At 66.2% G+C, this 51,309-nt stretch carries 67 protein-coding genes and 2 tRNA genes (1 of these 69 running past the window's edge); 23 read left to right on the forward strand and 46 right to left on the reverse strand.

What is annotated here, in order from left to right; genetic code table 11:
- The 3 genes from QWG60_RS05620 to QWG60_RS05630 form a co-directional block, all read left to right on the forward strand.
- Positions 1–839 carry the 3' portion of an efflux RND transporter periplasmic adaptor subunit gene (locus QWG60_RS05620; protein WP_146909205.1) on the forward strand. The gene continues 424 nt to the left of window position 1, outside the view, so the window shows 839 of its 1,263 coding nt (coding positions 425–1,263); its start codon lies beyond the left edge, outside the window; the stop codon is at positions 837–839.
- Complete coding sequence (locus QWG60_RS05625; RefSeq protein WP_035597328.1) at positions 836–4,015, forward strand: efflux RND transporter permease subunit; 3,180 nt, start codon at positions 836–838, stop codon at positions 4,013–4,015. Before QWG60_RS05620 ends, QWG60_RS05625 begins: the two co-directional genes overlap by 4 nt.
- 176 nt (positions 4,016–4,191) lie before the next feature.
- A complete protein-coding gene (locus tag QWG60_RS05630) occupies positions 4,192–4,893 on the forward strand; it encodes a hypothetical protein (RefSeq protein ID WP_046079961.1) in 702 nt (233 codons plus the stop codon).
- Here the strand turns inward: QWG60_RS05630 and QWG60_RS05635 are convergent.
- Positions 4,890–5,504 carry a TetR family transcriptional regulator gene (locus QWG60_RS05635; RefSeq protein ID WP_046080483.1) on the reverse strand — a complete coding sequence of 205 codons (615 nt, stop codon included), beginning with the start codon at positions 5,502–5,504 and terminating at the stop codon, positions 4,890–4,892. The genes QWG60_RS05630 and QWG60_RS05635 overlap by 4 nt on opposite strands.
- A gap of 152 nt (positions 5,505–5,656) precedes the next feature.
- Between QWG60_RS05635 and QWG60_RS05640 the strand changes: the two genes are divergently transcribed.
- On the forward strand, positions 5,657–6,688 hold the full coding sequence (locus tag QWG60_RS05640) for a succinylglutamate desuccinylase/aspartoacylase family protein (RefSeq protein WP_035597321.1): 1,032 nt from the start codon (positions 5,657–5,659) through the stop codon (positions 6,686–6,688).
- A 21-nt stretch (positions 6,689–6,709) separates the two neighbouring features.
- On the opposite strand, the gene dusA is transcribed toward QWG60_RS05640, so the two are convergent.
- Complete coding sequence (dusA, locus tag QWG60_RS05645) at positions 6,710–7,756, reverse strand: tRNA dihydrouridine(20/20a) synthase DusA (protein ID WP_379825495.1); 1,047 nt, start codon at positions 7,754–7,756, stop codon at positions 6,710–6,712.
- Between the two features lie 101 nt (positions 7,757–7,857).
- On the opposite strand from dusA, the gene QWG60_RS05650 reads away from it, so the two are divergent.
- Positions 7,858–8,913, forward strand: coding sequence for a site-specific integrase (locus tag QWG60_RS05650; protein ID WP_146909835.1), 1,056 nt, complete (start codon positions 7,858–7,860; stop codon positions 8,911–8,913).
- 2 nt (positions 8,914–8,915) lie between these two features.
- On the opposite strand, the gene QWG60_RS05655 is transcribed toward QWG60_RS05650, so the two are convergent.
- The 3 genes from QWG60_RS05655 to QWG60_RS05665 all read right to left on the reverse strand — a co-directional run bounded on the left by QWG60_RS05655 (position 8,916) and on the right by QWG60_RS05665 (position 10,440).
- On the reverse strand, positions 8,916–9,743 hold the full coding sequence (locus QWG60_RS05655) for an HNH endonuclease (RefSeq protein WP_246124734.1): 828 nt from the start codon (positions 9,741–9,743) through the stop codon (positions 8,916–8,918).
- Positions 9,730–10,116: a (deoxy)nucleoside triphosphate pyrophosphohydrolase gene (locus QWG60_RS05660; protein WP_146909838.1), complete on the reverse strand. Its 387-nt coding sequence runs from the start codon at positions 10,114–10,116 to the stop codon at positions 9,730–9,732. The genes QWG60_RS05655 and QWG60_RS05660 overlap by 14 nt, the downstream gene beginning before the upstream one ends.
- A 66-nt stretch (positions 10,117–10,182) precedes the next feature.
- Positions 10,183–10,440 (reverse strand): pyocin activator PrtN family protein, encoded by a 258-nt coding sequence (locus tag QWG60_RS05665; RefSeq protein ID WP_146909840.1) that lies wholly within the window; start codon positions 10,438–10,440, stop codon positions 10,183–10,185.
- 220 nt (positions 10,441–10,660) lie between these two features.
- On the opposite strand from QWG60_RS05665, the gene QWG60_RS05670 reads away from it, so the two are divergent.
- The gene (locus QWG60_RS05670) at positions 10,661–11,107 is read left to right on the forward strand and encodes a hypothetical protein (RefSeq protein ID WP_146909842.1); all 447 of its coding nucleotides are present in this window, start codon (positions 10,661–10,663) and stop codon (positions 11,105–11,107) included.
- Positions 11,108–11,129: 22 nt separating this feature from the next.
- Here QWG60_RS05670 and QWG60_RS16820 read toward each other — a convergent pair whose 3' ends face one another.
- The 11 genes from QWG60_RS16820 to QWG60_RS05720 are packed head-to-tail and all read right to left on the reverse strand — an operon-like array spanning position 11,130 to position 16,412.
- Positions 11,130–11,273, reverse strand: a complete 144-nt coding sequence (locus QWG60_RS16820) for a TraR/DksA C4-type zinc finger protein (RefSeq protein WP_146909940.1) — start codon at positions 11,271–11,273, stop codon at positions 11,130–11,132.
- A 51-nt stretch (positions 11,274–11,324) separates the two neighbouring features.
- Positions 11,325–11,540, reverse strand: a complete 216-nt coding sequence (locus QWG60_RS05675) for a hypothetical protein (RefSeq protein ID WP_046079970.1) — start codon at positions 11,538–11,540, stop codon at positions 11,325–11,327.
- A 20-nt stretch (positions 11,541–11,560) separates the two neighbouring features.
- Positions 11,561–13,870, reverse strand: coding sequence for a replication endonuclease (locus QWG60_RS05680; protein WP_146909844.1), 2,310 nt, complete (start codon positions 13,868–13,870; stop codon positions 11,561–11,563).
- Positions 13,870–14,217, reverse strand: a complete 348-nt coding sequence (locus QWG60_RS05685) for a hypothetical protein (protein ID WP_146909846.1) — start codon at positions 14,215–14,217, stop codon at positions 13,870–13,872. Before QWG60_RS05685 ends, QWG60_RS05680 begins: the two co-directional genes overlap by 1 nt.
- On the reverse strand, positions 14,217–14,636 hold the full coding sequence (locus QWG60_RS05690) for a hypothetical protein (RefSeq protein ID WP_146909848.1): 420 nt from the start codon (positions 14,634–14,636) through the stop codon (positions 14,217–14,219). Before QWG60_RS05690 ends, QWG60_RS05685 begins: the two co-directional genes overlap by 1 nt.
- A gap of 53 nt (positions 14,637–14,689) precedes the next feature.
- Complete coding sequence (locus tag QWG60_RS05695; RefSeq protein WP_146909850.1) at positions 14,690–15,079, reverse strand: hypothetical protein; 390 nt, start codon at positions 15,077–15,079, stop codon at positions 14,690–14,692.
- 21 nt (positions 15,080–15,100) lie between these two features.
- On the reverse strand, positions 15,101–15,346 hold the full coding sequence (locus QWG60_RS05700; RefSeq protein WP_146909852.1) for an ogr/Delta-like zinc finger family protein: 246 nt from the start codon (positions 15,344–15,346) through the stop codon (positions 15,101–15,103).
- Complete coding sequence (locus QWG60_RS05705; protein ID WP_106488406.1) at positions 15,343–15,537, reverse strand: hypothetical protein; 195 nt, start codon at positions 15,535–15,537, stop codon at positions 15,343–15,345. The genes QWG60_RS05700 and QWG60_RS05705 overlap by 4 nt, the downstream gene beginning before the upstream one ends.
- A 34-nt stretch (positions 15,538–15,571) precedes the next feature.
- Entirely contained in the window at positions 15,572–15,775 is a 204-nt protein-coding gene (locus QWG60_RS05710) for a hypothetical protein (RefSeq protein WP_106488405.1), read from the reverse strand.
- Between the two features lie 40 nt (positions 15,776–15,815).
- Positions 15,816–16,031 (reverse strand): hypothetical protein, encoded by a 216-nt coding sequence (locus QWG60_RS05715; RefSeq protein ID WP_146909854.1) that lies wholly within the window; start codon positions 16,029–16,031, stop codon positions 15,816–15,818.
- A 57-nt stretch (positions 16,032–16,088) separates the two neighbouring features.
- The gene (locus tag QWG60_RS05720; protein ID WP_146909856.1) at positions 16,089–16,412 is read right to left on the reverse strand and encodes a hypothetical protein; all 324 of its coding nucleotides are present in this window, start codon (positions 16,410–16,412) and stop codon (positions 16,089–16,091) included.
- Between the two features lie 53 nt (positions 16,413–16,465).
- Between QWG60_RS05720 and QWG60_RS05725 the strand changes: the two genes are divergently transcribed.
- The 4 genes from QWG60_RS05725 to QWG60_RS05740 all read left to right on the forward strand — a co-directional run bounded on the left by QWG60_RS05725 (position 16,466) and on the right by QWG60_RS05740 (position 19,878).
- Entirely contained in the window at positions 16,466–16,672 is a 207-nt protein-coding gene (locus QWG60_RS05725) for a hypothetical protein (protein ID WP_146909859.1), read from the forward strand.
- Positions 16,673–16,972: 300 nt separating this feature from the next.
- Positions 16,973–17,641, forward strand: a complete 669-nt coding sequence (locus QWG60_RS05730; RefSeq protein WP_146909861.1) for an XRE family transcriptional regulator — start codon at positions 16,973–16,975, stop codon at positions 17,639–17,641.
- A 22-nt stretch (positions 17,642–17,663) separates the two neighbouring features.
- Complete coding sequence (locus QWG60_RS05735; RefSeq protein ID WP_146909863.1) at positions 17,664–19,205, forward strand: P-loop ATPase, Sll1717 family; 1,542 nt, start codon at positions 17,664–17,666, stop codon at positions 19,203–19,205.
- 13 nt (positions 19,206–19,218) lie between these two features.
- Positions 19,219–19,878 (forward strand): SOS response-associated peptidase, encoded by a 660-nt coding sequence (locus tag QWG60_RS05740; RefSeq protein ID WP_146909865.1) that lies wholly within the window; start codon positions 19,219–19,221, stop codon positions 19,876–19,878.
- Here QWG60_RS05740 and QWG60_RS05745 read toward each other — a convergent pair.
- The gene (locus QWG60_RS05745; protein WP_146909867.1) at positions 19,839–20,063 is read right to left on the reverse strand and encodes a hypothetical protein; all 225 of its coding nucleotides are present in this window, start codon (positions 20,061–20,063) and stop codon (positions 19,839–19,841) included. The two genes, QWG60_RS05740 and QWG60_RS05745, sit on opposite strands and share 40 nt — an antisense overlap.
- A gap of 257 nt (positions 20,064–20,320) precedes the next feature.
- On the opposite strand from QWG60_RS05745, the gene QWG60_RS05750 reads away from it, so the two are divergent.
- Positions 20,321–20,800, forward strand: coding sequence for a hypothetical protein (locus tag QWG60_RS05750; protein WP_146909869.1), 480 nt, complete (start codon positions 20,321–20,323; stop codon positions 20,798–20,800).
- 21 nt (positions 20,801–20,821) lie between these two features.
- On the opposite strand, the gene QWG60_RS05755 is transcribed toward QWG60_RS05750, so the two are convergent.
- Together QWG60_RS05755 and QWG60_RS05760 are read right to left on the reverse strand one after the other, a co-directional pair.
- Positions 20,822–22,099 carry a Y-family DNA polymerase gene (locus QWG60_RS05755; RefSeq protein WP_146909871.1) on the reverse strand — a complete coding sequence of 426 codons (1,278 nt, stop codon included), beginning with the start codon at positions 22,097–22,099 and terminating at the stop codon, positions 20,822–20,824.
- Positions 22,096–22,536 (reverse strand): LexA family protein, encoded by a 441-nt coding sequence (locus QWG60_RS05760; RefSeq protein WP_146909874.1) that lies wholly within the window; start codon positions 22,534–22,536, stop codon positions 22,096–22,098. The genes QWG60_RS05755 and QWG60_RS05760 overlap by 4 nt, the downstream gene beginning before the upstream one ends.
- Positions 22,537–22,690: 154 nt before the next feature.
- On the opposite strand from QWG60_RS05760, the gene QWG60_RS05765 reads away from it, so the two are divergent.
- Together QWG60_RS05765 and QWG60_RS05770 are read left to right on the forward strand one after the other, a co-directional pair.
- On the forward strand, positions 22,691–23,068 hold the full coding sequence (locus tag QWG60_RS05765; protein WP_146909876.1) for a LexA family protein: 378 nt from the start codon (positions 22,691–22,693) through the stop codon (positions 23,066–23,068).
- Between the two features lie 127 nt (positions 23,069–23,195).
- Positions 23,196–23,924: a hypothetical protein gene (locus tag QWG60_RS05770; protein WP_146909878.1), complete on the forward strand. Its 729-nt coding sequence runs from the start codon at positions 23,196–23,198 to the stop codon at positions 23,922–23,924.
- A 98-nt stretch (positions 23,925–24,022) separates the two neighbouring features.
- On the opposite strand, the gene QWG60_RS05775 is transcribed toward QWG60_RS05770, so the two are convergent.
- A complete protein-coding gene (locus tag QWG60_RS05775; protein ID WP_146909880.1) occupies positions 24,023–25,039 on the reverse strand; it encodes a phage late control D family protein in 1,017 nt (338 codons plus the stop codon).
- A complete protein-coding gene (locus tag QWG60_RS05780) occupies positions 25,036–25,485 on the reverse strand; it encodes a phage tail protein (protein ID WP_146909882.1) in 450 nt (149 codons plus the stop codon). The genes QWG60_RS05775 and QWG60_RS05780 overlap by 4 nt, the downstream gene beginning before the upstream one ends.
- A 100-nt stretch (positions 25,486–25,585) precedes the next feature.
- Here QWG60_RS05780 and QWG60_RS05785 point away from each other — a divergent pair, with 100 nt between their 5' ends.
- Complete coding sequence (locus QWG60_RS05785; protein ID WP_146909885.1) at positions 25,586–25,915, forward strand: hypothetical protein; 330 nt, start codon at positions 25,586–25,588, stop codon at positions 25,913–25,915.
- On the opposite strand, the gene QWG60_RS05790 is transcribed toward QWG60_RS05785, so the two are convergent.
- From QWG60_RS05790 to QWG60_RS05810, 5 genes are all read right to left on the reverse strand, one after another.
- Positions 25,912–28,416, reverse strand: coding sequence for a phage tail tape measure protein (locus QWG60_RS05790; RefSeq protein ID WP_146909887.1), 2,505 nt, complete (start codon positions 28,414–28,416; stop codon positions 25,912–25,914). The genes QWG60_RS05785 and QWG60_RS05790 overlap by 4 nt on opposite strands.
- 10 nt (positions 28,417–28,426) lie before the next feature.
- On the reverse strand, positions 28,427–28,555 hold the full coding sequence (locus QWG60_RS05795) for a GpE family phage tail protein (RefSeq protein ID WP_146909889.1): 129 nt from the start codon (positions 28,553–28,555) through the stop codon (positions 28,427–28,429).
- A gap of 26 nt (positions 28,556–28,581) precedes the next feature.
- A complete protein-coding gene (locus QWG60_RS05800) occupies positions 28,582–28,905 on the reverse strand; it encodes a phage tail assembly protein (protein WP_146909891.1) in 324 nt (107 codons plus the stop codon).
- A 69-nt stretch (positions 28,906–28,974) separates the two neighbouring features.
- Complete coding sequence (locus tag QWG60_RS05805) at positions 28,975–29,487, reverse strand: phage major tail tube protein (RefSeq protein ID WP_146909893.1); 513 nt, start codon at positions 29,485–29,487, stop codon at positions 28,975–28,977.
- A 12-nt stretch (positions 29,488–29,499) separates the two neighbouring features.
- Positions 29,500–31,011: a phage tail sheath protein gene (locus QWG60_RS05810; RefSeq protein WP_146909895.1), complete on the reverse strand. Its 1,512-nt coding sequence runs from the start codon at positions 31,009–31,011 to the stop codon at positions 29,500–29,502.
- Between the two features lie 161 nt (positions 31,012–31,172).
- Here QWG60_RS05810 and QWG60_RS05815 point away from each other — a divergent pair, with 161 nt between their 5' ends.
- Positions 31,173–31,754, forward strand: coding sequence for a hypothetical protein (locus QWG60_RS05815; RefSeq protein WP_146909897.1), 582 nt, complete (start codon positions 31,173–31,175; stop codon positions 31,752–31,754).
- Between the two features lie 38 nt (positions 31,755–31,792).
- Here QWG60_RS05815 and QWG60_RS05820 read toward each other — a convergent pair whose 3' ends face one another.
- The 17 genes from QWG60_RS05820 to QWG60_RS05900 all read right to left on the reverse strand — a co-directional run bounded on the left by QWG60_RS05820 (position 31,793) and on the right by QWG60_RS05900 (position 42,577).
- The gene (locus tag QWG60_RS05820) at positions 31,793–32,461 is read right to left on the reverse strand and encodes a DUF4376 domain-containing protein (protein ID WP_146909899.1); all 669 of its coding nucleotides are present in this window, start codon (positions 32,459–32,461) and stop codon (positions 31,793–31,795) included.
- Positions 32,462–32,471: 10 nt separating this feature from the next.
- Positions 32,472–33,665: a phage tail-collar fiber domain-containing protein gene (locus QWG60_RS05825; RefSeq protein WP_146909901.1), complete on the reverse strand. Its 1,194-nt coding sequence runs from the start codon at positions 33,663–33,665 to the stop codon at positions 32,472–32,474.
- 18 nt (positions 33,666–33,683) lie between these two features.
- Positions 33,684–34,310: a phage tail protein I gene (locus QWG60_RS05830; RefSeq protein ID WP_146909903.1), complete on the reverse strand. Its 627-nt coding sequence runs from the start codon at positions 34,308–34,310 to the stop codon at positions 33,684–33,686.
- Positions 34,303–35,214, reverse strand: a complete 912-nt coding sequence (locus QWG60_RS05835) for a baseplate J/gp47 family protein (RefSeq protein ID WP_146909906.1) — start codon at positions 35,212–35,214, stop codon at positions 34,303–34,305. The genes QWG60_RS05830 and QWG60_RS05835 overlap by 8 nt, the downstream gene beginning before the upstream one ends.
- On the reverse strand, positions 35,211–35,549 hold the full coding sequence (locus QWG60_RS05840) for a GPW/gp25 family protein (RefSeq protein ID WP_146909908.1): 339 nt from the start codon (positions 35,547–35,549) through the stop codon (positions 35,211–35,213). The genes QWG60_RS05835 and QWG60_RS05840 overlap by 4 nt, the downstream gene beginning before the upstream one ends.
- Positions 35,546–36,115, reverse strand: coding sequence for a phage baseplate assembly protein V (locus QWG60_RS05845; protein ID WP_222593874.1), 570 nt, complete (start codon positions 36,113–36,115; stop codon positions 35,546–35,548). Before QWG60_RS05845 ends, QWG60_RS05840 begins: the two co-directional genes overlap by 4 nt.
- A gap of 75 nt (positions 36,116–36,190) precedes the next feature.
- A complete protein-coding gene (locus QWG60_RS05850) occupies positions 36,191–36,646 on the reverse strand; it encodes a phage virion morphogenesis protein (protein ID WP_146909910.1) in 456 nt (151 codons plus the stop codon).
- The gene (locus tag QWG60_RS05855) at positions 36,646–37,128 is read right to left on the reverse strand and encodes a phage tail protein (protein ID WP_146909912.1); all 483 of its coding nucleotides are present in this window, start codon (positions 37,126–37,128) and stop codon (positions 36,646–36,648) included. Before QWG60_RS05855 ends, QWG60_RS05850 begins: the two co-directional genes overlap by 1 nt.
- Positions 37,125–37,562 (reverse strand): 3TM-type holin, encoded by a 438-nt coding sequence (locus tag QWG60_RS05860; protein WP_146909914.1) that lies wholly within the window; start codon positions 37,560–37,562, stop codon positions 37,125–37,127. Before QWG60_RS05860 ends, QWG60_RS05855 begins: the two co-directional genes overlap by 4 nt.
- Complete coding sequence (locus tag QWG60_RS05865) at positions 37,559–38,032, reverse strand: hypothetical protein (RefSeq protein WP_146909916.1); 474 nt, start codon at positions 38,030–38,032, stop codon at positions 37,559–37,561. Before QWG60_RS05865 ends, QWG60_RS05860 begins: the two co-directional genes overlap by 4 nt.
- Positions 38,029–38,856: an N-acetylmuramidase domain-containing protein gene (locus QWG60_RS05870; protein ID WP_146909918.1), complete on the reverse strand. Its 828-nt coding sequence runs from the start codon at positions 38,854–38,856 to the stop codon at positions 38,029–38,031. The genes QWG60_RS05865 and QWG60_RS05870 overlap by 4 nt, the downstream gene beginning before the upstream one ends.
- A complete protein-coding gene (locus tag QWG60_RS05875) occupies positions 38,853–39,164 on the reverse strand; it encodes a hypothetical protein (protein ID WP_146909920.1) in 312 nt (103 codons plus the stop codon). Before QWG60_RS05875 ends, QWG60_RS05870 begins: the two co-directional genes overlap by 4 nt.
- Before the next feature lie 8 nt (positions 39,165–39,172).
- Positions 39,173–39,385 (reverse strand): tail protein X, encoded by a 213-nt coding sequence (locus QWG60_RS05880; protein ID WP_146909923.1) that lies wholly within the window; start codon positions 39,383–39,385, stop codon positions 39,173–39,175.
- Position 39,386: 1 nt separating this feature from the next.
- On the reverse strand, positions 39,387–39,857 hold the full coding sequence (locus QWG60_RS05885; protein WP_146909925.1) for a head completion/stabilization protein: 471 nt from the start codon (positions 39,855–39,857) through the stop codon (positions 39,387–39,389).
- Between the two features lie 119 nt (positions 39,858–39,976).
- On the reverse strand, positions 39,977–40,711 hold the full coding sequence (gpM, locus tag QWG60_RS05890; RefSeq protein ID WP_146909927.1) for a phage terminase small subunit: 735 nt from the start codon (positions 40,709–40,711) through the stop codon (positions 39,977–39,979).
- 10 nt (positions 40,712–40,721) lie between these two features.
- Positions 40,722–41,744: a phage major capsid protein, P2 family gene (locus QWG60_RS05895; protein ID WP_146909929.1), complete on the reverse strand. Its 1,023-nt coding sequence runs from the start codon at positions 41,742–41,744 to the stop codon at positions 40,722–40,724.
- 14 nt (positions 41,745–41,758) lie between these two features.
- Positions 41,759–42,577, reverse strand: a complete 819-nt coding sequence (locus QWG60_RS05900; protein ID WP_146909931.1) for a GPO family capsid scaffolding protein — start codon at positions 42,575–42,577, stop codon at positions 41,759–41,761.
- Positions 42,578–42,718: 141 nt separating this feature from the next.
- Here QWG60_RS05900 and QWG60_RS05905 point away from each other — a divergent pair, with 141 nt between their 5' ends.
- Positions 42,719–44,494: a terminase large subunit domain-containing protein gene (locus QWG60_RS05905; protein WP_146909933.1), complete on the forward strand. Its 1,776-nt coding sequence runs from the start codon at positions 42,719–42,721 to the stop codon at positions 44,492–44,494.
- Positions 44,491–45,582, forward strand: a complete 1,092-nt coding sequence (locus tag QWG60_RS05910) for a phage portal protein (RefSeq protein WP_046080005.1) — start codon at positions 44,491–44,493, stop codon at positions 45,580–45,582. Before QWG60_RS05905 ends, QWG60_RS05910 begins: the two co-directional genes overlap by 4 nt.
- A gap of 392 nt (positions 45,583–45,974) precedes the next feature.
- On the opposite strand, the gene QWG60_RS05915 is transcribed toward QWG60_RS05910, so the two are convergent.
- Positions 45,975–46,193, reverse strand: a complete 219-nt coding sequence (locus QWG60_RS05915; RefSeq protein WP_146909936.1) for a hypothetical protein — start codon at positions 46,191–46,193, stop codon at positions 45,975–45,977.
- 339 nt (positions 46,194–46,532) lie between these two features.
- On the opposite strand from QWG60_RS05915, the gene QWG60_RS05920 reads away from it, so the two are divergent.
- The 3 genes from QWG60_RS05920 to QWG60_RS05930 are packed head-to-tail and all read left to right on the forward strand — an operon-like array spanning position 46,533 to position 47,776.
- Entirely contained in the window at positions 46,533–46,772 is a 240-nt protein-coding gene (locus QWG60_RS05920; RefSeq protein WP_146910375.1) for a hypothetical protein, read from the forward strand.
- A gap of 28 nt (positions 46,773–46,800) precedes the next feature.
- On the forward strand, positions 46,801–47,121 hold the full coding sequence (locus QWG60_RS05925; protein WP_146910372.1) for a TraR/DksA family transcriptional regulator: 321 nt from the start codon (positions 46,801–46,803) through the stop codon (positions 47,119–47,121).
- Between the two features lie 37 nt (positions 47,122–47,158).
- On the forward strand, positions 47,159–47,776 hold the full coding sequence (locus QWG60_RS05930) for a hypothetical protein (RefSeq protein WP_181454235.1): 618 nt from the start codon (positions 47,159–47,161) through the stop codon (positions 47,774–47,776).
- 9 nt (positions 47,777–47,785) lie between these two features.
- Here the strand turns inward: QWG60_RS05930 and QWG60_RS05935 are convergent, their stop codons facing one another.
- Both QWG60_RS05935 and QWG60_RS05940 read right to left on the reverse strand, forming a co-directional pair.
- Positions 47,786–48,373, reverse strand: coding sequence for a helix-turn-helix domain-containing protein (locus QWG60_RS05935; RefSeq protein ID WP_146910370.1), 588 nt, complete (start codon positions 48,371–48,373; stop codon positions 47,786–47,788).
- A gap of 107 nt (positions 48,374–48,480) precedes the next feature.
- A complete protein-coding gene (locus QWG60_RS05940; RefSeq protein ID WP_146910368.1) occupies positions 48,481–49,221 on the reverse strand; it encodes an SDR family NAD(P)-dependent oxidoreductase in 741 nt (246 codons plus the stop codon).
- A 192-nt stretch (positions 49,222–49,413) separates the two neighbouring features.
- On the opposite strand from QWG60_RS05940, the gene gltX reads away from it, so the two are divergent.
- The 3 genes from gltX to QWG60_RS05955 all read left to right on the forward strand — a co-directional run bounded on the left by gltX (position 49,414) and on the right by QWG60_RS05955 (position 51,261).
- Positions 49,414–50,892: a glutamate--tRNA ligase gene (gltX, locus tag QWG60_RS05945; protein ID WP_046080026.1), complete on the forward strand. Its 1,479-nt coding sequence runs from the start codon at positions 49,414–49,416 to the stop codon at positions 50,890–50,892.
- Positions 50,893–51,087: 195 nt separating this feature from the next.
- Positions 51,088–51,163, forward strand: a tRNA-Ala gene (locus QWG60_RS05950).
- Positions 51,164–51,185: 22 nt separating this feature from the next.
- Positions 51,186–51,261: transfer RNA gene (locus QWG60_RS05955), tRNA-Glu, on the forward strand.
- Positions 51,262–51,309 lie beyond the last annotated feature (48 nt).

Consider the following 51,309-nt stretch of genomic DNA (forward strand, 5'->3'; position numbering starts at 1 on the left):
GCCAGCAGGCTGACCAGGCCCAGGCCGACCTCAACGTGGCCCGGGCCTCCGTGGCCCAGGCCGAGGCTGCGCTGGCCAGCGCCCGCATCGACCTGGACTACGCCGACGTCACGGCCCCGGTCAGCGGTGCCATCGGTCTGAGCGAGGTCAACGTGGGCAACCTGGTCAGCGCCGGCACCGAGCTGGCCACCATCACCCCGGTGGACCCGCTGGAGGTGCGCTTCCAGCTTCCCCAGCAGGATGCCTTCACCCTGCGCCGCCAGCTCGGCGAGCAGGCGCCCGGCGAGATCGCCGCCAGCCTGGCGCTGCCGGGCGTCGACGAGGCCCTCGAGGGGCGCCTGGAATTCCTCGGCTCGCGGGTGGACGAGCGGACCAGCACCGTGCAGGCGAAGGCGACCTTCGACAATCCCGAGGGCGAGGTGCTGCCCGGCCAGTTCGTGCGGGTGCGCCTGGAAGGGCTGAAGCGCTTCGACGTGCTGGCGGTGCCGTCGATCGCCGTGGGTCAGGGCCTGATGGGGCCCCAGGTGTTCGTGCTCGACGAGGACGACGTGGCACGCGCCCGCACAGTGGACCTCGGCGAGCTGGCCGGCCCGTGGCAGATCCTGACCAGCGGCGTGGAGCCCGGTGATCGCGTGATGGTCGGCGATCCGGCGGGCGTCCAGCCCGGCACGCCGATCGCGCCCCAGCCGTTCGATGGCGACGCCCGGGCGCTGATCGCCCAGGCCACCGGCCAGAGCCAGGACCAGCCATCCGGGCAGGGGCAGGGGCCGGCACAGGGCCGTGATGGCGCGGCCGGCGCCGAACGGGCTTCGCCGGACGAAGAGGACGCGGCTGAATGAATTTCTCCAACTTCTTCATCAAGCGACCGATCTTCGCGTCGGTGCTGGCGATCATCCTCACGGTGGTCGGCCTGATGAGCATGCGGGTACTGCCGATCGAGCAGTACCCCAGCGTGGTGCCGCCCACGGTCTCGGTCAACGCCACCTTCCCGGGGGCGGACGCCGAGACCGTGGCGCAGACCGTGGCGGCGCCCCTGGCCGAGGCCATCAACGGCGTCGAGGACATGCTCTACATGAACTCGACCAGCTCCGACAACGGGATGATGAGCCTGAGCGTGGCCTTCAACATCGGCTCCGACGGCGACATCAATACCATCAACGTCAACAACCGTGTGCAGGGGGCGCTCTCCCAGCTGCCGGAGGCGGTGCAGCAGCAGGGTGTGACGGTGGAGCTGCGCTCCAGCTCGATCCTCATGCTGGTCTCGCTGCTCTCCCCGGAGGGCGATTACGGCAAGGTCTACATGCAGAACTATGCCGCCCTCAACATTCTCGACGAGCTGCGCCAGGTGCCCGGCGTCGGCGAGGCCGAGGTGCTGGGCGGCGGCGATTTCGCCATGCGCATCTGGATGGATCCGGACAAGCTGGCGCAGTACGACCTGACGCCGTCCGAGGTGGCCAGCGCGATCCGCGCCCAGAACACCGAGGTGCCGGCGGGCAGTCTGGCGTCAGCGCCCCAGTCCGATGCCCGCGCCTTCACCTACACCATCACCGCCGGCGGCCGTCTGAGCGACGTCGATGACTTCCGCGACATCTTCCTGCGCACCAATCCCGACGGTTCGGCCCTGCGCCTGGATGACGTGGCGCGCATCGAGCTGGGCGCCTCGTCCTACGGCGTCGATGCCACGCTGAACGGTGGCACCATGGCGCCGATCCTGATCAACCAGCAGCCCGGTGCCAATGCCCTGGAGACCGCCAACGCGGTCAAGGCGAAGATGGAGGAGCTGGCCGGCCGCTTCCCGCCGGGACTCGAGTACGCCACGCCCTACGACACCACGCTGTTCATCGATGCCTCCGTGGAGACCGTGCTTCACACCTTCATCGAGGCGTTCCTGATCGTCGGCGTCATCCTGTTCATCTTCCTGCAGAACTGGCGCTTCACGGTGATCGCCATGTCGGTGGTGCCGGTCTCGGTGCTGGCCACCTTCGCCGGCTTCTACGCCTTCGGCTTCTCGATCAACCTGCTGACGCTGTTCGCCCTGGTGCTGTCGATCGGCATCGTGGTCGACGACGCCATCCTGGTGGTGGAGAACGTCGAGCGGGTGCTCAGCGAGGACGAGGAAACCACCGTCATGCAGGCCACGGTGCAGGCCATGCGCGAGGTCGGCGGGCCGGTCATCGCCACCTCGCTGATCATGGCGGCGGTGTTCGTGCCGGTGGCCTTCCTCGGGGGCTTCAGCGGCCAGATCTACCAGCAGTTCGCCCTGACCGTGGCGGTGTCGGTGGCCTTCTCGGCACTGATGGCGCTGACGTTCACTCCGGCGCTGTCGGCGATCTTCATCAAGCACGACCTGCACACCAGGGAAACGGGCTTCCAGCGCGCGGTGCGTACCCCGCTGCGCCTGTTCGATCGCTTCTTCGCCGGCACCACCGCCGTCTACATGTGGGTGGTCAAGAAACTGGTGCGTTTCTGGGGGCTGGCGCTGGTGCTGACCGCCCTGGTGGGCGCCGGCTCCTGGTGGCTCTACCAGAGCACGCCTTCGACGCTGGTGCCCGAGACCGACCAGGGCATCGTGATCGCCTCCGTGCAGCTGCCGGATTCGGCCTCGCTGGAGCGTACCCAGACCTACATGGCCAAGCTCAGCGCCGCCATCGAGGACAGCCCCGGCGTGAAGTACTCCACGTCGGTGGCGGGCTACGACATGCTGACCAGCTCGGTGAACACCGCCCGCGGGGTGATCTTCGTCACCCTGGAGCCCTGGGAAGAGCGCGAGGTCACGGCCACCGACATGATCGGCCGGATCATGGGCCTGGGCGCACAGATTCCCGGCGGCTCGGCGATGGCCTTCAACATGCCGCCGATCATCGGCCTGTCGACCACCGGTGGCTTCACCGGCTACCTGCAGTCCTATGAGGGTGCCTCGCCGGAAGAGCTCTACCAGGCGTCGGTCAAGGTCATGCAGGCCGCCGGTCAGCATCCGGTGCTGAATCAGGTGTTCACCACCTTCAACGTCAACGTGCCGTCCTTCCATGCCGAGATCGACCGGCAGAAGGCGCTGAGCTACGGCGTGTCGCTGGAGGCGCTCAACTCGACCCTGGGCAACACCTTCGGCAACGGTTTCGTCAACTACTTCAGCTACAAGGGCCGGAACTTCCAGGTCTATCTGCAGAACGAGGACGAGTACCGGGATGCGCCGGATGACATCAACAGCGTCTACGTGCGCGGCGGCGACGGCGAGCGGATCCCGCTGTCCGAGTTCGTGACCCTCGAGCGCCAGGTGGCGCCGGCGGTGGTGACCCGCTTCGGCGTCTATCCGGGGGCCCAGTTCCAGGGTGGTCCCGCACCGGGCTACAGCTCCGGCCAGGCGATCGCCGCCATGGAAGAGATCGTCGACGAGCAGCTCGGCGACGGCTGGGGCATGGGCTGGACCGGTACCGCCTATCAGGAAAGCGAAGCCGGCAACGCCGCGACCATGGCCATCGTCTTCGGCCTGCTGATGGTGTTCCTGATCCTGGCGGCGCAGTACGAGAGCTGGTCGCTGCCGCTGGCGGTGCTCACGGCCACGCCCTTCGCCTTCCTGGGCGGCATCGGCGGCATCGCCCTGCGCTCGCTGGATACCAGCGTCTACGTGCAGATCGGCATGCTGGTGGTGGTCGGGCTGGCGGCCAAGAACGCCATCCTGATCGTCGAGTTCGCCGAGCTGCAGCGTCGCGAGATGGGCAAGACCATCCGCGAGGCGGCCATCACGGCGGCGGAGCTGCGCTTCCGGCCGATCGTGATGACCTCGCTGGCGTTCATCTTCGGCACCCTGCCGCTGGCCATGGCCACCGGTGCCAGTGACACCAGCAGCCAGCACATCGGCACCACGGTGGCGATGGGCATGGCGTCCGTGGCGGTGCTCGGCAGCCTGTTCGTGCCGACCTTCTACGCCATGATCGCCAGCGTCACCGACTGGCTGAAGCGCAAGACGGGCGGCGATCGCGCCGAGCGTCCGGCGCTGGAGCAGGACGCGAGCTGATCAAGGTCGCGTCCGAGTCGACGGGCACCGTCTCCCCGAGGGAGGCGGTGCCCGTTTGCGTTGGGTCAGGAAAACGTCGCTGTGCGACCAAAGTGGGTGTGACGCGCCCCCGACGAGCGCTACGCTGAAGGCAGGACAACACTTTGCCGGCTAATGGGCCGGACGGAGGAGCCGCCATGAACGCCATCGCCTCGCTTGCCCTCAGCTTTCCGCTGATCTTTTTCACGGCGCTGCTGGCGCTGGTGGCCGTCTACTGGCTGCTGGTGCTGGTGCGCCTGGCCCCCGTAGAGCTGTTCGAACACGACAGCCTGCGCAACGACACCCTGGCCAGCGCCCTGGTGTCGCTGGGTTTCGCCGGCGTGCCGGCCTCGCTGGCGCTGAGTGCCTTGATCGTGCTCGCCTCGCTGCTGGCCTGGATCGTCGAGCTGGCGGTGCTGGGGCCGCTGCCGCTGGGCTTCTTTCGTGTGCCGCTCGGTCTGGCGGTGATCTGGGGTGCCTTCGCGCTGGCCTCGCCGCTGGCCGCGGCGTTGTGTCGTCGGCTGCATCGCCGCCTGCACCGGCATCCGAGCCTGTCGAAGCGCTGCCTGCTTGGCGAGCGCGTTCGGGTCATCGACGCCGATGCAGGAGGCGCCACGGCGGAGATGGTCGATGATCCCGGCCGCCAGGTACGCCTGCGGGGCAAGGCCGGCAATCGGCCGCGCGTTGGCGAAGTGCGCGTGCTGGTCAAGTATCTGGTCAACGACGAGGCCTATCGCTCGGTGCCCGAGCAGGACTACCTGGATGCCCGCACGCGACTGGTGCGGCTGCATCTGGTGGAACGCCATGAGGGGGCGATGCCGCGTCAGGAAGGCCGCCATGGTTCGCGGCCGTCGGCCTAGGCGGGAGGGCGGCTGAGCAGTCGCAGCTGGGCGTCGATCAGCTCACGGCTGCGCTCGGCCAGCGAGAAGGCCTCGGGGTCGCGTAGCCAGTCGTGATAGAGCCCGCTCATTATCGACTGCAGCAGGCGGGTGGCCAGCTCGGGGGAGACATCGTCACGCAGCTGGCCGAGCTGGCGGGCGGTGGTGAAGTAGCCTCGCAAGGCGTCGAGGCATTCGCTGGCCATCTCGCTCTGCATGGCCTGGGGGTCGATGTCGCTGAAGAACTCGCAGCGATGCAGCAGGATGGCGTGCACGCGTCGATGGCGCGGCTGTTCCAGGCGCTGCACTCCTTGTTGGCAGCCCAGGCGGATGGCCTCGAGAGGCCTGGCATCGTCGGCCTCGCTTTCCTTGACCAGTTCCTCGAAGGGCATGCGCACCCGGTCGACCATAGCCCGGAACAGGTCGGCCTTGTTCTTGAAGTGCCAGTAGACGGCGCCGCGGGTCATGCCGGCGTGGCGGGCGATCTGTTCCAGCGAGGTGCGGGCCACCCCTTTCTCGAAAAACACTTCCTCGGCGGCATCGAGCAGGGCCACGCGAGTGGCTTCGGCTTCGGCCTTGGTACGTCTGGCCATGGGATGATCGACTCCGGGTGAGTAGGCGGCCATTCTACCCAAGCCGAGTGACGCTTTACATTCATCCTTGAATGCCACCCTGGTCTTCGTCGCTTGAGCCGCCCGCGGGGATGAGTGAATATGAGTCAGCGCTTATCTCAGGAGATCGCCCCATGGCCCGTGCTCCCTTCGAACTCGCCGACGTCCGGGTGGCGCCGGGCAGTCGTCAGCAGATCGACGTGCCGGCGGCCCGGCTCTACACCCATGCGCCGCTGACCATCCCGGTGGAGGTGGTCCATGGCCGCCAGCCGGGGCCGGTGATGCTGGTCTGCGGCGGCATCCACGGCGACGAGATCAACGGCGTGGAAATCGTGCGCCGGCTGCTGCGCTCGCGGCAGCTGAAGGGGCTGCGCGGGACCCTGATCGGCGTGCCGATCGTCAACGTCTTCGGTTTCGTCCAGCACAGCCGCTACCTGCCCGATCGGCGCGACCTGAACCGCTGTTTTCCGGGCAGCGAGTCGGGCTCGCTGGGGAGCCGGATCGCGGCCCTGTTCCGCGAGCAGATCGTCGACCAGGCGACCCATATCATCGATCTGCACACCGGCGCCCTGCATCGCACCAACCTGCCCCAGATCCGCGCTCGGCTGACGCCCGGCAGCGAGACCGAACGCATGGCGGATGCCTTCGGCGCGCCGGTCATCCTCAACGCCGAGCTGCGTGACGGCAGCCTGCGCCACTACGCCGAGAGTCGCGACATCCCTGTGCTGACCTACGAGGCCGGCGAGGCGCTGCGCTTCGACGAGTGGGCCATCGCGCCGGGCGTTCGCGGTGTGCTGCGGGTGATGCGCCGGCTCGGGATGCTGACCGGCGAACGTCGACGCCGGCCACCGCCCGCCGCCGAGGTGGCCGGCGGCTCGAGCTGGGCGAGGGCGCCGATCGACGGCATCCTGCGGCCGCAGGTGCGTCTCGGTGCAAGGGTGGCCGCGGGAGAGCTGCTGGGACGGGTGGCCGACCCCTTCGGCAACGCCGAGGGCGAGGTACGGGCCGTGGCCGACGGCATCGTGATTGGCATGAGCCGCCTGCCGCTGGCCAACGAGGGGGAGGCGCTGTTCCATATCGCGCGCTTCGATGCGATCGAGGAGGCGGAGAGCGCGGTCGAGAGTTTCCAGTCGAGCCTCGATCCGCCCCCCGATGCCCTGTACTGACGCGCTTTGTCGACCGACGGCTCAGCCGGCCAGACTGGTGTCCTGCGGCCGGGGCACCAGGCCGAGGGCATCGTCGAACACCGCCATGCCGGCGCCTTCGCGGTGGGCATGCTCCGAGAGATGGCGGCGGAACTTGCGGCCGCCCGGGCAGCCCTGGAAGAGGCCGAGCAGGTGGCGGGTCATGTGGTTGAGCTTCGCCCCTTGCTCGAGCCGGCGGGCGATATAGGGCCGGAAGGCTTCGGCGGCGGCATGACGATCGGCCGCGGGGGCGTCTTTGCCATAGAGGCGCCGGTCGACGTCGGCCAGCAGCCAGGGGTTCTGGTAGGCCTCGCGGCCCACCATCACGCTGTCCACGTGTTCGAGCTGGGCCTGGCACTCGTCGAGCGTCTTGATGCCGCCGTTGATGCCGATGTGCAGATCGGGGCGCTGCTGCTTCAGGCGATGCACGCGGCCGTAGTTGAGCGGCGGCACGTCGCGGTTCTCCTTGGGCGACAGCCCCTCCAGCCAGGCCTTCCGGGCATGCACGGTGAACACTTCGCAGCCGGCGTCGGCGACGCGCTCGATGAAGTGGGCCAGGTCGGCGTCCTCGTCCTGGTCGTCGATGCCGATGCGACACTTCACGGTGACCGGGATCGACACCGCCTCGCGCATCGCCGCCACTGCCGCTGCCACCTTCTCGGGATGGGCCATCAGGCAGGCGCCGATCAGGTTGTTCTGTACCCGGTCGCTGGGACAGCCGACGTTGAGATTGACCTCGTCATAGCCCCATGCCTCGGCGATCGCCGCGCACTCGGCCAGTGCGCCGGCGTCGCTGCCGCCGAGCTGCAGGGCGAGCGGATGTTCCACGTCGTCGTAGCCGAGGAAGCGCTCGCGCGGACTGCCGTGCAGGATGGCACCGGTGGTCACCATCTCGGTGTAGAGCAGGGTGCGGCGCGTCAGGGTCCGGGCGAACGCGCGGTAGTCGCGGGTCGTCCAGTCCATCATAGGCGCTACTGAGAACGTCCTATCCAGCGCAGGGCGCGTGGTGTCAGTATTCATGCCGGTTGTGGCGGTTGCCATATCACTCATGACTGTTCATATTTACAGTGGTTTTGCCCTGTTTTTCGCCATGTGTTGGTACAGATTTGGCACACGGGGCGTTGGCAATTTGGTACATCGAGGAGGTTCGCGTGGCGACGATCAGGAAGCGTCGGCGAAAGGACGGCAGTTTCTCATACCTGGCCCAGATCCGCATCGCCCGCCGTGGGCAACCTGACCACTCCGAGTCCAGGACGTTCCCGCGCAAGGCGATGGCCGAGGAGTGGGCCAAGCGCCGCGAGCTCGAGCTGAACAGCCCCGGCGGCGTGCTCTCGGCGAAGTGGAAAGGCGTGACCCTGGATGATGCCATCGAGCGCTACCTTCACGAATTCGCCCAGGACGCCGGGCGCTCGAAGCGGGCCACCATCCAGCAGCTGCAGCGCTTTCCGATTGCGCGGGTGCAGGTCACCGAGCTGACCAGTGAGCAGATCATCGGTCACGCGGTCATGCGCCGTGACAGCGGCATCAAGTCCTCGACGATCAACCAGGACATCACCTGGCTGGGCATCATCCTCAAGACAGCCGTGGCGGCCTGGAAGATGCCGGTGGAGCTCAACGAGTTCGAGTCGGCCAAGCTGCTGATGCGTAGCAAGGGGCTGGTATCTCGGCCCGGTGCCAGGGATCGTCGGCCGACGGAGAAGGAGGTCGCGCAGATACGGGCATACTTCCGCCGCTCGCAGCGAATCCGGCCCAGCGCGATCATCCCCATGGAAGACATCATGGACTTCGCCATCGCCTCCTCGCGGCGCCAGGAGGAGATAACACGGCTCACTTGGCAGGACCTCGACGAGCAGGCGATGACCTGCTGGGTGCGCGATGCCAAGCACCCGCGGCAGAAGTGGGGCAACCACAAGCGCTTCAAGCTGAACCACGAGGCCATGGCCATCATCCAGCGACAGCCGCGGGCCGAGGGCAAGGAGAGGATCTTCCCCTACAACGGGAAGTCGATCGGCACTCGCTGGCGGGCGGCGACGGCGGCCTGCGGAATCGAGGATCTACGCTTTCACGACCTGAGACATGAAGCGACATCCCGCCTGTTCGAGGCGGGATACGAGATCGTGGAGGTGCAGCAGTTCACGCTGCATGAGAGCTGGGATGTGCTGAAGCGGTATACACACCTGCGCCCGGAGACCCTGCAATTAAGGTGAGGTCACAAGCCCTTGCTGATCTGTGCTAGGTGCTTCTTATCACTAGGCAAGTTCAGTGTGTGCATCTTCCGATGGCAGTTAGGGCATAGAGCTACCGTGTTCTCGATGGTGTCTTCCCCGCCTGCGGCCAGCCACTCGATGTGATGGCATTCCAGGTAAGGCTCTCCCTTCTTCGTCTGGAAGGGGGCAAGCTCCTGGCAGAGTTCGCAGGTCCCATTGGCACGGCGCTTGGCGTATTCAGCCACGTAGGGGGATCTCCCGTACTGCGTCGTAACGGTTGGGCGGCTGCCTGTCTTCGCCGGGGCGTTCCTAGCTCGCTGGCGAAGCTCCTCGTCAGGAAGCTTGGCGGCTTGCTTTTCCTTCTTCTCGAATGCTTCCTTGGCCGCTTCTTGGCTCATGGCCGGTAAGCGGGATGAACGTAGCTGGAGCGGGAAAAGCCAGACCTTGCGATCGTTGCCATCTGCACCTGGCTGAATCGCTTGATAGGGCGGCGCGGCGCGGACGACCTCGCCCACGTAGGTGTATTCCTTACGCTTGAAGACTTCGAAGAGATGCACGGCCACGCCGTTACCGGGGCTTTCGTTTAGAGTATTGTTCTGGGCGAAGGTGAGATCCATGTCCCCGGTCTGGCCCATCCCGGTGTAATGAATGACATTGCCTTCCCAGCGATCCTCATAGATGGACTCGATGTGGTTCGTGACGATGACCAGGGTGTTGGTCTTCTTGGCTCTCCGCATCCCGCCCTGAGGGCTGCAGCCGAAGATCTCACACAGTTGGTCATTTGAGAGGACATCCCCGGGGGAGAGGGCTTCGATGCTATCCGTAGGCATTGATGACTTCCTTGGCGATGGGAATATCTGCAGGGGCAAGCTCGTAGCCCAGCATATCAGTCAGCGGAACCCATTCGGCGCGGTCATGGACCGTGAGCTCTGGTGCTTCGTGGCCAAGATCGACCAGGACGCCAATGAGTTTGATGGCACCACCTTCATAGCGGTAGGTGCTTTCTGTGAAGATGTTCCCGGCGGTGCAAGAAAGCGAGAGCTCCTCCCGGATTTCTCGCTCAATGCACTGTTGGATGGTCTCGTATGGCTCTTGCTTGCCGCCCGGAAACTCCCAATACCCCTCGAGTTGCTGCCCTGGCGCTCGACGTGTGAGGAGGATATGCCCGTCCTTGATGGCCAATGCAGCGGCGACGTGCTTCACAGGAGGCCTCTCCAGTCTGATCTGAAAGACTAAGCCTACCTTGCCATGTGATGCGCATCTACTGGCTCACACATTCACTCGTTGCCACATCTCATGCGCCTCGGCCTTCCGCTTGTCCAGGTACTGGGCGAGATCCACAGCGCTGACCAGCCAGGGCGCTTTCTGGGAGTCGCCGGCGCGGTAGGTGGGCACCGGCAGGGCCTGGGCGCCGGCCCGTGCGCTGGCGGTGCGGGCACTGATGCCGAAGTAGCGCGGTGCCACCTCATCGAGCGGTAGCTCGCCGCGGCCGTCGAACTCGGCCAGTAGTCCGAAGTAGGTGTTCATGGCTGGGCCCTCCTGCCTGACTGAGGTGGAAAATCGTACTCCGATAGCTTCACTGCCAAGGCCAACGCGACCGTTTCGGGCGGTACGTTCTGAATCACTCTTCTCCAGTGCTGCTCCGCTTGCTCAAGATTCATCTGCCTGGCTACTTGCAGATCCATGATGTGGCAGATGTCCCTGACCTCTTTATCCTGTGTGGACACCCTCATAGGACGAGTCCTCCATGTCTGAACAAGACAATATCGCCTTCTTTGATGAGCTGACCGGCAAGGTCCTGGCTTGCTTGTACGGCGCCTTCCCGGTTCCGACCCCTCTCCTCGCCAAGGACTTTGTCGATGAACCACTGGCCTACAGTGAGCACGTGATGTCCGAGGTGGCGTCCGATCAGGCGGAGTTCTTCATCGCGACCTGTGAATGGCTGCGCAGAGCGGGTTATATCGATGCTGACGAGCGAGATCCATACAACCTCATCGTCAGGGAGGCCGTTCTGACTGCCAAAGGTCTGGAGCTGCTCAAGGTCAGGCCTCAGAACCTGACTGATGAACCGACCCTGGGGGAGCAGCTCGCTACCGCCACGCGAGATGGTGCGACGGATGCAGCCAAGAAGACTGTCAGCGAAGTGCTCGGTATGGGTGCCCGGTTCATGATGCATGGCATCAGCTCGTTGTGATGTCGGGTTCATGGGAGGCCTCCTATCGGAATGCCTGAGCTTTACGCTCGCGGATGGACTGGCACTCGATGCAGGTGACTGCCCAGGGCGCGGCCCGGCGGCGGGCGGCCGGGATCTCGCCGCCGCATTCCTCGCACTCGTCGTTGGCGGCCGGGGCGTCCGGCAGGCGGCGGTGGCCATGCGCTGCTCGAGGAGCTCGCCGGCGCGGTCTGCGTTGTCAGCCATGGGCGATCCGCTCCTGCACGGCCTGGCCGTCGCGATAGGCGCAGTGGTGGTCGGCGAGGGCCTGGCGCAGGTCTTCCTCGCTGTTGAAGGCCACAACCATGGCGTAGCGGTGGCGGACCTGGCCGCTGTCGGCGGTCATGACCTCGACCTCGCCGGCGTCCTGCAGGATGCCGCGCGGTTCCGGCTGGTGGTGTTGGGCGATGGGCATACGTCCTCCTTGATGACGGATCAGCACAGTTCCGGCGGGAAGAACTCTTCCTGCTCGGGCGGTGCGGGTGGTTGGAAGAGCCGCTGGGCAGCGGCGCGGACCATGCGGGCCTCGATATCCGCGTCTTCCGCGATGGCGCGCTGTTCATCGCTCTGGCGCCATTCCTGGAAGCGGCGGACCTGCTCGGCGAGGACCTCCGGTGGGGGAGTGCTGGGGGTGGTGCTCAGCGGGGTGACCGACACCCCCGTACAGTTAGTGACACAAGTCCAAGCGTCGCCGGCTTCGCCGGCTCCGGAACTGCCCGCCGCCCGCTGGCGGGAGCGAATCTCCCACCGATACAGGCGCGTCAGGTATTCGGCCTGGCGGCCGCGGCCGTCGCGGACGACCAGCCCCCAGGTGGCCTTCACCGGCTCGCCGTAGCGGCCGCGGGCTTCCACGCCCTGGTGCTCCTCGCCGGTGGCGTGGCTGAACTCGGCGCCGTCGGTGTCGGGGCGGTTGAGCGTCCAGGGCTTGATCGGTTGCTCGGCGCGGGGCGTGTTGGGGCCGCCCATCAGGCGCATGAACAAATCCCACTGGCCGGCGTTGGCGGCCTGGCGGATAGAGTTGAGCGTCTCGGAGACGGTGGGCGCGGGGCGAGTGGCTTCCTCCCACTGGCGCAGCGTCTCTTCCTGCTTCTCGGTCAGGCGGCGCACCTCGCGCCACACGGTGACGCTGGGCAGGCCCAGGAACTGGAACTGGCGGATGCCCCAGGTGGCGGCCCAGGCCTCGATGCGCGGCGCGGCGTCGGTAAGCTCGTGGCCGTAGCGGTCCTGGTGGTCGTTCTCGACGCCGTCGCGGGCGAACTGCTCGCCGTTGATGTTCTTGCTGACGTACTTGGCCACGTAGCCGGCGGCGGTGCCGCGGGAGTAGTCGATGCGCACCGGCTTGAAGCGGGCGGTGGTCTTGTGGCCGCCGCGCTCGAACAGCTCGTCCGGCGCCTCGGCCTCGGCGTACTCGCGCAGGATCTCGGTCACGCGCGGCTCGGCCTCTGGCTCCATCCACAGAAGCAGGTGCCAGTGGGGCGTGCCGTCGTGGTGGGGCTCCACCACGCGGATGCCGTACACGCCCAGGCCCTCGCGGGCCAGCTTGGCGCGGGCCTGCGACCACAGCTTCTGGATGTGCTGCTGCGCCTCGCGCGGGGTGCTGCCGTCGTACTTGCGGTTGCGCCGCGCGTTGCGCGACAGCACCGGGTGGAAGCGGCTCGGCGCGGTGATGGTGTAGAACATGCCGGCGTGGCCCAGGCGGCGCGCCTCGGCCTCGGTATCGCGGATGCGCAGCATCAGCTCCGCCCGGCGGTGATCGGCGTTGGCCAGGCCCAGCTCGGCCAGCTCGGCGAGGGTGTAGACCTGGCCGTCCTGGTTGATCGCCTCCAGCGTCTCCAGCAGGGCGCGGTTGCGCACCTTCTGGCTGCGCCGGCGCTCCACGGTCATGTCGCTGCAGTAGATGCCGGCGCGGGCGTGCACGCGATGGGCCTCGCGCTGCACCTGCTCGAGGCGGCGGCCGGCGGTGCGGCGCAGCTTGCGGCGCCACCACAGCGAGCAGCTCAGCCGGGCGAGCTGTACGGACGTGCGCGAACGGCGGGCCGGCGGCTCGATGTCGTGCAGGGCCGCGCGCTGGCGGGCCTTCTTCAGCGCGATCGCGTCGACCACCTTGAGGCTCATCGGCGGGTGGTAGGCGAAGCGGAACACCGCCATCAGCGGAATGCCCACCGGCGGCGGGGTCAGCGCGTTGCGGCTGTCTGCGAGCTGCTCCTGGTAGTCCGCCATGCGCGCCGAGAGCGTCTTGCCCTTGGGCGAGATGGCCGGTGCCGGTGGCGGCAGCAGGCCGTACCGGCGCCGGCGGTTGTAGTCGGCGATGCCGCCGATCAGCTTCTGGCGTTCGTCGTCCACGGCGCGGGCCTGGGCCTCGGCGTAGCGCACCAGGGCCTCGTCGTCGTGGCTGGCGTTCAGCCCGCCGATGGTGAGGCGCTTCTCGACGTCGGCCAGCCATGCGCTGGCCGCCTGGATGCCCTCGATGGTGGTGCGCTCCAGCCGGCGCAGCGAGGCCGCGCCGCGCTCGAGGTCGCTGGCGATCGGGGCGAAGCGGCGATAGACGCGGCCCGGATCGACCAGCCCCTCGGTGTTACACCGCAGCCAGCGGTTGCCGGCGGCGTTGCCGTACCGCTTGGCTACATGCACGAAGCCAGCGGCCAGCTCCTCGGCCAAGGTGGGCAGGGCATCGAAGAAGCCCTGGCGCCACCGGTGGCACTCCGGCGTGCCGAAGGTGCGGGACTGCTCGAGCGCGGTTGCCATTAACGCGCCTCCGCTTTGGCCGGGCGGGCCTCGGTGAGGTGCACGAACGGCTGGTCCAGGTCGATCCACGGGCCGGCGGCGTGGTCGCGCTCGATGGCCGCCGCGGCATCACGGATGCGGCGGGCGGCGCGCCGGTAGTGGCTGGCCAGGTGCAGGCTGTTGCCGATCGCCCCGGCGAAGGGGCGCGGCGCCTCCCAGATCTCGGCCATGTCCTCGAGGTGCTCGGCTTCCTGGCGCAGCTTGCGGATCAGCGCCGGCATCTCGCTGGCCTTCTCGATATCCAGCAGCAGGCTCTCGCGCCGCATCCGGCGCGGCAGGGTCTCGGGGTGCAGGTCGTTGCGCCGCATCACTCCACCCCGCGTTCGATGATTGCCAGCCAGTGCAGGGCGGCCTCGGTGTTGCCCTCGGCCAGCGCCTGCCGGGCGTGGGCCGCCAGCTCGCGGCTCTTGTGCGGGCGGTGGCCGTTCAGGCCGTCGCGCAGCTGGCCGGCGTACTGGCTCATGCGGTGGATGGCGGCGCGCAGGGCGTCGCGGCTGGCCTTGGGAAGATCGTGGATGGCGAGGCGCGGGTCGCGCTCCACCAGCCGGGCACTGGCCAGCAGGGCGCGGCGCTCGCCGGCGACCAGCTCGGCCCACAGCGTGGCCAGGTCCTGGTCGGCGCAGCGGCTGTGCAGCTCCGCGCGCAGGGCGCCCCAGTCGCCACGGTCGGGCTCGACGGTGGGCGTCTGGCGGTGCGGCGTAGGCAGCGTGTGGATTTGTGCAGGCATGACTCTCCCTCCCACTGGCGTGGCGACGTTGGCGAACGGGTGATGAACAGGGGTTAGTGCGCGGGGCGTTCCAGCAGCAGCAGGCGGCCCGAGCCGGCATTGCCGGCCTGCAGGTCGTGGCCCTTGAGAAGCTCGCGCAGGTCGCGGGCGGTCAGCGCGATGCGTTGGCCGGCGGCGTTGGTGAACACCACGGCGTGGCTGGTGGTGGTGGCGATGTCGATGGTGTCGCGCACGTTCAGCGTGTCGAGCTCGGCGAGTGCCTGGATGGCGGCGTTCTCGGCCGCGTGCTCCGGCATATCGTGGGCCTGGCACAGGTGGCCGATGCAGTCGCTCAGCGCTTCGGCGCGCGGCCGGTCGCGGTGCTGCCACAGCCGGCCGACGGCCACGTTGTGCGGGTCCAGTTGCGGCGCGGCGGCGGGGCGGATCGGGATGACGTTGTTCATGGCGATCTCCTTATCAGCGGTTCAGTCGGTGCCGGTCAGCAACTGGTCGCGCATCAGGCGCCTCAGCTCCGGGTCGGCCGGGATCTGCACGCCCGGGCGTGGCTGCTGGCTGGGCGCCCGGGTGGTGGCGAACTCGATCAGGATCTTGCCGCCCCACCCGCATTCCGGATTGATGCACTGGGCATATGCCCAGTAGAGGGCGTCGTGCGGCCTGACGCTGGAACGGGTGACGACGCTGTCACGGCAATGGGGGCAGGTGATCCTCACCGACGTCCTCCTCGGGGATTGATGGGGTAGAGAGCGCGACCACGGCCGGTGAGGCCCTGCACGCCCTTGCGTAGCCGGCGGCGCAGCAGAAACTCCGCGGCCTGGGCATTGTTCTCGAGTCCTTCCTGATGACGTACCTGATCGAGCAGCTCCTCCATCTGGTCATCGATGGGCAAGGTTTCCTCGGGCATGGGGACTCCTTGGGGACCTCAAAAAGGCCTGGGTTTACCCCGCGCTCGGGGCAACACTGGGGGTATCGAATTCATCGAGCCCAAGCGTTTCCAGCGCTTCCTTCAGCACCAGTTGGCGCAGCAGGGCGGCACGCTCGATGCCGGTGTAATCGGCCAGGGCGTCGATCAGCCGGGCTTCGTATTCATCGAGGTTGATGGAGCCGTAGCGAGTGCGAACGCGTTTCGGGTCCTGGTACATGGCGGATTTCCTTATGCAGCAGGTCAGGACAAGACAGCGATCAGGCGCGGCCGGCAGCGCCGGCCTCGGCATCCAGCTGGGCGAGCCCCTTGAGGACCAGCAGCCGGGTGGTGGCGGAAAGCGAGCGCTGCTGCTCGGTGGCCAGGGCGTCGAGGCGGTCGCGCTCGTCCTGGGTGACGTGGGTCATCACCGGGCGATTGCAGCCCTTCGGCGCACGCTGGGTGGTGGGGTGAGCGATGGTTTCGGCGGTACTCATCGGTTAGGCTTCCTTAATGGAGTGAAAGACAATTCCGGGCGGTGGCAGCCGGCCGGATCAGCGCCCGTAGAGCCGGATCAGCTTGCGCTGGGTGAAGTGCTCGTCGAGGTAGACGCGCAGATCGCAGAGGGCGTCTTCGATGTCGTGGTTGGGCCGCTGGTCGCGCAGCAGATCGCCGGCCAGCTTGGCCGCCGCCTCGGCGGCGACGCGCTCCTCGAGCGCCTCGAGATCGGCCAGCGGGTTGGCCGCGGCGTCGGTCTCGGTGGCCTGCACCGCCTGGCGGTTGGTCGGCGTGCAGCGGGCGAGCTCGATATCGAGTCCGCGGAACGACACGCGGTGGGGCAGCGCTTGGACGTTGCCGGTAGTAGCAGGGGTGGCCATGGCAGTGACTCCTTTGCGATGTGGATTCAGTTCAACCGAGAGGGATTTCCCCAATGTCTGATCAACTCGTGGTCCATCCCATCAAAGACCCGTCTCGCGCTGCCCATGAGGTGGTTCTGGAGCTTTGCAAAGCAGGTGCCTTTGGCGTTGGCCCTGAGGCACAGGCCATGGGACGTGGCGATGGCGAGAAGCTGGCCGAAGCCATCATTGCGGTTCACGAGAAGCTGGCGGCTCACTACAAGTCGCTGGGGCATGGCTAATTGCGATCAGCCCGTCTCGCAGTGCGGTGGCCAGGTCGGCAGCCGATTGCTTGAGCACGTCGCCCGAGTAGCCTTGCTTCGCCAGCGCACCGATGGCGTCGGCCAGGGTGTTGCTGGCGAGGATCTGCTGACGTGTCGTCAGCTCGCTCGAAGGCTGAGCGTTGCCGGTAGTAGCAGGGGCAGTCATGGCAGTGGCTCCGTTCCTGTGATCGAAATGAATCGTTATAGAGTCTTTCAGGCTGTTATGGACTCAAGAATGAAATCAAATGGATTACCTGTCAAGCGCGGGGATGGCTCCTTATGGATTCAATAGGCGCGCGCCTGCGTGAAGAGCGGGAGCGGCTGGGCCTAACTCAGACCGAGTTGGGCGAAAAAGCCGGGGTTACCAAGAACACCCAGAGGCTCTACGAGAGCGACCAGCGGAGCCCGAAGGCTGACTATCTGGTTGCCGTGGAGCATGTCGGCGTGGATACCCGGTACGTGCTGATGGGCACACATGAAGAAGGGCAGGGTGAAAAGGAGCCGAGGGATCTGCCTGAGCCGGCCAATGAAGATCTCTCGCCCGTGGCCATGTACGACATCGAGGCCGCGGCCGGCGATGGTCGTTCGCTCGAGCGGGAAGAGGTCGAGTCCACCATGTACTTCCCCACCGAGCAGCTCGCCGCCCAGGGCCTCGATCCGGCTCAGGTGGTCGGCGTGAAGGTTCGCGGCGACTCGATGGACGGCACGCTGGCCGACGGCGACTGGGTGCTGGTGGACCGCAGCAGCCGCGACCCGCACCCGGAAGGGGTGTTCCTGTTGCTCGTGCACGGCGAGCGGCGCATCAAGCGCGTGCAGCGCGTCGCCGGCGGCGCCTGGCTGCTGATCAGCGACAACCCGCGCTATGAGAAAGAATTGATCAAGCCGCAGGACATGAAGGACGTGGAGATCCTGGGGCGGTGTGAGATTCGGATTGGGAAAGTACTATAAGATATTTACGCAAGGATGCTTTATGAAGTTAAAAGATATAAAGATTGGTAAGACTGACGCTAAAAATGAGATTCTTCACGGTACTGTTCAAGATTTAGGTTTCTTTGAGCAGTCTTATACTGTTCCTCCTAGTATTTTGTTGGAAAAGTTCTACGAAAAAAAGACGTATTTTGTTTTAGGGTTAAAGGGTACAGGTAAGACTGCCCTTCTTCGCTATATTTCCATGAAGCTTGAAGAAGATGGAGTCTCAAGATCTAAGTTTGTTTTGTTTAAAACAGAATTTGATGAAGAAGATAGGAAAGATCTTTCAAGAGCTGCCAATGTTAACTGTGTAGAGAATCCTGTGGATGGTCACGACGATCTCCATGATTATGGCCTGGTCTGGCGTTGGTTTATATATAAGCAGTTGGCTAAGCACTACAGTGATGGTGCTGAGATCTTCCAGAGGAACGGCGTTGCTTCGGATTTTGTAGACCTTGTTAGTCTTGAGAAAGAATCTGCTGGAACGGGATTTTCTAGGCTTGTTCCTAAAATAAAAAAAGGGCGTATCTCCATTAGTCAAAATCCTAAGTTTGAGTTGGATTTTGAATGGGCTGGCTCTAAAGAAAAGCAGGTTGAGTTCAGGGGGTTGGTTAAAAAAGCAGACTTGCTGTTTAAGCAGCTTTCTCCTGGTGGCGAAAAGCTGAATCTCTTTTTTGATGAGCTAGAACTCTCTTTTTCTTCTCAGAAGCAATATGGAAGAGATACTAGGCTCGTAAGAGATCTTGTGTTTGCGGTCGAGGCTTTTAATGGTGTGTGCAAAGAGTGCTGCTTTGATATATGTGCATATGCCGCGGTCAGGTCGGAAGTAAGGAATGTAATTTCTATCTCTGGTGCGGAAATAAATAAGCCGTTAATGGATTTTGGCGTTGACATTATATGGCATCAGCCGGGTCAAGATGTTAACCATCAGCCCCTTTTGCAGATAATTTCCAATAAGATAAATAAATCAAGAGCGTTTAATGGTTTGGGTGAGTTGGAGCCCAAGGCTCTCTGGAAGGAATATTTTCCAGAAAAAATTCAGGGGGATTCCCCCCAGAGATATATTCTTCATAATTCATGGTATCGCCCTAGAGATATAGTTTTGCTGCTCATGACGGCTCAGGAGCAATTTCCTGAAGAAGCTACTTTTAAGCATGCGGCTTTTGATGCGATAAGAAAAGTATACTCGGGAGCTGTCTGGACTGAAATGACTGAAGAGTTGAGGGCAGTGTATAGAAGTGATGAAATTGAAGGACTTGAGTCTCTATTATACGAAGCAAAGCAGGTGATGGAGGTTCGCGAGCTTGTCAAGGAGTCAGAAGATAAGTCAGAATTTTACCCCGAAGTGGGGAAGTTGTTAAGTCGGCATAATGTCCCTAAGATTCTGAAAGATCTTTACAGGGTTGGTATTGTTGGGAATATAGACTGGAATGATCGCGGAGAAAGTAAGATGAGGTTTTCTTTTAGGGGAGATAGCCGAATATTGCCCACTCAGAAAATTTTTATCCATAATGCTTTGAGGTCCCATCTTTCACTCCGGTGACTGGAGGAATTAATTGTGCGGCCGATTTGCTCTCTATAGCCCATACCCTCAGCTCTCGCAGGCCTTACGCTTGCCGCTGGAGCCTGTGAAGCTGACGCCACGCTACAACGTGGCCCCGGGCACCTGGATCACGGCGGTGCGCCATCCCCGCGATGACGCGCCGCTGGTGATGGACGAGGTGTGGTGGGGCTACCGGCCGCACTGGGCGAAGGAGAAGGCGCCCGAGCCCATCAACGCCACCGTCGAGAAGGTGGCCACTTCCAACTACTTCCGCGGGGCGTTCGCCCATCATCGCTGCCTGGTGCCGGCGGATGGCTGGTACGAGTGGCTGCCGGTGGGCGGCAGGAAGCAGCCGCATTTCCTGTGCCGCGAGGATCGCGAGCCGATCTGGCTGGCGGGCATCTGGAGCCAGCGGCCGGACGGCACGCCCGGCTGCGCCATCCTCACCGAACCGGCCCGCGGCGTGGCGGCGGAGATCCACTCGCGCATGCCGCTGGCCCTGGACGCCGAAAGCCTCGAGCCCTGGCTCGATCCCCACCTGACCGACCGCGAGACGATCCGCCACGTCGTCCATCACCTGCCTGCCGAGCGGATCACGCACTGGCCCGTGAGCATGCGGGTGAACCGACCGACTCAGGATGATGCCGAGCTGATCGAGCCCGTCGACCCCTGACCGATCCAGTGCTCGGTAGCCTGGCCGCAAGCATGGCAGACGACGCGATAATGCCTGCCTTCCAGCTTCTCCAGCGTGAACGTTGCCCAGCTTGGGCCGTCGTCCGCGCGGATCTCGGTGGCACCACAAGAGCACATCATCACCCACCGGCCCATGGGGGCCGGCATCATCGTGATCTCCGCCATGCTGAATCCTCCCCGTCTTCCTCAGTTTAGTTCGGATGAGAACGGCGGCTTGTAAGAGATCCGCTACGGTTGGCGTCAGCGTTTGCGTCGACCTCGTAAGGTTCGCACTTTCGGCAGCTCGATCCACTGCGTCGTCCGGCGCGCACACCGTTGCGGCTCACCTAAGCTCAATCTCTGCTTGACCCATCCTCAGTCGATGCATCATAGTGATGCTTATGCACTCGTTGTGAGTGCATTGGGCGGCCACTGGAGGATGCATGTTAACCCTTAGACTTCCGCATGAGTTGCAGGAGCAGCTCGAAAAACAAGCTTTGGCTTCTAATGTTTCAAAAAATAAAATAGTAGCCCAGGCTTTATCTGAATTTTTCGCTAACAATGCTAATGCTCATGCTTCCTTAGAAGAGGATGTTATTGAAAGCAATGAAGATCCAATAAGGAAGCTCATGGAGTGTAAGGAGAAAAGGTACCAAGAGGCTACTGAAGTTACAGACTGGATACAGCGAGGTTTGATCTGGACCGCGACTGCAAACCCTTCTGGCGAAGTTCGAGAGGGTGCGATCTACGGTAGAAACGCAGTTGTTGGTTTTACCTATGATGAAAGTGATGCTTTCAAAATAAAAGTTATTGTGAGGCACCTTTCAAGGGACGAGGTTTATGGTACTGGAAGATATCATCGCTATGTTTTTCCTTTGGAAAAATGGCGGGAAAATATGAAAGTGGTTTATAAGAGTAATTAAGGGTTAATAATAAATCCAGCTTTAGGATCTTGCTCTTAATATTTCCTGCCATCTTGTGGTGAATCTTGGGGTGCGGTGCGCGCAGCGCAGGTGCCAGGCGGCGTTCTGCCGCGGCACGCCCAGGCGTACCGTTCCCTTGCCCATCTTTCCGTTGAGCTCGTCGAGCGCGGCCATCAACTTGTGGTCGCGCTCGCGCTGGGCTTCCCGCTCGGGCGTGTCGAGCAGTGAGAGCTGCTCGCGGTTGGCGTCCACCAGGTCGAGCAGCATCACGCCGGCCTTCATGAAGCGAAACCCGCGGCGATAGATCGCCTCGAGCCCCTGCTGGGCGGCGGCCAGGATCGGGCGGCTGTCGTCGGTGGGCTCGGGTAGCTCGACGACGGCGCTGGGCGAGTACTGGGGCAGGTCGGGCCGGTGGCGGTTGGTCTTGAGGAAGACGAGCACGGCGCGGGCGTGGCTGTCCTGCTGGCGGAGCTTCTCGGCGCCGCGCTGGGCGTGCTGGCGGATGGCGTCCTGCAGCTCTCCCGGCTCGCCGGTCAGCCGGCCGAAGGAGCGCGAGGTCATGATGCGCTGGCGGGGCTCGGCGGCGTCGTTGAGCTCGATGCAGGGCGTGCCCTGGAGCTCGCGCACGGTGCGTTCGAGGGTGACGGAGAAGCGCCGTCGGATAGCCTTGGGATCGGCCTTGCGGAGATCCCAAGCGGTCTCGATGCCCTGGATGGCCAGCCGCTCGACCAGCCGTCGGCCGACGCCCCAGACGTCGCCCAGGGCGGTGCGCTCGAGCAGGCGGCGGGTGTCGTCGCCGTCGGCGTGCATCACGCACACCCCCTGGTATTCCGGCAGTTTCTTGGCGGCGCGGTTGGCCAGCTTGGCCAGGGTGCGGGTGGGTGCGACGCCCACGCAGACGGGGATGCCGGTGAACTGGCGCACGTTACGGTAGAGCGTGCGCGCCAGGGCCAGGGTGGCGGCGGCGTCGAAGCCGTCGAACCTGACGAACATCTCGTCGATGGAGTAGGGCTCGACGCCGGCGGAGAACTCCTCGAGGACCTCGCGCACCCGGGCGCTCATGTCGCCGTAGAGCTCGTAGTTGGAGGAGAGCAGGTGAATGCGGCCCTGGTTGACCCACTGCTGCAGCTCGAAGGCCGGGGTGCCCATCTCGACGCCAAGGGCCTTGAGCTCGTTGGAGCGGGCGATCACGCAGCCGTCGTTGTTGGACATCACGCCCACCGGCAGCCCCTCGAGCCGCGGCTGGAAGACGCGCTCGCAGCTGACGTAGAAGTTGTTGCAGTCCACCAGCCCGATCATACGGCGTACTCGTGGATGACCGAGCGCACCACGCCCCACACCTGGCAGTCGAGGTTGGCGAGCGGGATCGGCGCGTACTGGCTGTTGCCGGAGCACAGGTAGGGCCGTTTCCCGATCATCTCGTAGCGCTTCACGATCACTTCGCCGTCGACCAGGGCGACGACGATGTGCCCGGGGCGGGCGTCGATCGAGCGGTCCACGACCAGGGTGTCGCCGTCCTGGATGCCGAACTCGACCATGCTGTCGCCGGTGACGGTCATGAAGAACGTGGCCGCGGGGCGCTTCACCAGCCGCTCGTTGAGGTCGAGCGTGCGGCCGACGTAGTCCTCCGCCGGCGAGGGGAAGCCGGAGATGCCGGCGCGAATGGTGCCCAGCGGATGGGGCAGGGCGCGGTACGGCGGTGCCGGGTGCGGATGGCGGATCTCGGGATCACGCATGGCGGTGCCTCTTGTCAAAAACTGTTCGTTTATACAGTATTCGACAACAGCACACCCTTAGGCAAACGCTAATATGCACAACGCGCCGGGGTCGCAGGCGGCCGGGCCCGGCATGGCGCGGCTGGTGGCAGGATCACGAATTGGCAGGGACGACATGCGAGTGAACTACCTGGGCCCGGCGTGTCTGGGCATCGACCACCCCGCGCTGGACGGCTACGACCTCTCGCGCTTCCGCCCGAGCTGCTACCTGGTGGAGGTGAGCGAGGACGCCGGCGTGGGCGGCCCGCTGATGGAAGGCGACCTGCTGGTGGTGGACGAGCAGAAACCCGCCCAGCACGCCGACCTGGTGGTGGTGGAGCTGGACGGCGAGCAGCGGCTATTCAGCAGCCACCGGATCGGCGGGCGGATGCGGCTGATGCCCACCGCCGGGCCCGATGAGTCGATCTGGGCCCGGCAGTCGGATCTGAGGGGCGTGGTGGTGCACCTGGCGCGAGAGCTTGGGATGCGCGTCGATCGGGCCATACTGTCTTGAATACGCCTGTACGGTTGTCCTCAGTAGACTTGGCCATTTAGTCTAAGGCGCTGTTTGAGACCTACGACAAGCGGTTTGATCGACCATTGGTGACTGGCACGTCACCTCAAGATGAAAGGTAACCATCATGGAAGACGTCATCGGCGCGCTGCTAATGCTGGGCGTGCTTGTAGGAGTGTGGTTTGCAGTAGCCAGACAGTATCGAAAAAAGGGATATGAGGGCGTCATTCGCCATTTCATCGGCGGTTTCTGTGGCCTCGGTGCTATGTTGGTTTTTGGGCTGTTTGTCGCGGCAAATGAGGTAAGCGAGTCGCCATCCACTGATGCCGAAAGTGCTGAGCAGGTGGTAACGACATCCGAGCCCCAGAGAAAATCGCTTGCTGAGCTGCGTGACGAAGCCCAAGCGGAAAGTGACATTGGCGTCGATGTCGAGACCTTCACGAGGCGGTTCAATGAAACCATGACAGAGATGGAGCTTCCTTTTAGGTTTCAGGGCGAGATCAGTGAGTTAGACGATGGATTGGATTACCGCATAGCGAATGACAGGCTAAGTAGACTTTTTTCCATATCCTTGCATGTGAAACCTTACAGTGATGACATTCGTGAAATCGTCTTTATCGGTGTTGGTGATAGGCGAAAGCAAACGGGGGTTCACATCTTTTTGATAGCGGCCGCCGTATTTAGCGCTACGCAACCCGATTGGCCAGACACCACTGGCGTGCACACAGTCTTCGAGATGGGTAAAGAGTTTTCGGAAAAGGGCGCCAGGGTGGCGCAAACCATAGATGGGCTCGAATATCACTACAGGCGGAGTCATGTGGAGGGTAATCGGTTCTCCGTAGAACCCATCGACTGACTTTGAACTGAGCCCCAGCCCAGTTCTGCTGTATCGTGAGCATAGGTGGACAAACGCCAGCGCCTCGGTCTTTGAGCCGGGGCGCTGGCGTTTGGGGCCTACTCCGCGCCACCTCTTACCTCCATCTCCACCGAGCTGGTCAGCGCGCGGTCTCTGAGGTCGTGGATGATCTCGGTGATCAGCCAGGCGGTGGCGTCGATCTCGCGCTTCCAGCCGTTGGCGATCACCGGCGTCTCGGGATAGAGCTCGGGGCGGCCTTCGGCGAGGTCGAGCGTGAACGAGGCGCCGCCGCGCTGGAGGCGCTGCCATTCGCTCTGGGCGGCGGCGAGGGCGTCGTCCTGGGTGGCGTAGGTGGGGCGCAGGCGCTTGGGCTCGTCGTTGCTGCCGGCGACCACCTCACGGGGCTCGGCGGCGGCTTCGTCGTGCCACTGGGCGACGACGCCGGTGTAGGCGTCGCGGTCGGTGATGCTGTAGCGGTGGCGGTCGCCGACCTGCCGCGACAGGCGGATGGCGGGGATCTCGGTGCCGCCGGCGGTGAGGCCGGTGCCTTCGGGGATGAACAGCAGCCGGCCGGCCTTCACGGTGGCGATGGCGTCGAAGCGCTCGGCCAGGCGAGTGAGGAAGTGCAGGTCCGATTCCTCGGTCTGGTCGATGTGCTCGAGGTAGATGCCCTGGAGGTGCTGGCCGGTCTTGGGCTCGAGGTCGTGGCGGCCGGCGATGGTGCTGATGATCTCGCCGAGGGTGATGTCGTCCCAGCTCTGGGTGCGCTTGCCGGGCAGGCCCTGGCGCATGTCCGCCGAGCGGGCGCGGATGGTCAGCACGTCTGGCGCGCCGGAGTGCTCGACCTCGTCGACGATGTAGGTGCCGCGGTCCACCAGCGGCTGGCCCCGCCAGCCCATGGCCAGATGCAGCTCGGCGCCGCGGGGCGGCAGGGCGAGGCGGCCGTCGTGGTCTTCCAGGGTGAGGTCGAGCTGGTCGGCCTCGAGGCCGCGCCGATCGGTGAGGCGCAGGCGCTGCAGGCGGGCGCCGACCTGGGGGCTGATGCGCTGGCCCATCAGGGTGAGGCGATAGTCCGGCGTGCGGGCGACGCGGCCCGGTTCGCTGAACAGGCTCATGCCAGGGCCCCGGCGAGCCCGGTGGCCAGGGCGCGCATGGCGGCGGTGCTGGCCAGCTGGGCGCTGTCGTCCTCGTCGATACGCTCGAGGCGCAGGTCGAACTGGATTTGCTGGGCGGCGCCGTCGCGGAAGAACTCGCTTTTGCGCTCGTTGAGCGAGCCGATGACGTAGAGGCCGTAGTAGGTGCCGGCGCCCTCGATCAGCGGCCAGGCCGCGCCCTGGTCGGCCATCTGGCGCAGCTGGTCGAGGCTTTGCTGGCCCCCGGTGAACTGGGGCAGCAGGGTGCCGGTGAGGGTGATAGTGTCTTCCCCCGGGCCAAGGAACTGGCGTGCGGGCCGTCGGCCGACTCGGCCCTGGCTCTGGTGGCGCCAGTCGGTCTGGCGCTGCAGTTCCTGATAAGCGGCCGTGGAAAGGCCGAAGACGAACAAGCCATAGGCCATCATCATGGAGGATATCCCTTTGACGGAAAAAGTAAGACTGAGTAACAGGTTTCGTCTCTGGTCAGTTTTGGTGACATTCACCGTCACCATGTCTTTAGGAGTTGGGATGGCATATTTGCTAAAGCTTGCCCACTTCCACCACGATTTTCTTTCCCAATTGCCGGACTATGACCTGACGGGAGTGCTGTTCCTGTTGGGGATTGCTCTGGCAGTTAACTATAAGAGCCCCGAAGGTCGGATCTGTTTTTTCTTCATGGTCATTGGTGTTGCCTTGATGGTTTCTTGCCACTTCTTTCTAAGTGGGCTGCCAGAATATGATCGCCAAGATGCTGACAATGTGAGCCTGTACGCACTTCTTAGTGGCTTTTTCTTCTCTGGATTTATTACCAGCATGACCTTCGCCTGTATGGGGCTCCTCTATCGAGACATTGACTAGTCAATGTCATAGAAGGACGAGCGCCGGCGGGCGGCGGCGTCGCGGCTGGCGTCGGCCAGGGCCTGGCGGACCTGCGCCTGGACCAGCCGAGCCAGGGCCTGCTCGTCCATGCCCGGGGCGGCGTGGACGTGGATGTCGCCGGTGGTGATGGTCACGTTGCCGCCGCCGCCGGCGGCCTGAAGCGGCGGGCGGTGGTCGATGGGCACGTCGGCGATGGCGGGCAGGCTGGCGGCGCCGATGGCCATGCCGGCGCCGGCCTGGCGCACGCGCCGGGCGATCTCGCCGACGCGGCGGGCGGGCTCGTCGCGCTGGGCGTCCAGTCCGGCGTTCAGGCCGTCGACGGTGTACCCGCCGAGCTGGGCGAACACGCGGGACGGGGAGTTGATGTCAAGCTTGTCGGCGAACCAGTCGCGCACGTTGCCGGCGATGCCGGTGATCCGTTCGCGCAGCTCGCCGATCTTGCCGGTGAGGCCGTCGATCATGCCGTCGATCATCGCTGAGCCGAGGGAGCCGAACTTCTCGGGAATCTCCACGCCCAGGGCGTCGAGCCCGGCGGTGACGCCGCGCCAGATCAGCCCGATGGGCGACCAGTCCAGCAGCAGCCGGGCGACCTCGCCGATGCCGCCGCTGAACGCGTCCTTGATGTCCTGCCATCGCGCCCCGAACCACGCGCTGATGCCGTCCCAGTTGCGGTAGATGAGCGTGGCCCCGGCGGCCAGCGCGGCGACGGCGGCGACGATACCCATGATGGTGAGGCTCACCGGGTTGAGCGACAGCAGGGTGAGCGCGTAGCGCACCAGGGCGATGGGGCCGAGCACCGATCCGAGCACGGCGATGAAGCTGCCGCCCACGGCGACCAGCGTGGCCAGCCCGGCGGCGGCGGTGGCCAGGGTGCCGGTGAGGCGCGGGTTTTCCTTCATCCAGTTGCCGACGCCGCGGGTGATGGTGGTGATGTTCTGGATCAGCTCGCGCAGCGGCCCCTCGTTGGTGTCGGTGATGGTGATGCCGACCTCTTCCCAGGCGCTGTTGAGTGACTTGAGATCGCCGCTGATGTTGTCGGCCATGGTGCGTGCCATGCGGGCGTTCTCGCCGTCGTTCTCGCCCAGGGACTGGATGAGTTCATCCAGCCCGCCCTCGCTCATGGTGTTGACCAGTTCGGCCATGCCGGAGCCCGCCTCGGCGCCGAAGATGTCCTGCAGGATGGCCTTGCGATCGACGTTGCCGAGTTCCTCGGTGGCCGCGTTGATGTCGCGCAGGATCTCGGGCATGGCGCGCATGTTGCCCTGTGCGTCGGCGACCTGGAGACCGATCGACTCGATGGCGGACGCACCCTTGGCGGCGGGGGTGGTGAGCCGGTTCATCATGGCGCGGAGGGTGGTGCCGGCCTGGCTGCCCTGGATGCCGATGTTGCCCAGCAGGCCGGCCATCGAGGCGGCTTGCTCCATGGTGAGGTCGAGATCTTCAGCGCCGCCCAGGTACTTCATGGTTTCGCCGAGCTTTTCGAGATCGACGTTGGCGCGGCTGGCGGTGCCGGAGAGGATGTCGGCGACCCTGCCCATGGCGCCTTCGGCTTCCATGTCGACCTTGAAGGTGCCAGCGATGTTGGAGGCGATGTCTGCGGTGCGGCCGAGTTCGGTGTTGTTGGCGATGGCCAGGTCGAGTACGTCGCCCATGGAGCTGCGGATGGCCTCGGCGCTCATGCCGGCGCGCAGCAGGAACTCCTGGCCGGCGCCGACCTCGGTGGCGCTGAAGGCAGTGCTCGAGCCCAGCTCGCGGGACTGTGCCTGTAGCGCCTTGAAGCGCGGGTCGTCTTCTGTGAAGCGGCCGACGGCCTGCACGGCGCTCATCTGCTCGCCGTAGGCGACGCCCGGGGCAAGCATGCGTGCGCCGCCGTAGAGCGCGGCGCCACCGGTGGCCATGCCGGCGGCACCGGCCCCGGCCATGCGCCCGGCGCGGCCGATGTCACGGTGGTAGCGCTTGGCGGCGTCGGCGGCCTGTCGCTGCCGCTGGGCGGTCTGGCGTAGCTGCCGCTGCTGGGCCTCGAGCTGGCCATTGGCCTCGCGGATGCGCCGGGTCAGCTCGCGCTGCTGGTCGGCGTGGCTGCCGGTGACGCCCTCGACGCGGGTCATGTTGCGGCGCAGGTGGTCCAGCTGGCGTTGCTCCTGCTGGTACTGCTCCTTGAGGCGCTGGGCCTGGCGGATGGCCTGGGCGCGCTGGCGGCCGAGGGTCTTTGTGTCGCCCTCGGCGCTGTTCATCTGGCGGGAGAGCTCGCGGATCTCCTGCTGCTGCTGCTCAAGGGCGCGGCTGCTGCTTTCGCTCTGGCGCTTGAGGTCGCGGAAGCCGCGGAGGTCGCGCTGGGCGCGCTCCAGGGTCTTGAGCTGGTCGCGGCTGGCCTTGAGGGCCTCGGCGGTGCGGCCGCTGCCCTGGGTGATCTGTTTGAGGGGCCGAGTGACCCGGTCCACGGCATCCAGGACGACTTGCAGCTTGAGATCGCGGGCCATCGGCGGTCCTTCATTTGCGGGGTTGCTTGGGTGGCTCGGCGCGACGGCGGGCCCGCTCGCGCCAGTCCATCAGCTCGTCGAGTTCCATGGGGTCCATCTCGGCCGGCCCCCAGTGGAACACCATGGCGAGATCCGCCATGGCGTCGTCGACGTGCTCGGGGAGGGTTACTCGTTGGCTGCCTTCGCCGCCTTGGGCAGCAAAAAACCGCTCACCACGCCGCCGCACTGGACGAGGTCGGCGGGGTCCATGTCGCGCACCTCGGCCTCGGTGAGGGCGGGCTCGGTGATGCGCGGCAGCACCTTGGTCAGGGCGGTGACGTCCATCTGCAGCACGTCGGTCAGCGCCACGCCGCGCAGGGCGCCGGACTTGGGCTTGCGGATCTGCAGTTCTGTGACGGTCTGGCTGCCGCGCTTGAAGGGCGTGTCGAGCTCGACGGTCTCGGTGACGACCTGGGGCAGCTCGGCAGGGGCGGTGGTCTTGTCAGTCATGGGGTGTGGCTCCGATGGGAATCATGGGCCGCCCCGGTGGGGCGGCGGTGCAGTGGGTGGTCGTGGCGATCAGGTGCCCAGGGCGGCGCGGCGGTCGGCGAGGCGGTCTTCGCCGCGGACCATGAAGACGTTGCCGGGGATGTCGCGCTCGATGACGACCTCGCCGTCGATGGTGAGCTTGTAGTAGCTGATGGTGGTGGTGATCTCGCCGGTGGAGTTGTCGCCCTTCTGGGCCTCGCCCATGCCGATGGTCTTGTGGCGGCCGCGCACGACGATCTCGACGGGCATGACGGTGCCGTCCTCGTCGCTCTCGTAGCTTCCGGTGAAGCGCAGCTGGGCGGCGTCGTGGATCGGCGAGCCATAGGTATCGAACAGGCCGTCGACCAGCAGGCCGCCGGGCGTCCAGGTCATTTCCATGAGCTGGTTGCCCATGTCGACCTCAATGGGGCCGTCCATGCCGCCGGCCTCAAACTCGACCATGCGGCGGGCGAGCTCGGGCAGGGTGATGGTCTGGATCTGGCCCTGCCAGCTGTTGCCGTCGCCGAACAGGTTGAAGTCCTTGAGGATCTGGGGAAGTGCCATCTTGATCTCCTGTTATGCGGCGGCGACGCGGTCGGCGAAGTCGACCAGGTAGCGGTCGGTGATGCGCTGCTGGAGCATCAGGTTCTCGAGCGGCGGCACCGGCGTGTAGTCGTAGTCGATGTAGAGCTTGCCGGCCTTGAGCACCTCGGGGGTGTTGATCTCGGCGTCGAACCAGGCCACGCCGTCGATGATGTAGTTCTGGCGCTTCCACTCGCGGAACTTGGCGTTGATGCCCTCGACGATGTCCTTCACCAGGCTGGGGTGCATCGGCTTGTCGACGGCCCAGAGGTGGGCCTCGGCGATGGTGTCGGCGATGACCTGGGCGGTGCGGGTGTAGTTCTCGAACGCGAACAGCGGATCCGTGCTGCAGGTGCGCGAGCCCCAGAAGCGGAAGCCGTTGCGCTGGATCAGCGTGGTGACCTCGTGGCTGTTGAGGTAGCCGGCGTCGGTGTTCGGGTCCTGCAGATCCCAGAACACGTCCTGGCTGATGCCGGTCACGCCGTTGACCGGCATGTTGGAAAGGGTCTTGTGCCAGCCGATCGCCTGGTCGGCCTTGGCGCGCAGGCCCATGGCGCGGGCCACGGCGGAGTGCGTGCGAGTGCTGGAGGTGGCGGTGTCCCAGCCGGTGAAGTCGGGCCAGATCACCATGACCTCGCGGGCGCCGAAGTTCTCGCGGTACATGGCCGCTTCTTCCATGGTGGTGCTGTCGCCGGCGGAGGCGTAGACGAACGCGCGCAGCTTCTGGGCCACGCCGATCAGCTCGCTGGTGACGTCGGCGTCGTCGAGCTCCGGCACGCCGAGGATGCGCGGCTTCACGCCCAGGCGGGCCTCGGCGGCGAGCAGGGCCTGCACGCCGGTGCGCTTGCCGTTGCCGTCCACGCCGCCGATGACGTTGGTCTTGGTCTCGGCGTCGTCGGCGCCTTCTGCCACCCGCACCACGACCACCAGGGTCTTCACCTGGTCGACGATGGCGTCCAGCGAGCGGGCCAGGGTGCCGGTGTCGCCGGCGTCACCCTGGGCGCCCAGCGGATCGGTGACCAGCACCGGGGTGTCGAGCGGGAACGGCTCGTCCTCGCCGCCGGTGAGGTTGGAGAAGCCCGACGCGGCGACCACGCCGGCCCCGGCGCCTTCCTCGGCGGCGGTGACCAGGGCGGAGGCGTTCGCCTCGCCGTTGACGGCGGTGGCCACCTCGGCCGCGGTGCTGGTGATCGCGCCCTCGGTATCGGTGGCCAGTCTGACGGTGATGTCCTTGCCGCTGACGGTGACGGCCAGCGTGGCGGAGGCGCTGCCGGGGTCGACGTAGCGCACGCGAATGGCGTTGCCGGTGGTGCCGGCGGTGGCCGCGGTGTAGGTGACGCCGCTCTCGGCGGCGGCGGATTCCTTGAGCAGCGTGGCGGCAACGGCCGCGGCGGCGTCGGGAGCGGTGGCCACCAGGCCGATCACCGCCGTGGCGACGGTGCGGATCGGCCGGGTGCCTTCGTTGATCTCCACGACGCGCACGCCGTGGTGGTAGTCCTGGGCCATGTGGGGTTCCTGCGCAGGTGAGCATGACGGTCGGGGTCATGCTTGCGCGGGAGCGGGCGGGGCTCTAGCGGTGGAGGTTGTGGGGTGGTGATGGCACAAAAACGGGGCGGCGGGGTAGGCTGTGGCTTGATTTTCTCATTGGGCTAAAGAGGTAGTTGAAAATGTCTAGTGGAGTGGACTTGATTCCTGCCGGGGGGAAGCTGGCATATCGTTGCTTCATGGCTTGGAAGTTTGATCGCCTGATCGAGAAAGCAGAAGCCCATGGGATGACTGAGCAAGAGCTGTGTAATAGCGATCAGCGCTTCGCGCTATATATGCGGGTGGGTCGAGCTTTTGAGGCCTGTTCCGAAAAAGAGGTGATCGACTTTATCTCTGACGCAATGATCGGTGGTATAAGGGCGGGTGATGCTGAACATCAGCCTGATTTGGTGCAAATGGCTTTGGCCGCTGTATCCAATATCACGGAGACTGAGCTAAATCTTCTTCTTTTGATGCGAGCGCATCAAGGGAACGACTTGGCGACCCGAGATAGGTATCAGAATTTCCTTACAGATGTAGAGAATAAGCTGCATCTAAAGCCAGCAGAGGCCGCTGGTGTTTTATATGGTTTGCTTAGGACAGGGTTGGTGCTTCCGCCAGATACCGGGCCATTGGCAGAGTCTACAATTTATGGCTTCAGACTAACTAGCCTGGCCGATACGCTTTTTAGTTATGTGTCCTATTGGGCACGGCACCACCAGTAGCCCGCCAATCGGCGGGCTTTTTCCTGCCTGCGAATCTCTCACCACACCACCGCTTCGATCCCTTCCCGATCCTCGGCGGCCAAGGCGGCGTCGATGGCGTCCTTGCGGTCCCAGCTGCGCGCCTTGAGCACCTTGTAGTGGCCCAGGGCCGCGTCGGTGAGGGCGATGACCTGGTCGGGTGTCATCGGGTAGCGGGTGTTCGAGAGGCCGCGGAACTCCTGGACGGGATCCGACACGCCGGCGGCCTTGAGATTGCGGGCCTCTATCGCCAGGCCGAGCAGGTTCTGGCGGTCCTCGGCCAGCATCTGCACCGTGTCCTCGCTGCCATCGGGCATGGTGTAGGGCATGCCGGCGGCGAGGGCATCGGCGAGGGCGGTGGCGATCGCGGCGCGCTTGCGCTCGGCGAGGTCCTCGAGGGGCTCGGGAGGCGCCTGGTCCAGGGCATCGGCCGGCGGTTCGATGCCGAGTTCGCTGATCTCGTGACGGCTTCCGTCGGTTAGCCAGTAGACGTGGCCACGCCAGTCGGCCACGACTTCCCAGGCCTCGCCGGCCCACCGGGCTGCCTCGTTCGCGCCGTTAGCCGGCGGCTCGACGCCGGTCGCACCGGCCGGGATGCGCGGCTCACGGCGCATGGGATCGATGGGGGCCTCGCGGCCGGCGGGATCGATCACGGTGCCGTTGGTGGGATTGATGTCGTAGATGCGCACGGCGGCCTCCTTAGATCTTGGTCAGATAGATGACGGCGTTGTTGCGGGGACGGGTTTCACCTGAGAATCTGGCTGACCAGTTGGCGTTCATCGTGCTCACTCTATAAGTGCGCAGCGTAGTAGAAGCGGCAATGGTGGGATTGTCGCCGTATTCGGGTGGGCGAATAGCGCCACTTGGGAATTCAGCGTCTTGAAATACTGCTTGGATGCCTGATTCTGTTGAACCACCACCGTCCCCAGTAGAGGTCGGCAGACCATGAGCATGATCTTGCAAAGAATCGAGCTGCTGACTTCCTGCTTGCCGACCTGCATCGATACCTCGACCATGATCCCAGCCCCGCTTGAACTCACCGCGGTCATCCGGCAGAAGGAAGGTCGTGCTGCCGTCTCCCGCCCCGAATAACGTGCCCAATGCGGCGAACACGCGCCGGTAGTCTGCGCGGCTGAGCTCGGCGCCGTCGTTCTCGACGTAGCCCTCGGGCAGGGTCTCCGCGCGCCATTCGATAGTTGCGCCCGGGCGCGTTCCATCCCACATCATCCAGATATGCGGCCGATTCCCGGCATTGGTGGGGGCGACGCCCTGGACGGTGCCCACTTGGTCACGGTCGTAAAACTCGTAGAAGACACCGTCGTTGCCGCGTACTACCTCGCCGGTGGTGTAGATCCGCTCGGCGTCGTAGTTGGCGAACTGGTAGCTGGCGGCGGCGATAGCCTGCTCAATCGTGGCCTTCAGTGCCTCGTCGCTAGCATCGGAATATTCCCGCGTCGCCAGCACCACCGCGGGGTCGACCTTGAGGGTGACGGCGCTGGTGTCGCTGACCTCAAGGACGAAGCGCACGGTCTGGGTGCGGCTGGAGCCTTCGGCCAGCACCGGCTTGTATGTCTCGGGGTAGTTGCCGATGCCGATCAGGTCGCCGTCGACGTCATAGATGCCGATCTCGCGGATGGTCCAGCCGCCGACGTCCGGCGGGAGCACCTGCTCGACCACGATCCAGGAGGGGTTGTCGGGGTCGGTCTGGCTGGCGTTGATCGGCGCCCGGCGCACCTCGTTGATCAGGGCCTCGGCGCTGCTGTCCGGAGCGGGCAGGCTGCCGTTGCCGTCGCCGACGGCCAACTCGGTGATCTCGATGGTGCCGCCCAGGGCCACGGCGTTGGCCAGCTTGGCCTGACCGGTGTCGGTGAGCAGCGTGTAGAACTGGGGCATGCGGGGCTCCTCTCGCGTTCAGAGCGGGTAGACGGTGGCGGTGTCGGTGCTGTCGGTGGCGGCGCCCACGTAGAAGGCTCCGACGACCTCGGTTTCCTCGGCGACGAAGGGCAGTACGGCGGTGACGTCGCCGTCGTAGGTGGCGGCGGCGAGGTAGGCGGTGCCGCGGCTCTCGCCGGCGAGATCCAGGCCGGTGACGTGGCGGCTGACGGGCTTGGCGTCGTCGATCAGCCGCTCGAGCTCGGTGTACATGGCCTCGGTGATGCCGGTATCCAGCACGCCGATCCTGAGCGCGAAGGTGCCGGGCGTGCCGGTCGGCTCGGTCTCCCACCACTCCACGACCTCAAGTAGGTAGCCCAGCGGCTCGACCACCCGGCGAAGCGCGCTGATCGTGCCCTTGCGCTGGTGGACGTAGAACGCCGAGGCGATGACGTCGCGCTTGGCGGCCTCGGACCAGGTCGGGTCCCAACGGTCCACCGAGAACGCCCAGGCGAGATAGGGCAGCAGGTGGGCCGGGCAGGTGGCCGGGCGCCAGAGGTCGCGCAGCGGTACGGGCACGCGCTGGATCTCGGCCAGGGCCTCGGCGGCGGCGCGCTCCAGGGGCGAGGCGTTGGGCGGCAGCAGCGGCGTGCGGCTATCAGGCATCGCTGCCTCCGATCGTCACGGTGGTGCCGGTGCAGTGGGCGGCCTGGGTGTCGTCCAGCACGACGTCGGCGGCCGGGGCGGCGAGCTCGACGCGCTGCACGCCTTCGACATGCAGGGCGGCGTGGATGGCCGAGATGCGAATGTCGCGGCCGATGCGGCGCTGGGCGGTGACGTAGGCCGTCAGCGCGGCCTGGGCCGCGGCGAGGATCGGCTCCTGCTCGGGACCTGGGTAGACGTAGAGGGTGGCATCGACGCTGTAGTCGATGATCTCGGCTGACTGCACGGTGAGGCGGTCGCCCACCGGGCGCACGGTTTCGGCGGAGAGCGCGGCGTCGACGATGTCGATCAACTCGGCGCTGGCGGCACCGTTGCCCTCGGTGCTGAGCAGCGTGACCAGGGCCTCGGCCGGCGCCGGGCTGATAGCCGTGGCGTCGGACACGCGGCCGTCGGCGCTGAGGGCGTGGAACTCGTAGGCGGCGCGCGGGCCGGCGACGCTGAGCCCCTCGAACGCCCGCTGGGCGCGCAGGCGCAGGTCGGTGTTGGTTTCAAAGGTGGGCGGCACCGGCGGCGTGGCGTCGGGGTCGCCCGGGTCGATCTCCAGCCGCTCGACCTCGAAGTTGGCGACCAGGTGGTCGAGATCCTCGTCATCGGCGTGGGCGATCATCACCGCGCGGGCAGCCTCGTTGACCCGCTGCCGCCAGACCAGCTCCCGATAGGCGTTCTCCTCGAGCAGGATGGTCAGCGGCTCGCTCTCGAGCTCGAGGGTGGCTTCGACCTCGGCGCGTCGGCTCTCGCCGACCAGGGCGAGCAGAGCGGCCTTGCGCTCGGCGAGCACGGTCTCGAAGTCGAGATCCTCGACGACGTCGGGGGCGGGGAGCTGGGAAAGGTCGATGGTGCCGCTCATGCGATGGGGGCCTCAACGCGGATGGCCTGGCCGTCAGTGGTCTGGCCCTGGATCTCGATCGTGGCGCGGCCGGGCTGGGTGGTGCTGACGGTGCGGTGCACGGCGGTGACGCGCAGGCGCGGCTCCCAGCGCAGCAGCGCCATCACGGTGGCGGCGTAGACCTGGAGCATCAGGGCGTCGGAGAGCGGCCGGTCGATCAGCTCGGGCAGCAGGCTGCCGTACTCGCGGCGCATGACGCGGGTGCCGATCGGCGTGGTGAGGATGTCGCGCACGCTCTGGCGGATGTGCTCGAGGCGCTCCAGGGCGCGGCCGGTGGTGGCGTTCATGCCGGTCATACCGGGCCTCCGCTCTGGCCGCTGCCGGGTACGACGCCGCTGTGCGGATGGTCGTGGCCGACGTTCTTGCCGTTGTGGGTCAGCGAGCCGCCGTCCTGGGCATAGCTACCGGCGCGGGCCATGTCGCCCCGGTGGTCGATGTTGCCCTTCCAGGATGTGCCGCCCGGCGCCTCGATCTCGATGGAGCCGGGCAGCTTGATGCGCAGCACGCTGGCCTGGTGGTCGTACTCGAACAGGCCGCCGTCCGGGAACAGGCGGCGGCAGAGCTCGGGCAGGTCCGCCGGGGCGGGGTGGGCGTCGGAGAACAGCCCGACCAGCACCACGGCGCCGGCGGGATCGCCGCCGGGGGAGAACAGCACCGCCTGCTCGCCGACGGTGGGCGGATTCCAGTCGCGGGTGGTGCCGGCCCGGCACTCTATCCACGGCCGCCAGGCGGTCAGCAGCTCGCCGGACTTCACGCGGACACGCGCGGCGTTGTGGTCTACTTCGGCGATAGTGCCGAGGCGGATCAGGTTATGGATCAGGCGCAGCAGCTCGGCGGCGCTTTGCAGGGGGTGTTGGCTCATGCCGCGATGGTTGCGCGGCGAGGGCCGGGGCTCTAGCGGTGGGGATTGTGAGAGGACGGGGGCACAAAAACGGCGTCAGTCGGCGGTGAGGTGGCGGAGCACCGAGTCCTGGATCAGCTGGCGGTCGGCGTCGCTGATGCCGAGCAGGCGGCGCTCGGTGTAGCTTACCCGCGGGCCGTCTTGATCGACGCGGGCGCGCAGGCCCTCCTGGTGCACCCGGGCGATGTGGGCGACGCGGCCGACGAAGCCGATCTCGGCGCCGTCGGTGGTGCTGCGGGCCTTGAGATACTTGGCGGTGCGGATCTTGGTGAACATCGCGCGCCGGCGGATGGCCCCCTGCTGGGCGCGGTGCTGCGGCTTGCGCGGGGCGTAGGGCGTGCCGTCGGGGTTCTGCTGGGCCTTGATGCGCTCGCGCTGGGAACGGCGCAGGTCCTGGGCGACCTTGCGGGTCAGGGTGCGGCGGGCCTTGCGGTCGAGCTGGGCCAGCATGGGCGTGACCCAGTCCTCGAGGGCCTGTAGGTCATCGTCCATCAGGGAGAGTCCCACTCGCTGGTCGGCTGGTAGTCGTCGTTGCCCGGGGCCTTGGTGAGCAGCTCCCAGTGGGTGGCCGGGCAGGTCTCGATAGGGTAGGCGGGCTGTCGGTGCTCGCTGGTGATGGTGCCGGCCTCGCAGTCGACCAGGGCGACCACGCGCTCGCTGAGCCGCAAGGTGATGGCCAGATCATACGCCTGGTTGCTGAGCAGCTCGGCCTCGAAGCGCACGCCGTCGTCGGGATCGAGGTCGGGTTCGTAGCGCGACAGCCACTGCAGCATTGGGATCATCAGGGTGTCGACGTCGCCGGCGTAGTCGGTGACCACCAGCTGGGCCTCGAAGCGGTACTCGTGGCTGAGGTGCTGGCCGCGCTGGAAGCGGATGCTGCCGTCCTGGACGAACGTCAGCAGCCGCTCGGGGCCGCGCTTCAGTTCCGGCACGGCATCGAGCAGGTGGGCGCGGAGGCTGGCGAGCTTGTTCATTGGGCGTCGATCTCGTCCATCAGGCGGCCGCGGCGGCCGCGCAGGGTGCCGGCGATCTTCTCGCCGGAGCGCCCAGCGATGTAGCCGCCGACGCCGAGCGTCATCAGGTCCCAGAGCTGTTCGGGCAGTGCGAGCTGCAGGCCGACACCGAACATGGCGCCGAGGTAGGGCGCGAGCAGGTAGTTGTTGGCGACGATGGCCACGATCACGGTCATCAGCAGCGGGCGCCAGTTGCGCTGGAGCCAGCTCTCGCCGGTGGCCTCGGCGAGAATGACCTTCATGCGTGCCTGGAGGCCGGCGTCCTGCTGGTCGATCAGCCGGTGGCGCAGCTCGGCCTTGAGTCGGTTGGCCTGGTCCTTGTCGGTGACGGCCTGATCGATGATCTCCATCACCGGGCCGGCGACGGTACCGAGGATGCTCGTGATCAGCTTCATGTGGCGACCTCCTGGTATTTTCCGCGCAATAAGAGATCTCGCTCTGCCGGGGGGTAGAATTTTTCCACCTCGAGAGGGCAAGAACGCTGGCACGTAGGCGCTCGCAGCTCATTGGCCAGGGTCAGCAAGGTGTCGCCATTGGGATCAGCGTTCTCGCTCCTGATGAAGCGGGCTGTGGTGCAGTAATAGCCGCCAGGGACAACCGGGACAGCTTGGTACCAGTCGAACTCATCGAAGAACCAGCGAACCTGCTCCATCGCCGAGACTTGCTCGAGCAGTGCCTGGTCGGTGTGTGTGCCGTATTCGATGACCATGGCGTCCGGCACGCGCCGGCGGATGCGATCAGTCAGCCCCTCTCCGGCCACGATGATTGCAACTCCACCTCGCTTGATGTGCCCGATGGCGGCCTGCTCGAGGTCGTGGGTCTTTCCCACCTGACGGCCGGAGACCTCCAGAAACGTTGGTGTCATGCGGCGACCTCCAGTTGCTGGGCGTGGCGCCGGTAGGCGGCGGCGAGCTTGGTGTCGTAGTCGTTCTTCTCGAACGCGGGGCCGTTGTAGCGGCGGGCGAACTCACGCCAGTCGTGGCGGCGCAGGGCGGTGAGCAGGCTATGGTCGGCCTCGATGAAGCGGGTGAAGGCCTCGAGCTGGCGGCCCTCGGTGGCGGCCATGGCCTCACGCCAGGCGGCGGCCGAGGCGTAGCCCAGCCGCTGCCAGTGCATGCCCATGATCTGGAAGAGGCCCCAGCTGGCCGCCTCGATCGCGCCGTCGCCGGTGGCGGTGCTGTCGTCCAGGGCGGCGGCGGCCTCGAGGCGATCATGCTCGCGTGGGCCGCCGATGTAGCCGCCGGCCTTGTCGTTGACGAGATCCGGCCGTCGCTGCTGGTAGGGCATGGGGGCGACGCCATAGTGGATCAGCCGGCGGCGCATGATGTGGCGCTCGAACAGAATGACCGGCTGCCCGCCGCGCGGACCGCCGAAATGCAGCCCGCTGCCGCGGCTCTCGACCTCGTTGACCGCCATCACCGCGGCCAGCTCGACGCCGAGCCGCTCGGCGGCATGCACCAGGTCGATCTGGCGCAGCCGACGGGGATCGGGTCGGCCGCCGAGGGCCGCGCGGGTCTTGGGGCCGGCCAGGCCGTCGATGACCAGTCCGTGCGCGCGCTGGATGGCACGGACCGCGGCCTCGGTTTCGTCGCCGAACCAGCCGTCCATCTCGAGGGCGTGGCCGGCGCTGACCAGGGCGCGTTGCAGGGCCTCGACGCGGTAGCCGGTGTCGCCGTGTCGCAGAATCATGAGCCGCTCTCCAGTTCGGTGACGCGGGCCTCGAGGCTCGCGATGTCGGACTTGATGTCGCCCAGCTCTCGCTCGGCGTCGCCCTTGCGGTAGTAGAGGTCGCTCCAGTTGCGCAGCTCGCGGCGCAGGCTGGCGAGCTGTTCGCTCTGGTAGGTCAGCCGTTCGCGCAGCACGGCGGTGTTCTCGCCCAGGGTGACGAGCTTGAGGCCGGCCCAGCCGAGCAGGGCGACCAGCAGCAGCTGGATGCCGGTTTGCAGATGCCGCTCGAAGATCGATCGGCTGTTCGAGGCGGTGTCGGATTGGGCCATGAGGTCCTCTAGCTCCAGAGCTGGATGGTGTCGGCGATGGCCGGCTCGGCGGCCTGTTCGTCGGGCAGGGTGACGAGGGTGCCGTGGGGCAGCACCGGGCCGACGTCGGCCAGGCCCGGGTTGAGCGCCAGGGCCTGCTCGGTGACGCCGGCAGTGCGGCCGAGCACCCGCTGGCAGAGCGCGTCGAGGGTCTCGCCCTGGTGGGCGCGCACATCAGGCATCTCAGATCAGCTCCACGGTGGTGTGGTCGCGGCCTTCGATCTCGGCCACGGCCCAGCGGGCGTCGCGGCGGAGGTCGTCGGCCGCCTCGTCCTTGGCCTCGCCGCGCTCGTCGCCGTCCTGGGTGGCAGAAACGTCGCGATAGCGCTCGAGCAGGCTGGCGTGGGCGGTGGCGTAGACGGCGCGGCGGTAGAGCAGGGCGTAGTGGTCGGGCAGGGCCCAGACCGGCGGCGCCACGGCGTCCAGGGTGGCGGCGCCGTCGTCCTGGCGGGCGAGCTGCCAGTCGGCGAGCTGGCGATTGACGTCGGCCATGGCCACCTGCAGCGCCTGCACCAGGCGCGGCACGGTGACGGTGCCGTCCAACCGGGTGGCCTCGCGGAAGTCCGCCGGCTCGATGGCCGGCCAGAAACCGTTGTTGTCGAGGCTGGGCGGATCGTCGGGGGCGGTGCCGGTACCGGCGGCGATCAGGGACATGGCGGCGGCTCTCGCTCAGGTCGGAATAGGAAGGGGGTGGACCGGGATCGACGAGATGGGACCGCAGTCCGCTCTCCCCCGGTGCCCCCTTGGCGTCGGCGTGCGACTCGGTGGCGGCGTCAGGCTCCGTTCTGGGGCGAGCCCTGAGTGCCGGCGTTCTGTTGCTTGAGCTCGCGCTCGAGCTTCTCGATGTCCTTCTTCACCCCGACGCGGTCGTTCAGCTCCAGGGCGCGGCGCAGGTGCTCGAGCGCCTCGGCAGCGTGGCCGCCGCGGGCGCGCTGGGCGTAGCCGAGGGCCTTGTGCAGCTTCGCGCGCACCGGGTCGTGCATGTCGGCGTCGCGGGTCAGCGCCTCGGCGCGGCTGAGGTGCATGGCCAGCTCGGCGGCCTGGTTGGCGGCGGCGGTGCGGGCGTCGTCGGTGTCCTGGACCGGGGCCTCGAGCTGCTTGATGGCCTCCTCGGCGAGCTGCTCGGCGAGGATCGAGGCGGTGTCGCGCTCGAATCTATCGGGGGCGTCCAGGCCGTGGCGCAGGGCGTACTCGGCGATCGCCAGCGCGCCGGCGAGGTCGCCGACGTCGAGCCGCCAGATCATGACGGTCATCACGACGTCGTCCTGGGCGCCGGACCCGGCCTCGAGCACGCCGGCGACGTAGCTCTCGAACTCCGGCAGCAGCTCGCGCTTCTTGGCGATCTTCTGCTCGGTGCTCTTGATGCCCTTGAGGGTGCGCCGGGCCTCCCACAGCGCGGCGGCGTGCAGTTCGTACTGCTCGCCGGTCTGGGGGCGGCCGGGCTCGGCGGTCCCCGCCGCTTTCGCGGCGGTGACGCGCTGGTAGTGCTTGCGGGCTGGGCTGTGCATTCAGGCCTCCTTAGGCGCCGGTCCAGTCGCCGAAGACGATGTTTTCCACCAGGCAGCCGGCACCGAAGTCCTCGACCACGTAGGCGTCGTTGGAAGACTCGTAGTTCTCGACGCGCTTGCGCTTGGGTTCGTCCTTGAGGTAGCGGCGGCGGCTGCCGCGCTGCCAGTAGATGGAGAGGTTCTCCGGCGGGGTGATCAGCAGGCTGCCGCCGGGCATGTAGGGCACCCGGGCCGCCTGCTGGCCGCCCATGCGCTTCTGGCTGATCATCATGTCCAGCACCTGGGCCTCGGTGGGCGTGCCGGCGTGCTCCTGCAGCAGCGGGAAGTACTTGTCGGCCAGCAGCTCGCGGCCGGTGATCGCGCGCAGGGCGGTGGACTCGCGATGCCAGGGGTCGATCATCTCGTTGACCACGTCGTACACCAGGGCATCGAGATTGGCGTAGTCGCCGCCGGGGCCGACGCGCACCTCGCCGGCGGTGCCGCCGCCGGTCATCACGCGGGCCGGCGCGTTGTCGCGGTACTGCTGCAGCCAGCCGACGTTGACGTCCTCGAGCAGCGGGTTGGCGACACGGTCGGTCTCGACGGCGGCACTGGTGCCGTTGAAGCCGATCATGATCCGGTCCAGCGCCTGCTGGTGGATGATCATGTTGCGCACGCGGGCCTGGAAGTCGCGGAACTTGGCCCAGGCGTCCAACTTGCTCCACGGCAGGTAGGTGTCGAACTCGGTGGAGCGGCACTCGTAGCCGTTGGCGTCCAGGGTGCTCAGGTCGCGCGGGGTGCGGTCGTTGGCGGTGGTGTCGGTGCGCCCGGCGATCGGGCCGGACAGGCCGAGGCCGAGTTTCTCGCCCTTGAGCTCGTCGACGCCGATGATGTTGATGCTGGCCAGGAAGGCGCTGGTCTCCTGCATCTTGGTCTCCAGCGTCTGCTGGACGCTGGGGTCGACGGCGAAGGACTCGCCGGCGCTGGGCACGCCCGACAGCTGGGCGACGCGCTCGGCGAAGTTGTTGAAGGCTTGGCGGGTATCGTTGCGCATGGGTGCGGGTGTCCTCAGCAGTCGGTCAGTTCGGCGCCGCCGTTACCACCCAGGGCGGGCGTGCGGTCAGGGGTGTCGGGAGTGCGGTCGAGCTGGGCGTAGAGCTCGTCGAGCTTGGTCTTGGTCGCCTCGTGGGCGGACTTCAGCTCGTTGAAAGACTCGGCCGATGGGCGCTTCTCGAGCTCGGTGACAAGGTCGGCGTGCTTCTGCACGAACAGCTCGAGGGTCTGCTCGAGGTCCTTGCTGAAGGCGGCGAAGCCCTTGGCGGTCTTGGCGTCGTGCTTCTTGAACAACGCCGTGACGCGCTCCATCAGGCTCGGGCCGTTGTCGGCCGGGGGCGTCTCGGTGAAATCCAGCTCGATCTCGACCGCCTCGGTGAAGAGGTTGTCGGGGTGTTGCTTGCGGGCGGCCAGCGGGGAGTTGTCGCCGGCGGAGCGCGAGAACTTGAGCATTTCGGTGCCCAGGCTGGCTGGGGAATCGGTGACTGCCAGGCCCTCGAGGTAGGCCTCGCCGGTGTCGGAGAACGCCGGGTTCACCTCGATGGAGGTGTAGACCTTCTGGCGCTGCTGGTTCATCTCCTTGAGCCGGTCGGTGGGGTCGATGTCGGCGAACAGGGCCAGCTTGCCGTCCTCGACCTCCTGGGCCTCCACGGCGGTGACGTCGCCCAGGGCGGCGAAGGGGCCGTCGTGGAACACGCCGCGCATGTGCTCCATCCACACGCGGGCGCCGTACTTGGCGGGATCGTAGTTGGCGGCCATCTGCTCGATCCATTCGCGCTTGATCTCGCGGCCGTCGGTGGTGGCGCCTTCGGTGGCGACGCGGAACTTGGCCATGGGGGTCCTCGGCTCGGGTGTCTGACGATGGCGTCAGGTTCCGCGCCCCGCGTGATTGCCTCAATCACCGGCGGTTGTGCCGTGCGCCTCCCACAAATGGCCGCTCCTTCGCCCCTTCGGGCGCGCGGGTAGGCTGGCCGCATGACGACATCAGCCCCCGACACCCTCGAATCCCCGCGCCTGACGGCCCGCCATCTCTACTGGCAGGGCTGGCGAGTGGCGCGCATCGCCGAGTTCCTCGACCTCAAGGCGCCGACCGTTCACAGCTGGAAGGAACGCGACGGCTGGGAGGAGGCCACGCCCACCCAGCGCGTCGAGGGCGCGCTCGAGGCGCGCCTGGTGCAGCTAATCGGCAAAGACCGCAAAGAGGGGAAGGACTACAAGGAGATCGACCTGCTGGGCCGCCAGATCGAGCGGCTGGCCCGGGTGCATCGGTACCAGGAGACGGGCAAGGAGGGAGATCTCAATCCGGCCATCGAGCGGCGCAACGCCGGCGAGAAGAAGAAGCCCCGGCGCAACGCCCTGGACGAGGAACAGGTCGAGCAGCTGAAGGCGGCGTTCCTGGAGACCTGCTTCCAGTACCAGCTCGACTGGTACGAGGCCGGCCAGAAGCACCGCATCCGCAATATCCTCAAGAGCCGCCAGATCGGCGCGACCTTCTTCTTCGCCCGCGAGGCGATCGTCGATGCCTTCGAGACGGGGCGTAACAAGATCTTCCTCTCGGCCTCGAAGGCTCAGGCCCACATCTTCCGCAACTACATCGTGCAGTTCGTCAAAGAGACCTGCGACGTCGACCTCAAGGGCGATCCGATCGTGCTCGACAACGGTGCCGAGCTGCACTTCCTGGGCACCAACGCCAAGACGGCCCAGGGCTATCACGGCGACGTCTACCTGGACGAGTACTTCTGGATTCACCGCTTCCAGGAGTTCCGCAAGGTCACGTCGGGCATGGCGATGCACAAGAAGTGGCGCCAGACCTACTTCTCGACGCCCTCGAGCCTGGGCCACGAGGCCTATCCGTTCTGGAGCGGCGAGCTGTTCAACAAGCGGCGCAAGAAGGCCGAGCGGCAGGAGTTCGACGTCAGCCACGCGGCGCTGGCCGGCGGGGCGCTGTGCCCGGACGGCCACTGGCGGCAGATCGTCACCGTCGAGGATGCGATCGCCGGGGGCTGCGATCTGTTCGACCTCGAGCAGCTCAAGCTGGAATACAGCCCCGACGAGTACGCCAACCTGCTGATGTGCCAGTTCGTCGACGACAGCCAGTCGGCGTTTCCGCTCAGCCTGGTGCACCCGTGCATGATCGACGCCTGGGAGATCTGGGACGACTACCGGCCCTACGCGCCGCGCCCGGTGGGCGACCGCGGGGTGTGGATCGGCTACGACCCGACCGGCACCGGCGAAGACGGCGACGGCGCGGGGCTGGTGGTGGTGCTGCCGGCGCGCACCGCTGACGAGAAGCACCGCATCCTGGAACGCCACCGCCTCAAGGGCGAGGACTATGCGGCCCAGGCGGCGTTCATCCGCTCGTTCCAGGACAAGTACCGCATCGAGCACATCGGCATCGACGTCAGCGGCCTGGGCGAGGCGGTGGCCGAGCACGTCGAGAAGTGGTTCCCGACGCTGACCCGCTTCCGCTATGACCCGGCGGTGAAGGGCCGGCTGGTCATGCAGGCCCAGCAGATCATGCGCAAGAGCCGCCTCGAGTTCGATGCCGGCTGGAGCGACATGGCGCAGTCGTTCATGGCCATCAAGCGCGAGCTCACCGCCTCCGGCCGCCAGTACACCTACACCAGCGGGCGCAGCCAGGCGACCGGCCACGCCGATCTGGCCTGGGCCGCCATGCACGCCCTCAGTCACGAACCGATCGACGGCCCCGCCGAGGGGGCCGGCCAGTCCCTCATGGAGATGTACGAATGACCGCCACCGAGAAACCTCGCGTCCGCGTTCCGGCCTACTCGACAAGCGATGGCGGCAGTCCGTCAACCGAATCGCCGGTCGCGTCAACGCCGCCACAGGCCCAGGCGTTCAGTTTCGGCGACCCGGAGCCGGTTACCAGCATGCGCGACGCCTTCTACGAGGGGATCTACCTCTCGGGGGATGAGTGGTTCGAGCCGCCGGTGCCGCTGGAGATCCTGGCCAAGAGCTACCGGGCCACGGCCCACCACGGCTCGGCGCTCCAGGTGAAGCGCAACATCCTGCTGCGCACCTTCAAGCCGCACCCGCTGCTGGGCCGCCGGGCGTTCTCGGCGCTGGCCCTGGATTACCTGGTGTTCGGCAACGGTTACCTCGAGGAGGTGCGCGGGCGGCTGGGCAAGCGGCTGCCGTTCCGCCACCTGGCCGCCAAGTACATGCGCCGCGGGCTGGGGGATCGCTACTGGTGGGCGCCCAACTACCTGGAGCGCACCGAGCTGCCGCGGGGCAGGGTGGTGCACCTGCTCGAGCCGGACATCGACCAGGGCATCTACGGGGTGCCGGACTACATCGGCAGCCTGCAGTCGGCGTGGCTGAACGAGAACGCCACGCTGTTCCGCCGGCGCTACTACCTCAACGGCAGCCATGCCGGGTTCATCATGTACGTCAGCGATCCGGCCCAGGATCAGAAGGACATCGACGCCATGCGCCAGGCGCTCCGGGAGTCGAAGGGAGTGGGCAACTTCAAGAACCTGTTCATGTACTCGCCCAACGGCAAGAAGGACGGGGTGCAGATCATCCCGGTGAGCGAGGTGGCGGCGAAGGACGACTTCTGGAACATCAAGAACATCACCCGCGACGACCAGCTCGCCGGTCACCGCATCCCGCCCCAGATGATGGGCATCATCCCCCAGAACACCGGCGGCTTCGGCGACGTCGAGAAGGCCGCCCGGGTGTTCGTGGCGAACGAACTCGAGCCCCTCCAGGCCACCATGCGCGAGATCAACGAGTGGGCCGGCGAGGAGATCGTGCAGTTCGATCCCTACTCGCTGAGCGACGGCGAGGGGACCGGCCTCGACCCGACGCGCCGATAGCCGCCGACTCGCCAGCCGCCGCCAAGCATCACCATCAGGCCGCCCACCCGGGCGGCCTTTTCGTGCGCCCGTGCGGCCAACCTCGGTTGAGACGCATTTGTGCCTCGTAGTGCGTCTGTTGCGCTGTGCGGCCTTCTGCCGGCCGCTGGATCTCAGGCGATGCGCGACCGGCTCGACCGTCGATCGCGCCACAGGCGGCCACCCAGCCGCCCCTCCACCCCAGCGGCCCACCGCCGCGCGCCATCGACACCCCGCCCCGCCTGCGCGCTAAACGTGCCGGTTTTTATGCACTCATGCACCAAGGCGCCAGGCCGCGCCGTTGTGCGGGTTCGGTGAGGTATGAGAGGGGCTCAGGCTTATGCGGATCTATGCAGTTTTATTCCAACCGCGGGTTACCGCTCATATCCCGTGCGTACAAAACGCATGATGTAGGAATTCAGCCCATGCCCATTCTGAGCCAGCGTTTTCATCTGCTCGACATGGTGCTGGCCACAGCTGGCATATGAGTAGGTGTACATAGCCCCGGTAGAGAACTGCACGCGGATCCGGTCAGCCATGATCTCGAAGAAGCGGACGCCAGAATCTCCGCCAAGGTTTAAGTAGGGCTGCATCTGAATATCCCTCGCTGCTAGCTAATGCATTGATGGGTTATCAAGCTAGCAGTGAAAGACTGGTTTGGGTGGGACAAGAAGAAAAGTGCTGTGACAATTCTGGTACTTAGTGTTGTTCACGCCCGCGGTTGTCAGCCTGCGTTCCAATCCATCATCGGGGCCACGGAGAAGGTGCGGTCAAGATCGGTCATCGGCATCACGGGGTCGTTCGAGAAGCGCGTATTCTACCAGTCATGGCGCGGGGTGCGAGTGCTGTAGGCCAGCGTGAAAGGACTCGGCGACGATGTCGTCCATACTCGATGAGGTGGATGTGTGAAACGGCTACTGAGGGAGGCGTGAATGGGGAGTCATGATCTCGACGAGTCCCGGCGTGAGCTGTTGGCTCGGGTATTGCAGCACGGTGGCGTACTGGCGGCTCCGTTCGGTCACGCCGGTGAGAATTCTCATGAGTCTCGGGACCTGGCCGATATCGCGGCCCTGGAGGAGGCAGGGCATCTCGTGATCCAGCGGGATGACGAGGGCCGGCCGAGCCGGCTCGAGCTGACGCCGAGCGGATATCGCGTCCTGGGGATCGACTAGCCGGGGGCGGGTGAAGGAGGGGGAGACGATGAGCGATCGCAAGATTGAGCTGGAGCGGCTGAGAGACGAGCTGCAGGCGCGTCTGGCCAGCTACCGGCAGCACCGGGAGCGTAGAGCCGGGCCGTTGGACAAGGACATGGAGGATCAGTCTCTGGAAACGCGGGACGACGAGGTGGTGGCATCGCTGGAGGCGGAGGCCGATGACGAGCTGTCCCAGGTCCGTCACGCCCTGGCCAGGATTCGTGAAGGGCGGGGCGAGATCTGCGAAAACTGCGGCGAGGCGATCGATGCGGGTCGCCTGGCGGCGGTGCCCCATGCGACCCTGTGTCGGACGTGTCAGGGCCGCTGATGCGTGAGTCGGACATTTCCGCACAGGGAGGACGGGCATGACGGCATGGCAGCGAGGCGCCTGGGTGGCGAGCCTGGTGCTGGGGTTGGCACTGGGCATGGCCGGCTGTGGTGGCGGTGAGGACGACAAGCCGCCGGCCGATGAGCGGCTGGGTGGCGTGGCGCAGCCCGACACTGACACCGAGGTCGAGGCGGCGGCAGACGAGGCGGCGCCCGAGGTCGAGCCGTTCACGGACGAGGTGAGCGTCGGCATCGATGCGCGGCTGCGCAGCGACCGACGGCTGCTGGTCGAGGGCACCACCAACCTGCCCCGGAGCACGCGGCTGCAGGTGCTGGTCGAGCGCGAGCTTAGCGGCGTGCGCTGGCAGGCGCGGACCGCGGTCGAGGCCGGTGGCGGCTTTGCCGCCGGGCCGTTCGGGCCGGGCAGCGGGCTGCCGGATGGCGGCTATCGCATCACCGTCAACATGCCGGCCGCCTCGGTGCAGCCGCCTGCGGTGCGGGCACGGCTGGGCGAGGACGGCCAGCATCTTCGCGGTCCGCTGGTGCAGGCCTCGCGTCACGGGCTGGGGCAGGTGATCAGCGCCAGTCAGCGCTTCCTGGTCGGCAGCGAGCCGCGGCATACCACCGACCAGGTGAAGGTCATCGAAGTGGAGTAGCGCCCCGGCTCAAGGTGTCTCGAGCCGCCACAGGGCGACGACCTTGCCCAGCAGTCGGCAGTCGGGCGTGTAGGGGGTCGGGGTGGCGTCGTCCTGGCGCTGGAAGGTCAGCTCGCCCTTGGCGTCCTGCTGGACCCGGCGCAGCGCCAGTCGGCCGGCTTCCTCGATCAGGTAGAGGCCCGGCTGGCGGAATATCTCGCTGGGCGCGATGGCGGCCAGGTCGCCCGCGTTCAGGTAGTCGAGCGCCTCGCCGGGGGCCGGTGTCACCAGATGGCAGTCGCCGTCCCAGCGCTGGCCGGGGGTGAGTTCGATGGGCAGCTCGATGCCCTTGGCCTCGGTGCCCTCCCAGGGGGGAGGGCCATCGGCGCGCAGAAACAGCGGTGCTGGCCGGCTGGTGTCGTTGTCGAGCAGCGCGGAGAGCGGGCAGCCGAGGGCGCCGGCCAGCGCGACCAGCCGCTCGTGCCCGATCTGCTTGATGGCCCCGGATTCCCAATAGGAGATGGTGACGTCAGAGACGCCGACTCGGCGGGCCAGGGCGGCCTTGTTGAGGTTGGCCTCCAGGCGGAGCTGTTTGATCCGTGGGCCGAGTGTTTCCATGAACGTCGTCCTGTCTGAGGTCGTCTACGAGATGGGGCATGGTCTGCGATTGCTCGAGACTGTGCAATAGCGAGCATCAACGTTATGACCGCCGTCCCGCCCGAACGTCACCATGCGATGGGTTGGTCATCCCAATCACGGAAACCGCCGGAGTCTGCCGGTGAGCGCCTGCTCAGTACCGTGATCAGATGGTCTGCCACGAAGGCTGGTGTGAATAGCTTGCCTTCGGGTACGCGGCTCTGGAAGGGGGTCGACAGGTCGGTGTCGGTGGTGCCGGGGTGCAGGCAGGTGAGGCAGGCATTGGGATTGAGGCGACGCAGCTCTACCGCGGCGGTCTTCATCAGCATGTTATGGGCGGCCTTGCTGGCACGATAGGCATACCAGCCGCCCAGCCGGTTGTCCTCGATGGAGCCGACCCGGGCCGAGAGGCTGCCGATCAGCACGGTGTGACGCCCCTTGAGCGAGGGGGCCAGGGCCTTGAGCAGCAGGGCCGGGGTGGCGGCGTTGACGTGGAACAGCCGGCTCAGGGCGTCGGCGTCGAGGTCGTCGAGTTTCTTCTCCGGCGCGATGCCGTCGGCGTCGTCATGCAGCATGCCCAGCGCGTTGAGCACCAGGTGCAGCGGCTGGCCGTCGAGGGCGTCGGTCAGCGCGGCCAGGCCGTCCGGGGTGGTCAGGTCCAGGACGTGAGCGGTCAGCCTCGGATCGTCGCGGCTGACCGCTTGCCGGCTGACGACGTGCAGGCGGGCCAGGCGCGGGTCGTCCAGCAGGGCGTCGACCAGGGCCGCGCCGATGCCGCCGGAGGCGCCGGTGACCAGGGCCTGGTAGTCGTCGGGTAGCTGGGGAAGCATGGTGCTCCTCGTTCCGTGGGGTTCAGTGATGGACCATGGGCATCGCCAATGATTCCACGGTGCGGCTGCCGGCGCCACGCGAGGCGCGTATAATGCCCGCCATTCCTCTGGGGCCTTGCGGCGGCGTGGCGTTTCATGACCGGGCCGGCAAGGCGACCAGGATTCCATTCTCCCGACCGGACCAAGGACGACATGACCGTACGTACCCGTATCGCGCCGTCTCCCACCGGCGATCCCCATGTGGGAACCGCCTACATCGCCCTGTTCAACCTGTGCTTCGCCCGTCAGCACGGCGGCGAGTTCATCCTGCGCATCGAGGATACCGACCGGGTGCGCTCGACCGCTGAGTCGGAGCAGATGATCCTCGATTCCCTGCGCTGGCTCGGTCTGGAGTGGGACGAGGGCCCCGATGTGGGCGGCCCGCACGGCCCCTATCGGCAGAGTGAGCGCGGCGACATCTACGCCGAGCATGCGCGCAAGCTGATCGAGTCCGGTCATGCCTTCAAGTGCTACCGCACCAGCGAGGAGCTCGACGAGCTGCGCGAGACGCGCAAGGCCGCCGGCCTGCATCTGGCGCTGAAGCCGGCCGATCTGGCGCTGCCCGAGGAAGAGATCGCCCGCCGCGAGCGCGAGGGCTGGCCTCATGTGGTGCGCATGCACGTGCCGGCCAGCGGCACCTGCGTGGTCGATGACATGCTGCGCGGCACCATCGAGGTCGACTGGGCCCAGGTGGACGCCCAGATCCTGCTCAAGTCCGACGGCATGCCGACCTATCACCTGGCCAACGTGGTCGATGACCACCTGATGGGCATCACCCACGTGCTGCGTGGCGAGGAGTGGATCAACTCCGCGCCCAAGCATCAGCTGCTGTACGAATACTTCGGCTGGCCGATGCCGACGCTGTGCCACATGCCACTGCTGCGCAATCCGGACAAGTCGAAGCTCTCCAAGCGCAAGAACCCGACCTCGATCAACTACTACCGTCGCATGGGCTTCCTGCCCCAGGCGGTGACCAACTATCTCGGCCGCATGGGCTGGTCGATGCCGGACGAGCGCGAGAAGTTCACCCTCGACGAGATGATGAGCCACTTCGACGTGCAGCGGGTCTCGCTGGGCGGGCCGGTGTTCGACCTGCAGAAGCTGAGCTGGCTGAACGGCCTCTACATCCGCGAGGACCTGGACGACGATGCCTTCCTCAAGGCGCTGCGCGACTGGGCCTTCAACGAGGAGTACGTGCGCCAGATCCTGCCGCAGGTGCGGCCGCGGGTGGAGACGCTGTCCGACGTGATGCCGCTGGCCGGCCACTTCTTCTCCGGCGTGCCGGCGATCGAGGAGGGCGACTTCGATGCGGTCAAGCTGGGGCGCGAGGATCTGGTCAAGCTGCTGCAGTTCCTGACCTGGCGCCTCGAGACCGTGCCCGCCTGGCACAAGGAGGCCCTGCTGGCCGAGGTCAAGGCGCTGGCCGCGCACTTCGAGCTCAAGATGAAGGACTTCCTGGCGCCGGTGTTCATCGCCATCACCGGCTCCGTCGCCAGTACCTCCGTGATGGACGCCATGGCGATTCTCGGCTCCGACATGACCCGGGCGCGCCTGCGCCACGCCATCGCGGTGCTGGGTGGCGTCTCGAAGAAGCAGGTCAAGCGCTTCGAGAAGGAGTATCGGGAGCTGTAAGCCATAAGCTGTAAGCTTGAAGAAACCCCGCCAGGCCAAGGCCGAGGCGGGGTTGCCGAGGCCGGGCAGCAACACCGGCGTAGGCCGTGCCCGTCTTCCAGCTTCAGGCTTACAGCTTAAAGCTCTCGTGCGAAGCGCGAGGGGTTGACGAAGGCGAAGGGAATCAGTACTATGCGCCTCGTCTTCACGACATGTGGGGCCTTAGCTCAGCTGGGAGAGCGCAACACTGGCAGTGTTGAGGTCAGCGGTTCGATCCCGCTAGGCTCCACCAATCACGTCATCGAAGATGATGCGTCCCATTCGTCTAGTGGTCCAGGACACCGCCCTTTCACGGCGGTAACAGGGGTTCGAACCCCCTATGGGACGCCACTCCAATCTCTATCTCCCCGGACGCCATGAGCGTCTTTTTTTGTCTCC

This window comes from Halomonas halophila, assembly GCF_030406665.1.
Classification (GTDB): Bacteria; Pseudomonadota; Gammaproteobacteria; order Pseudomonadales; family Halomonadaceae; genus Halomonas; species Halomonas halophila.

What these genes read in the sequence shown, in the direction of transcription:
- QWG60_RS05630 (WP_046079961.1), top strand. Translation starts at nt 4,192, where the DNA reads ATGAACGCCATCGCCTCGCTTGCCCTCAGCTTTCCGCTGATCTTTTTC.
- QWG60_RS05900 (WP_146909931.1), bottom strand. Translation starts at nt 42,577, where the DNA reads ATGGCCAAGTTCCGCGTCGCCACCGAAGGCGCCACCACCGACGGCCGC.
- QWG60_RS05785 (WP_146909885.1), top strand. Translation starts at nt 25,586, where the DNA reads ATGGCATATTTGCTAAAGCTTGCCCACTTCCACCACGATTTTCTTTCC.
- QWG60_RS05750 (WP_146909869.1), top strand. Translation starts at nt 20,321, where the DNA reads ATGTTAACCCTTAGACTTCCGCATGAGTTGCAGGAGCAGCTCGAAAAA.
- dusA (WP_379825495.1), bottom strand. Translation starts at nt 7,756, where the DNA reads ATGAGTGATATGGCAACCGCCACAACCGGCATGAATACTGACACCACG.
- QWG60_RS05810 (WP_146909895.1), bottom strand. Translation starts at nt 31,011, where the DNA reads ATGGCCCAGGACTACCACCACGGCGTGCGCGTCGTGGAGATCAACGAA.
- QWG60_RS05675 (WP_046079970.1), bottom strand. Translation starts at nt 11,540, where the DNA reads ATGCCCATCGCCCAACACCACCAGCCGGAACCGCGCGGCATCCTGCAG.
- QWG60_RS05625 (WP_035597328.1), top strand. Translation starts at nt 836, where the DNA reads ATGAATTTCTCCAACTTCTTCATCAAGCGACCGATCTTCGCGTCGGTG.
- QWG60_RS05775 (WP_146909880.1), bottom strand. Translation starts at nt 25,039, where the DNA reads ATGAGCCTGTTCAGCGAACCGGGCCGCGTCGCCCGCACGCCGGACTAT.
- QWG60_RS05665 (WP_146909840.1), bottom strand. Translation starts at nt 10,440, where the DNA reads ATGAACACCTACTTCGGACTACTGGCCGAGTTCGACGGCCGCGGCGAG.
- QWG60_RS05895 (WP_146909929.1), bottom strand. Translation starts at nt 41,744, where the DNA reads ATGCGCAACGATACCCGCCAAGCCTTCAACAACTTCGCCGAGCGCGTC.
- QWG60_RS05635 (WP_046080483.1), bottom strand. Translation starts at nt 5,504, where the DNA reads ATGGCCAGACGTACCAAGGCCGAAGCCGAAGCCACTCGCGTGGCCCTG.
- QWG60_RS05905 (WP_146909933.1), top strand. Translation starts at nt 42,719, where the DNA reads ATGACGACATCAGCCCCCGACACCCTCGAATCCCCGCGCCTGACGGCC.
- QWG60_RS05720 (WP_146909856.1), bottom strand. Translation starts at nt 16,412, where the DNA reads ATGGCCACCCCTGCTACTACCGGCAACGTCCAAGCGCTGCCCCACCGC.
- QWG60_RS05835 (WP_146909906.1), bottom strand. Translation starts at nt 35,214, where the DNA reads ATGAGCGGCACCATCGACCTTTCCCAGCTCCCCGCCCCCGACGTCGTC.
- QWG60_RS05925 (WP_146910372.1), top strand. Translation starts at nt 46,801, where the DNA reads ATGAGCGATCGCAAGATTGAGCTGGAGCGGCTGAGAGACGAGCTGCAG.
- QWG60_RS05845 (WP_222593874.1), bottom strand. Translation starts at nt 36,115, where the DNA reads ATGAGCCAACACCCCCTGCAAAGCGCCGCCGAGCTGCTGCGCCTGATC.
- QWG60_RS05685 (WP_146909846.1), bottom strand. Translation starts at nt 14,217, where the DNA reads ATGCGGCGCAACGACCTGCACCCCGAGACCCTGCCGCGCCGGATGCGG.
- QWG60_RS05805 (WP_146909893.1), bottom strand. Translation starts at nt 29,487, where the DNA reads ATGGCACTTCCCCAGATCCTCAAGGACTTCAACCTGTTCGGCGACGGC.
- QWG60_RS05760 (WP_146909874.1), bottom strand. Translation starts at nt 22,536, where the DNA reads ATGCGTGATCCCGAGATCCGCCATCCGCACCCGGCACCGCCGTACCGC.
- QWG60_RS05875 (WP_146909920.1), bottom strand. Translation starts at nt 39,164, where the DNA reads ATGGCCCAATCCGACACCGCCTCGAACAGCCGATCGATCTTCGAGCGG.
- QWG60_RS05840 (WP_146909908.1), bottom strand. Translation starts at nt 35,549, where the DNA reads ATGACCGGCATGAACGCCACCACCGGCCGCGCCCTGGAGCGCCTCGAG.
- QWG60_RS05860 (WP_146909914.1), bottom strand. Translation starts at nt 37,562, where the DNA reads ATGAAGCTGATCACGAGCATCCTCGGTACCGTCGCCGGCCCGGTGATG.
- QWG60_RS05680 (WP_146909844.1), bottom strand. Translation starts at nt 13,870, where the DNA reads ATGGCAACCGCGCTCGAGCAGTCCCGCACCTTCGGCACGCCGGAGTGC.
- QWG60_RS05915 (WP_146909936.1), bottom strand. Translation starts at nt 46,193, where the DNA reads ATGCAGCCCTACTTAAACCTTGGCGGAGATTCTGGCGTCCGCTTCTTC.
- QWG60_RS05670 (WP_146909842.1), top strand. Translation starts at nt 10,661, where the DNA reads ATGTCTGAACAAGACAATATCGCCTTCTTTGATGAGCTGACCGGCAAG.
- QWG60_RS05910 (WP_046080005.1), top strand. Translation starts at nt 44,491, where the DNA reads ATGACCGCCACCGAGAAACCTCGCGTCCGCGTTCCGGCCTACTCGACA.
- QWG60_RS05930 (WP_181454235.1), top strand. Translation starts at nt 47,159, where the DNA reads ATGACGGCATGGCAGCGAGGCGCCTGGGTGGCGAGCCTGGTGCTGGGG.
- QWG60_RS05855 (WP_146909912.1), bottom strand. Translation starts at nt 37,128, where the DNA reads ATGAACAAGCTCGCCAGCCTCCGCGCCCACCTGCTCGATGCCGTGCCG.
- QWG60_RS05800 (WP_146909891.1), bottom strand. Translation starts at nt 28,905, where the DNA reads ATGACTGACAAGACCACCGCCCCTGCCGAGCTGCCCCAGGTCGTCACC.
- QWG60_RS05940 (WP_146910368.1), bottom strand. Translation starts at nt 49,221, where the DNA reads ATGCTTCCCCAGCTACCCGACGACTACCAGGCCCTGGTCACCGGCGCC.
- gpM (WP_146909927.1), bottom strand. Translation starts at nt 40,711, where the DNA reads ATGCACAGCCCAGCCCGCAAGCACTACCAGCGCGTCACCGCCGCGAAA.
- QWG60_RS05710 (WP_106488405.1), bottom strand. Translation starts at nt 15,775, where the DNA reads ATGTACCAGGACCCGAAACGCGTTCGCACTCGCTACGGCTCCATCAAC.
- QWG60_RS05730 (WP_146909861.1), top strand. Translation starts at nt 16,973, where the DNA reads ATGGATTCAATAGGCGCGCGCCTGCGTGAAGAGCGGGAGCGGCTGGGC.
- QWG60_RS05880 (WP_146909923.1), bottom strand. Translation starts at nt 39,385, where the DNA reads ATGCCTGATGTGCGCGCCCACCAGGGCGAGACCCTCGACGCGCTCTGC.
- QWG60_RS05705 (WP_106488406.1), bottom strand. Translation starts at nt 15,537, where the DNA reads ATGCCCGAGGAAACCTTGCCCATCGATGACCAGATGGAGGAGCTGCTC.
- QWG60_RS05765 (WP_146909876.1), top strand. Translation starts at nt 22,691, where the DNA reads ATGCGAGTGAACTACCTGGGCCCGGCGTGTCTGGGCATCGACCACCCC.
- QWG60_RS05795 (WP_146909889.1), bottom strand. Translation starts at nt 28,555, where the DNA reads ATGGCGGATCTCGCCATGGTGTTCCACTGGGGGCCGGCCGAGATGGAC.
- QWG60_RS05865 (WP_146909916.1), bottom strand. Translation starts at nt 38,032, where the DNA reads ATGACACCAACGTTTCTGGAGGTCTCCGGCCGTCAGGTGGGAAAGACC.
- QWG60_RS05815 (WP_146909897.1), top strand. Translation starts at nt 31,173, where the DNA reads ATGTCTAGTGGAGTGGACTTGATTCCTGCCGGGGGGAAGCTGGCATAT.
- QWG60_RS05780 (WP_146909882.1), bottom strand. Translation starts at nt 25,485, where the DNA reads ATGATGATGGCCTATGGCTTGTTCGTCTTCGGCCTTTCCACGGCCGCT.
- QWG60_RS05655 (WP_246124734.1), bottom strand. Translation starts at nt 9,743, where the DNA reads ATGCCTACGGATAGCATCGAAGCCCTCTCCCCCGGGGATGTCCTCTCA.
- QWG60_RS05790 (WP_146909887.1), bottom strand. Translation starts at nt 28,416, where the DNA reads ATGGCCCGCGATCTCAAGCTGCAAGTCGTCCTGGATGCCGTGGACCGG.
- QWG60_RS05725 (WP_146909859.1), top strand. Translation starts at nt 16,466, where the DNA reads ATGTCTGATCAACTCGTGGTCCATCCCATCAAAGACCCGTCTCGCGCT.
- QWG60_RS05745 (WP_146909867.1), bottom strand. Translation starts at nt 20,063, where the DNA reads ATGGCGGAGATCACGATGATGCCGGCCCCCATGGGCCGGTGGGTGATG.
- QWG60_RS05640 (WP_035597321.1), top strand. Translation starts at nt 5,657, where the DNA reads ATGGCCCGTGCTCCCTTCGAACTCGCCGACGTCCGGGTGGCGCCGGGC.
- gltX (WP_046080026.1), top strand. Translation starts at nt 49,414, where the DNA reads ATGACCGTACGTACCCGTATCGCGCCGTCTCCCACCGGCGATCCCCAT.
- QWG60_RS05735 (WP_146909863.1), top strand. Translation starts at nt 17,664, where the DNA reads ATGAAGTTAAAAGATATAAAGATTGGTAAGACTGACGCTAAAAATGAG.
- QWG60_RS05920 (WP_146910375.1), top strand. Translation starts at nt 46,533, where the DNA reads ATGGGGAGTCATGATCTCGACGAGTCCCGGCGTGAGCTGTTGGCTCGG.
- QWG60_RS05935 (WP_146910370.1), bottom strand. Translation starts at nt 48,373, where the DNA reads ATGGAAACACTCGGCCCACGGATCAAACAGCTCCGCCTGGAGGCCAAC.
- QWG60_RS05755 (WP_146909871.1), bottom strand. Translation starts at nt 22,099, where the DNA reads ATGATCGGGCTGGTGGACTGCAACAACTTCTACGTCAGCTGCGAGCGC.
- QWG60_RS05770 (WP_146909878.1), top strand. Translation starts at nt 23,196, where the DNA reads ATGGAAGACGTCATCGGCGCGCTGCTAATGCTGGGCGTGCTTGTAGGA.
- QWG60_RS05695 (WP_146909850.1), bottom strand. Translation starts at nt 15,079, where the DNA reads ATGAACAACGTCATCCCGATCCGCCCCGCCGCCGCGCCGCAACTGGAC.
- QWG60_RS05830 (WP_146909903.1), bottom strand. Translation starts at nt 34,310, where the DNA reads ATGCCTGATAGCCGCACGCCGCTGCTGCCGCCCAACGCCTCGCCCCTG.
- QWG60_RS05825 (WP_146909901.1), bottom strand. Translation starts at nt 33,665, where the DNA reads ATGCCCCAGTTCTACACGCTGCTCACCGACACCGGTCAGGCCAAGCTG.
- QWG60_RS05715 (WP_146909854.1), bottom strand. Translation starts at nt 16,031, where the DNA reads ATGAGTACCGCCGAAACCATCGCTCACCCCACCACCCAGCGTGCGCCG.
- QWG60_RS05690 (WP_146909848.1), bottom strand. Translation starts at nt 14,636, where the DNA reads ATGCCTGCACAAATCCACACGCTGCCTACGCCGCACCGCCAGACGCCC.
- QWG60_RS05850 (WP_146909910.1), bottom strand. Translation starts at nt 36,646, where the DNA reads ATGGACGATGACCTACAGGCCCTCGAGGACTGGGTCACGCCCATGCTG.
- QWG60_RS05885 (WP_146909925.1), bottom strand. Translation starts at nt 39,857, where the DNA reads ATGTCCCTGATCGCCGCCGGTACCGGCACCGCCCCCGACGATCCGCCC.
- QWG60_RS05870 (WP_146909918.1), bottom strand. Translation starts at nt 38,856, where the DNA reads ATGATTCTGCGACACGGCGACACCGGCTACCGCGTCGAGGCCCTGCAA.